Here is a 56,458-nt window from a genome sequence, read left to right on the forward strand (position 1 = left end):
GCCAGTGCCCCATTTCTCTGAAGCTTGAATGTTTCTCGGTTGGTTAGGTGGCGCTCATGGTTGAAGTGGTTATGGACTGATGCGTGGATTGAGACAAATTTCTGCAGACTTCGCATGCGCCTGAATTTCAGCATCGCCTGTTCTCGTCAGCGGAACGGGAGATAGGAGTTTTCACAACGATTGTTCAACCAGCGTCCGACATCTTGTACTGTTTCATTACCAATGATTTTCATGGCAGCACAGTAAGACCGCAATCTGTCCGTAGCTATTTCCTATGAATTTCCGTACCGTTTCATAAGCTTCTTAAGAAACACCAGGGCTGCCTTGCGGTCGCGGCGCCGAGAAACATAGGCTTCCAGTACTTCACCCTCATGATCGACGGCTCGCCACCGGTAATGTGTCTTGTCATTGGTCTTCACAAATACTTCGTCCAGGTGCCATCGCCAGTTGGAGTGATTCCGGGAAGAAGGATGAAGTCGTTTCTTTCGGATCTCGCGCGCAAACAGGGGGCCAAATCTATTCCACCAATAGCGGACTGTTTCATGGCAAATATCGATGCCTCGTTCATGAAGAAGGTCTTCGACATTTCGCAGAGAAAGCGGAAATCTGACGTACATCATCACAGCCAGGCGGATGATCTCAGGTGACGTTTTGAAATAGCGGAAGGGGTTCTTTTTTGTCATGCGCGGAAATTAGTCGACGTGCAAATAGCCATCAAGTAATTTTCTTCTGACAGTGCCTGACCAAGTCATAGCATGCACCAAAAAATCACGCGCCAGAACAAAAAAAGAATGGGGGGGAAAGAACTCAAATCGTAAAGAATGAATTAGAAAACTTTAGGTATTATATCGCAGTTTTTTTTGGGGGGCTGATTGGGGGACTGATGACCACTAAATCAACCTAAATTATTGTTTTTACTGTATATTTTACAAATAAATGGCGGAGGGAGGGGGATTCGAACCCCCGATACGGTTCCCCGTATACACACTTTCCAGGCGTGCGCCTTCAGCCACTCGGCCACCCCTCCGCAGGATGCGCCCCCTGTACAACCGAAGACGCGCGGCGAATATACTTGAGAGGCGAGAGAATGCAAGGGGGCAAACTGTATCAAACCGAATTAAATTACGCCGCGATGACATTCCGGTGAAGAGCTGAGAGAAGCTTTGAACTCCCCACAATTTATCCGTAACATACCCCCGTCAAACATGGAGTGGACGATAAAGTGATCATTGGACGTATTTTCGGCTGGATCCTGACCGGCAGCGCCTTTCTGGTGCTGGGTCATGATCTTCTGCAATATCTGGATAGCGAAACCTGGCATTCCATCCTGCTCGGGGAACTCTGGTTCATGATCAACCCCGAAGGGCTGAACCTGACTCAGGCCATTATCCAGCGTTATATATCCCCGACGCTGTGGGATCCGGTGATCCTGAACTTTCTTTTGTGGCCCGCCTGGCTGGTCTTTCTGGTGTCCGGTCTGTTACTGCTTGTGCTTTTCCGCAAAAGACGGAAGGCGGAAGGACGCTTTCTGCCTTCCTAGTCGTCACCCATTTTAAGCGCGGCCAGAAAAGCTTCCTGCGGAATATCGACATTGCCGACGGAGCGCATCCGCTTCTTGCCCTTCTTCTGCTTTTCCAGAAGCTTTTTCTTGCGGGTGATATCGCCACCGTAGCATTTCGCCGTCACATCTTTGCGGAGCGCAGAGATCGTCTCGCGCGCCACCACCTTGCCGCCAATGGCTGCCTGCAGTGCGATCTTGAAGAGTTGGCGCGGGATAAGGTCCTTCAACCGCTCACAGAGCTGCCGGCCGCGCGCCTCCGCCTGATCGCGATGCACAATCATCGCAAGCGCATCAACCGGCTCTGAGTTCACAAGAATGGAGAGCTTCACAAGATCACTCTCGATATAGCTGTCCATTTCATAGTCAAAGCTGGCATACCCGCGCGTTACCGATTTAAGCCGGTCATAGAAATCGAACACAACCTCGTTGAGGGGTAGCTTATAGACCACCATTGCCCGACTGCCCGCGTAGGTGAGATCGGCCTGCGCACCGCGCTTGTCCTCACAAAGCTTCAGGACCTGCCCGAGATATTCATCGGGCACCATGATCGTCGCCTTGATCCAGGGTTCCTCAATCCGGTCAATCTGCATCACGTCCGGCATATCTGCCGGGTTATGCATTTCAACCAGCGTACCGTTGCGCATATAGAGATGGTAGACAACGGACGGAGCGGTGGTAATCAGATCAAGATCAAACTCCCGCTCCAACCGCTCCTGAATGATTTCAAGATGCAGGAGACCAAGGAAGCCACAACGAAAACCAAACCCCAAGGCGGCGGAGGTTTCCGCTTCGAATGAAAAGCTGGCGTCATTCAGGCGCAGCCGACCAAGGCTTGACTTGAGCTCCGTAAAGTCTGCGGCATCAATCGGGAAAAGGCCGCAGAAAACGACCGGCTGGTTCGGCTTGAACCCGGGCAGCGGCTCTGTCGCGGGTTTCCGTTCATCCGTGATGGTGTCCCCGACCTTCGTATCTGCGACTTCCTTGATCGCCGCCGTCATGAAGCCGATTTCACCGGGGCCGAGTTCATCCACCACCAGGCCCTTCGGCGTGAAAACGCCGACACGGTCGACAAGATAGCTCGCGCCTGTCTCCATCATGCGGATTTTCTGACCCTTCTTGATGACGCCTTCGCGCACCCGGAACAGGACCACAACACCAAGATAGGCATCATACCAACTATCAATCAGCAGGGCCCGCAGCGGCGCGTTGCGATCACCTATAGGCGGCGGAATATGGGCAACCACCGCCTCCAGTACTTCATCTACGCCTTTGCCGGTTTTCGCGGAAATCGGAATTGCGCCGCTGGCGTCAATGCCAATGACTTCCTCGATCTGCTCAACCACGCGGTCAACATCAGCGGCGGGCAAATCAACCTTGTTCAGAACCGGGATAATCTCGTGATTGACTTCAATCGCCTGATACACATTTGCCAGTGTTTGTGCCTCAACCCCTTGGCTGGCATCGACGACAAGGACCGACCCTTCGCAGGCGGATAGCGACCGGTTCACCTCATAGGCGAAGTCCACATGGCCCGGCGTATCGATCAGGTTGAGGGTATAGGTCTCACCATCCTTGGCATTGTAGAGAAGGCGCACTGTCTGCGCCTTGATGGTGATGCCCCGTTCGCGCTCGATATCCATGCTATCCAGCACCTGCTGATGCATCTCGCGATCATCAAGCCCGCCGCACATCTGGATCAAGCGATCCGCGAGAGTCGACTTCCCATGGTCGATATGGGCGATGATCGAGAAATTACGAATTTTATCGAGGTCGGTCATAGATGCACTTTTAATTCTGGAGTTCTGATCTTCCAACTAGCAGGTTTGCGGGTAAATACAATTGCTAACTTTCCTGAGGCAGGAAGACATCGGAATAACTCCCCTTATCCGATGGGATTTTCATAATCCCGGAGCCACTGAAAGCGTTCTTGCCGTCTGCGGTCAGGATGCAGGTAGCGAACATCAAATTGCGGGTTTGCTTGATAAGCTCGGTGCGCCCTTCAAGCCAGGCACCTTCTGACACCGGAGACACAAAATCGCAGGACATCTGGATCGTCGGGATAAATTTGCGCACATCCGATGCCGCCTGCGCCCCGACGCCAAGCTGCATATCGGCGAAATACATCAATAGGCCGCCGTGACAAATGCCGCCGATGTTACAATGTTTCTCCTCAACCCGGAGGCCGAGATAGGCCGCGTCTTCTGTCCTTTTAATCCACAACGGTCCGGTTAGCTCGACAAAGCCGACATGCCCCTCGAATTTCTTAAACCCTTCCGGTATCTTTAGTGTCATTCCTTCTTCTCCAGAAACAGAACAAGGGGAGCAAATGATGCTCCCCTTTATATCCGAGCTTAGTTCGAGCTATTGCCGTAAGCTGCCACCCGTTGCTTTCTCAATACTACCGATAACCTTCGCTGCCACGGCATCGATTTCCTCTTCCGTCAGCGTTTTGTCTGTTGGCTGAAGGCGAACGGAAAGGGCGACGGATTTCCGGCCCGCTGTAATCCGATCCCCTTGATAGACATCGAAAATTGACACTTCTGTGATCAGCTTCTTGTCACTGCCGCGTGCTGCGCGGATAATCGCATCCGCAGACACATCCGCGTCCACTTCGAAGGCAAAATCACGCTCGACAAACTGGTAATCAGAAACGACCAACGGTGGCCTTGCCGTTTCTATCGACTTCGGAAGCGGTATATTGTCGAGATAAATCTCAAAGCCCACGATGGGGCCCTTCACCTTCATGGCCTCCAGAACGCGGGGATGAATTTCCCCAAAAGAAGCAAGCCGGTTCTTCGGACCAAGTTGCATCACGCCGGACCGTCCGGGATGATACCATTCCGGCGCACCCGTCACGACCTGAACGGAGCCCGCCGGTCCGCCCACAGCCTCCAGCAGGGCAAGAGCATCCGCCTTCGCATCATACGCATCAAACTTGCGCCCACTGCCAGCCCAGTGGCGCGATGATGTTTGCCCACCGCGAATACCGCCGGCAACCATTATCTGCCCGTCCGGCTGATCGGAATGATACTCCGATCCCACCTCGAAAAGGGAAATATCCGCGAAACCGCGCGCATGGTTACGTCCCGCTGCCGCAATCAGATTTGGCAGCAGGGATGGTCGCATGGCATCCAGGTCGGCACTGATCGGGTTGACGAGAACAATCTCATCCGGAACGCCACCGAACAGGTCCGCATGGACCCGTGGCAGGAACGACCAGGTCACCGCCTCCATCATACCGCGATCCGCCAGCGCGCGCTTCGCGATCCGGACCCGACGCTGTTGTGCATTCACCGCCGGTTTTGCAACCGCATTCTCCGTCGGCAGGGCGACTGGCTCGATATTGTCATAGCCATGCATCCGGAGGACTTCCTCCACCAGATCAGCCTCACCATCCACATCCATGCGCCAGGACGGCACTGTCGTCTTGATCACCTCACCGGATTCTTCAGGCGCAAACCCCAGCTTATCCAGGATCATCACCATCTCCTCGACAGGGATTTCAATTCCGCCAAGTTCCTTGACGCGGGCTTTACGAAGCTCAACTGACTTCTGCCAATCCGGGCCGTTACCCGCGATTACAACTTCGCTGGGTTCCCCGCCGCACAATTCCATAACGAGGCGCGTCGCAATTTCCATTGCCGGTTCGACAAAGGCCGGGTCGACACCGCGTTCGAAGCGATAGCGCGCATCGGATTCAATGCCAAGCTTGCGCCCGGTCGTCGCGATACTGATTGGATCAAACAGCGCCGCCTCTATAAAGACATTTGTTGTCTCTTCAGAGCAGCCGCTCAACTCCCCGCCCATAATACCGCCGATGCCTAACGCGTTTGCATCATCAGCAATGACACAGGCATCTCCGTCCAGCTTGTATTCCTCGCCGTCGAGCGCGAGCACGGTTTCGCCAGCGGTCGCGAGGCGCGCCTGAATATCACCCTTCACCTTGTCCGCATCGAACACATGAAGCGGACGGCCCAGATCGAAGGTGACAAGGTTCGTGATATCGACCAGCGCCGAAATAGGCCGCAGTCCAATTGCTCGCAATTTATCCTGTAGCCATTTCGGGCTCGGGCCATTCTTGACGCTGCGCACATACCGCCCCGCAAATTTGGAGCAAGGTAGCGGATCAGCATTCTGAAAATTGAGGTTAACCCCAATCGGGCTTTTAAATTTTCCGTCAATTGAACTGGTATCCAGTGATTTGAGCGTACCGAAACCACTCGCGGCGAGATCGCGTGCGATACCATAGACACCAAGTGCATCCTGATGATTGGGCGTAATGGCGATTTCCACAACCGGATCATCCAGACCGGCAAGCGCCGCGAAAGACGCTCCAACCTTCGTATCCTCTGGCATTTCAATAATGCCGTCATGCTCATCGGAGAGGCCCATTTCCCGTTCGGAAACCAGCATGCCATTGCTTTCGACGCCGCGAATTTTTGTCGGCTTCAGCCAGAGATCCGTACCCGGCACATAGGACCCGGAAGGGGCAAACACACCCTTCATCCCGGTACGCGCATTCGGCGCGCCGCAGACAACCTGGACCACTTCTTCGCCCGTATCGACCTTGCAGACACGCAGGCGGTCCGCATCGGGATGCTGAACAGCCTCAATCACATGGGCAACCCGGAAAACGGCCAGCTCTTTTGCGCGATCGGTGATTTCCTCAACTTCAAGGCCGATTGCCGTCAAACGGTCGGACAACTCCTCCAACGAGGCGTCATATTCAAGATGTTCTTTCAGCCAGGATACCGTGAATTTCATCGTGACAACCCTCCCCCCAGCGTCGGGACATCCAGCGGGACAAATCCATAATGTTTAAGCCAGCGCAAATCTGAATCAAAGAAAGCCCGCAAATCCGGGATGCCGTATTTCAGCATGGCAATCCGGTCAATGCCCATGCCCCAGGCAAACCCCTGATACTCCGCCGGATCAAGGCCACAATGCGCCAGCACCCGCGGGTTGACCATGCCGCAACCGAGAATTTCCAGCCAGTCGTCGCCCTCCCCGACCTTCACATGGTCGCCGGCGAATGTGCAGCGGATATCCATCTCCGCCGATGGCTCGGTGAAGGGGAAATAGGACGGGCGGAACCGCATAGTGACTTCATCCAGCTCGAAAAACGACTTGCAGAATTCCGCCAACACGCCCTTCAGATGTCCCATATGGCTCGTCTTGTCGATGACCAGTCCTTCGATCTGGTGGAACATGGGGGTATGGGTCTGATCGGAATCGCTGCGGAAGGTCCTGCCCGGCACGACGATGCGATGCGGTGGTTTCTTCGACATCATGGTGCGAATTTGCACTGTGGAGGTATGGGTCCTGAGGAGCTGTCGCGAGCCATCCTCTTTCTCCGGCAGATAGAAGGTATCATGCATTTGCCGGGCCGGATGCTCCGGCGGGATATTCAGCGCCGTAAAGTTATTGAAATCATTTTCAATATCCGGGCCTTCTGCAACATCGAAACCCATACCGGCGAAAATCTCGGTAATCTCGTCCATCACCTGGCTAATCGGGTGAATCCGGCCTGTCGTTTCCGGTCGCACAGGCAAGGTGATATCGATCCGTTCCTCCGCCAGCTTTGCATCCAGCGCCGCTGCATGAAGCGCCGCCTTGGCGTTTTCAATCGCCTCACCGACCGTATTCTTCAACTTGTTGAGCTTCGGTGCAACCGTCTGTCGCTCCGCCGGGTCCATCTGCCCAAGGCCGCGCATCATCAGGCTGACGCTGCCCTTCTTGCCAAGCGCGGAAATCCGTAATGATTCCAACGCGTCCAGATCGCTCATTTCATCGATCTGCGTCAGCAATTCCTGTTCAAGCTTTTCAATATCCTGCATCACAACTCGCAATAAAAAAGGGGCCACAAACTGGGCCCCCTTTTAATAAAGTGGTCTACGAAAATGTCTAGGTTTTCGAGGGCCCGGATTATCAGGCTTTGGCGGCAGCCTGCTGTGCTGCATCAACCAATGCCTTGAAGGCCTCAGGCTCGCGTACGGCAATATCAGCAAGAACCTTGCGGTCCACTTCAATGCCAGCCAGCTTGAGGCCGTGCATAAAGTTTCCGTAAGTCATGCCCTGCTCGCGCGAGGCTGCGTTGATACGCTGGATCCACAGGCTGCGGAAATTCCGTTTCTTGGTCCGGCGATCCCGGTAAGCGTACTGACCAGCTTTTTCAACAGCCTGTACCGCCGCGCGGAAGGTATTTTTACGGCGGCCATAGTAACCTTTGGCTGCCTTGATAACTTTTCTGTGGCGTGCGTGCGTCGTGACGCCGCGTTTGACACGTGCCATGGATCTCTCTCCTTAGCCGTAAGGCATAAATTTTTTGACGATGCGGGCATCCTGATCAGCAAGAATGGTCGTGCCACGCTGATTACGGATCTGTTTGTTGGTTCGCTTGATCATACCATGCTGTTTGCCAGCCTGGTTGGCGCGAACCTTCCCGGACGCGGTGAGAGAGAAACGTTTTTTCACGCTACTCTTGGTTTTTAACTTGGGCATTTCTGGCTTCCTCTAAATTACCGTTGAAGCGATTGAGCAAACTCGGCAGCCCCAATTGGCCGGAATGCTCAGCGAAGCGAGGGTTATACCTTTGCTTTGTGCCAAATTCAAGCCCTTTGAACGGCTTTATTTCCGCGAGTGTCACAAATGAGTTTCCCCATCGTCTCCCTTGCGTTCAGGCGGTCTTTCAAGGCCACAGAATTAACAGCAACGCGAGGTGAAAATGAGGACTATTATTGCGAAATTCAGCTTCCATGCGACTATTGTCGGGCTAGCCTTCCTTATGCTGGTCGGCGCAACCAGCAACAAGGCGGTCGCTCAATCGGCGGAGGCATTCTCGTTCCTCGCCATTTCCGACATGCCCTATACGGCGCAGGAGGATTACACCCTGCGTCAGCGTACGCGCCCCGCGATTGAGGCCAGCAACCTTCCCTTTGTTGTCTTCATGGGGGATTTCAAGAACGCCAAGCTTCCCTGCTCTGCCGCGCTTCTGACCCGGCGGCGCGATCAAATTCTGGGGCTGCATCCGGGGCGCGTCTTCTACACACCGGGGGACAATGACTGGACGGACTGCGATCGTCGGCAAATCCGCCAGCGATTTTCTGAGTTGGACCGCCTCGACCTGCTGCGCCGCCTTTTCTACAGCAAGCCAATGGAACTGCCGCCGCAATGGCTTTTTGCACGACAATCGCTCTTCCCCGAGAATATGCGCTGGATATACAACAATGTGCTGTTTGCGACAGTGCATCTGGTTTCCACCAACAACGGACGTGATGAAATCCTGCTTGATGATGCTCATCTCGCCTTGACACTCACCGACGCACGGGACAGAGCGAACCTGATCTGGCTGGACAGCGCTTTCGCGGAGGCAGCAAGAATCGGGGCCGCCGCCATTGTCATCGCAACCCAGGCCGATGTAACTCGTCATAAATATCAAGCGCCCTGCACAACGCAAGTCCGTCAGAAATGCAACGCCTTCGCTGCAATCAGCCTACGCCTGAGGTATTTGTCGGCGAAATTCGCAAAGCCCGTTCTTCTGATGCATGGGGATACCAACCCCTATTGTCTGGATAAGGGGTTTGGTGGGTCCGCGGCCCCCAAGCTTTGGCGCTTTAACTCGACGGGAGACTACTCATTCGTGGATGCAGCGAAAATCACGGTCGATCCCGTACATGCAAAAACGCCCTTTTCCTTCACATCCCTCACGCAGAATATTGCTCCGAAATCCGGCTGCTAGATTCTCACCAAAATAAAAGCCTGCAACGTCCTCTGACGAATTGCAGGCTTTTGAACATAATTCCAGAGGCGATTTGCCAGTGTTATTTCGTCGGCGCGATAACCATCGTCATCTGACGACCTTCCATTTTCGGATGCTGTTCGACTTTCGCCAACTCCTCCGTCTCATCACGAACTTTATGCAGCAGTTTCATGCCGAGCTCCTGATGGGCCATTTCCCGGCCACGGAAGCGCATCGTGACCTTTACCTTATCGCCAGTTTCCAAAAACTTGTTCACCGCCCGCATCTTGACGTCATAGTCATGCTGGTCGATGTTCGGTCGCATCTTGATTTCCTTGATTTCGAAGGTTTTCTGCTTTTTGCGGGCCTTCGCGGCTTTTTTCTGTGCCTCAAACCGGGCGCGTCCGAAATCCATAAGCTTGCAAACGGGCGTTTCTCCCGGGGAAACCTCCACCAGATCCAATCCTGCCTCGTCGGCCAAACCCATCGCAGCCTGAATGGAAACCAAACCGATATTATCACCTTCGTCGTTGATCAAACGTACATTGGAGACATTGATATCTTCGTTGGTGCGCGGACCTTCCTTTGTCGGAACCGTATTTCTTTGTGGGCGAGCTATTTACTTTCTCCTTGAATAGTTGATCCAATTCCCTTCCTCCTAGAAGGGTTTAGACATGATATTTTATATTTTTTAATGCTTTATTGCCACAGCTAGTTTTAGTGTCCGATGCAAATCATTGTCCGGGTACCTTTGCTTCCTCGACAAGCGCAGCAATCGCCTCTTCAAGCAGCAGCACTTTTTGGTGCTTTTCTCCCAACCGACGGACCGAGATTGTTTTCTCCTCTGCCTCGCGTTTTCCGGCAACCAGCAGGGCTGGCACCTTCGCAAGGCTGTGCTCACGGACTTTGTAATTGATTTTCTCGTTCCGAAGATCAAGGCTCGCGCGAATCCCATTCGCTTTAAGGGCCGCCAAAACCTCGCGTGCGTAGTCATCCGCATCGTCAGTAATAGTGGCAACCACGACCTGCTCCGGCGCGAGCCAAAGCGGGAAGCGTCCCGCATACTCCTCGATCAGAATACCGATAAACCGCTCCATCGAGCCAAAAATAGCCCGGTGCAACATAACCGGGCGATGCTTCGCGCCGTCCTCGCCAATATAGTTGGCGTTCAACCGCTCAGGCAGCACGAAATCGACCTGCAAAGTACCACACTGCCAGTCCCGACCAATGGCGTCGGTCAGCACAAATTCCAGCTTCGGGCCATAGAAAGCACCTTCTCCGGGGTTCATACTGTAAGCGATATTGGTCGCCTCGATCGCCTCACGAAGGGCGCCCTCCGCTTTATCCCAGATAGCGTCCTCTCCGGCGCGGACTTCCGGGCGATCAGAAAATTTGACCTTCACCTCGGTGAAGCCGAAGTCCTTGTATATCTCCAGAAGCAGTTCACAGAAAATCTCGGTTTCCGACATGATCTGATCTTCGGTGCAGAAGATGTGCGCATCATCCTGCGTAAAGCCACGAACGCGCATAATGCCATGCAGCGCTCCGGACGGCTCATATCGGTGGCAGGAACCAAACTCCGCCATCCGGAGCGGCAGATCCCGATAGCTGGTGATCCCCTGATTGAAAATCTGGACATGGCAGGGGCAGTTCATCGGTTTAAGAGCAAAAGTCCGCTCTTCCGATTCGGTGGTATACATATGCTCCCCGAATTTTTCCCAATGCCCCGAGGCTTCCCATAGCTTACGATCGACAAGCTGCGGCGTCTTCACTTCCTTGTAGTCGGCAATCTCCAACTTATGGCGAATATAGTTTTCCAGCGTGCGGTAGAGGGTCCAGCCCTTTTCATGCCAGAATACCATACCAACGGCCTCTTCCTGCAAATGAAAGAGATCCATTTCACGGCCAAGCTTGCGGTGATCACGTCGCTCAGCCTCTTCCAGCCGATGGAGGTAAGCCTTGAGTTCCTTCTCGTTCCGCCAGGCGGTGCCATAAATCCGCTGCAGCATCTCATTTCGGGAATCGCCGCGCCAGTAGGCGCCCGCCAGCTTCATCAGCTTGAAGGCATGGCCAAGCTTCTTCGTCGATGGCAGATGCGGCCCTCGGCATAAATCCTGAAAATCACCCTGGCGATAAATGCCGATTGGCTGGTCTTCGGGAATCGCGTGGATGATGTCCGCCTTGTAATGCTCACCAGCATTCTTGAAGAAATCGACGGCCTCGCTGCGGGACCATTCCTCCCGGGTAATTTCCTCATCCCGGTCGACGATCTCATGCATCCGCTTTTCGATCTTTTCAAGATCGTCCGGCGTAAACGGCTCCTTGCGGGCAAAATCATAGTAAAATCCGTCCTCAATCGACGGGCCGATCGTAACCTGGGTTTCCGGATAAAGCTCCTTCACGGCCTCAGCCATCACATGTGCGGCGTCATGACGCAAAAGTTCCAACACTTCCTTGTCTTCATCGCGCGAGGTGACAATCTCAACGGCTGTATCCTGATCAAGAATCATTTTCAGGTCCTTCATCTCGCCGTTAATTCTTAGGGCGAGAGCCGCCTTTGCGAGACCCGGTCCGATATCCTGCGCCAACTCTGCGCCTGAAACCGGATTGTCGAAAGCCCGTTTGCTCCCATCGGGGAGCGTAATTTCTACTTGTCCGTTACCCATTAAATACCATCCATTCCATGACCGGCCCCGAGCAACACCCTGCCCTGGGTCCGTGATCATGCCGGGAATGTAGAAAACTGGCGGGTCATGTCAAGCGATAGACGCTCTCAGCGGTGAATTAGCGTGGCATGCGTTGTATTTAGAAGCTATCTGATGCCAAGAATATCTTCATATAGCGCTATCGTGGCACCACACATATGCTCAATGGCGAAATGAGCCATGACATGCTCCCGCGCCTTGATCGCGACCGCCTCTCTATCTTCCGAGGACAGATCTATCGCCTCTGCCAGCGCCGCCGCCATTTCATCAATATCGCCGACCGGCACCAGCCAGCCCGTTTCTCTATCGATAATCGTCTCCATAGAGCCGCCATGCGCCGTCGCGATGACCGGCCGGCCCATGGCCTGCGCCTCCACGGCGATACGGCCGAACCCTTCGGGTACTGTCGTCGCGGACACCACCACATCGGACAGCATCAACGCCACCGCCATATCATCGCAATGGCCCTTGATCTGGACCCTGCCTTCAAGGCCGTGGGATCTCACGAGGGTATTCAGCTCAGCGCAATAGGCCTCCCGCCCGTCCGTGCTGCCCACAAGAAGCGCCAGAAATTCGCGGTCCTTGATCCGTGCCAGGGCGTCGATAAAGGTTCTATGCCCCTTCAACCGCGTCAGGCGCCCCGGCAACATGACGACAGGCACCCCATCCGGCAGGCCCCAGCTTCTTGCCATATCGATGATGCGCTCCGCATGGATGGCAGCAGGATTGAATTTACGACAGTCCACCCCGCGCGGGATGATCACGACCTTCTCAGGCGCAATATCATAGTTTTTAAGGATATGATCTGCGATAAAATCCGATATCGCGATTACTTTCTCCCCCTTCGTCATGATCGCATTATAGGCATTCTTCAGGAAGCCCCCGCGATTATAGGCCGCATGAAATGTCGTAACAAAATGAGCGCCTGTCTTTTTTGCCGCGAAATAAGCGCTCCACGCCGGGGCCCGGCTGCGCGCGTGGATGATATCAACGTCAAACTCCCGGACAATTGCCGCAAGCCGCGAAATATTTCGCTGCATTACAAAGGGGTTCTTGGAGGCCGCAGGAAGGGTAATATGGCGTACGCCGATCCGCTTGAGTTCATGAGTCATAATACCGCCAGAGGAGGCAACAATCGGCGTCCAGCCTTTCTCCTTCAACGCCGAGGCCATCTCAATCGTGCCGCGCTCCACACCGCCGCCGTTTAAACTTGGCAGGATTTGTAAAACTGTCGGATGACGGCTTTCGTTCATCGATGAAGGAGTGCTATGCTCAGGGTCCATATTGCTCATCAACGGTTATTGTTACTCTCAAATGACGACGACAGACACACCTAGTATGCTGGCCCGACCCGACGGTCAATCCCTTGCGTATCATCACACGGCAGGCTTCTCACCCGGTGTGATATTTTGTTCGGGATTTATGTCCGATATGGAGGGGACCAAGGCAACCGCACTCGAGAAAGCAATGACCTCCCTCCACCGTAGCTATACACGATTTGATTATCTTGGGCACGGGCAATCAACCGGCAACTTCACCGAAGGCACAATCAGCCGCTGGACCGATGATGCGCTGGCGATACTGGATGATTGCACGGCGGGGCCGCAGATCATTGTCGGGTCGTCCATGGGGGGATGGATCGGCTTGCGCATGGCGCTGCTGCGCCCGGAACGCATTGCCGGCTTCGTCGGTATCGCCGCGGCACCGGATTTCACAGCCCGCATGTGGGACGACATGCCGCAGGAGGGGAAGGACGCGATCAGCGCGAACGGGTTCTGGGAACAGCCGTCCGAATATTCCGACGAGCCCTATGTCATCACCAAGAAGCTGCTGGATGACGGCCCGCGCAATTTTCTTCTGGAGGGCCCGATAGATGTGAGCTGTCCTGTCCATCTGCTACAGGGAATGAAGGATGACAGCGTGCCCTGGGAAACCGCCCTCAAAATCCAGGAGGCGCTTGTCAGTGAAGATGTCACCGTGTCGTTAATTAAAAACGGCGATCATCGCCTCTCCGAGCCGGACGATATTACCCGTCTGGTCCTTGCAACCGAGCGAATAGGCAATATGTTGTAATTTATCGGAAAATTACCGCAAACTGCCGTAAAACGGTCATATTTTTCAGCTATTAGGTAACCATCGTTCATGTCATCAATCGATGGCTAACTTACTGTATTGTAATGATATTTTTAGTTACTGACGATTCGGCCCGAACGGCAAGAGTCGAGCATGAAAAAAGAGTGATATTCATCACTGGAAATTAATAAAAAAAGCACCAAATAGGGTGTATAGCTTAGTACAGACGCTATCAAAACTTTTGCTGATCCTTGGGAAAGTCCCCCTCTCCCATTGAAAGGCAATGTAAAGCCGGATCGATCCCCCCTCTCGATCCGGCTTTTTTTATGCCTACTCTTCCGGATCCACTGGTGTCTGCATCCATCTGATAATTTTCGCGGCGGGAAAAATCCAGATGACGCCTGCAATCGGATAGAAGATCAACTCCACCAGCTTGTTTTCCGGCAGAAATCGAGTGGCAATAAAAACGCAGATCACGCAGTAAATTCCTAAAAGGAATAGCAATCCGGCCAGACCTATTATTTTTCGAGAAGACGTCATAATTCCACAAATTTACGGTTTTCATTTCGCCGGATATGTTAAAGTCAATGGCATCCAGCATAAGCCAAGAACAGATGGGTATTGCCATACTTTTGACAAAATACCAACGCATGCCGGACATTATTCTATGGCCAACTCCGGCATATTACGACGTTAGTACTATTGGGGAAAAATATGTTTCAAAAGAAACCGAAATTAACCGATACACCTGAAACCGATAAGGATACTTCTACTCCTTCTGAACAGAAACTTGAAAGCAGAGTAAAACCGATGACGACAACTGGTGGAACAAGAAGCTTTGGCATTGATAACAGCGCCCGCACGAAACCTGCCCCCTATGGCGCGGCAGCGGAGACAAAGAAAGAGGGCAGCAAGCTTCATGTCGGCGCAGATATTCACTTAAAGGGTGAGATTACCGCCTGTGACCGCCTGATTGTTGAAGGAAAAGTCGAAGCATCGATGACCAGTAAGGAAATCGAAATCAGCGAAAGCGGAATGTTCAACGGCACCGTTGATATCGATACAGCCGACATTTCCGGCAAGTTCGATGGCACAATGAAGGCCCGTAAACGTCTGGTCATCCGCAAAACCGGCTGTGTGACCGGCACAATCAGCTACGGCGAGATTGAGATTGAGCCAGGCGGAGAGATCGGCGGCAGCATGCAGAAGATTGCTGGCGAGCAGCCGAATCTGCTGACCGCAATGGAAAAAGACAAAGGCAAAACAGAAGAGAGCGAAACCAAAGCCGAGAAAGAATCGGTCTAGCCGCCAACCTGTTTTTCGACACTTAATCGTTCGTGTAATTTCTTGCGACGGATTTAGTCCCGCCCTCCGTTTAACATATAGTTGTGGCGGGCGGCGGACTGCCGTTCCTGAGGAACCGTCAGGTGATAATGCATAAATCGAGCGAGATTGAAAAAGACGCAAAGCTTATGCAGGAAGTCGCTGGCGGGAATGCTTCTGCAAGCCGAATGGTTGCCGATCTTTATCTGGATCGGTCATATCGTCTGGCGTTGCGCATCCTGGGGGACAAAAGCCTTGCCGAAGATATGGCCCAGGAAGCCTTCATCAAGCTTTGGAAGCAAGCGCCGAAGTGGCAAGCCAAAGCACAGATCAAAACCTGGCTACATCGCGTCACACATAATTTATGTGTCGATTATTTACGCGCGCAAAAGCGGTATAGTGATGAAGAAGTCCCGGATATGGAAGATCCAAAGCCAGATGTTTTGCAAATGAAGGCTCAGCAGCAACTTGGCGACAAAGTCAATGAAGCGCTGCAAAAGCTCCCGGTCCGGCAACGGATTGCAATTTCGCTGGTACATTATGAGGAATGTGGAAATATAGAGGCGGCGGCCACTATGAAAATTTCCGTCGATGCGCTTGAATCACTGCTCGCACGGGGACGTCGCAAATTGAAAGAATTACTGGTACCCGCCCGGCGGTTGATGGAAGGAGAGGAGAAATGAGTAAAGACCTGTCGGCAGAACTTGAGCGGTTCAAAGCAGTGGTGGAAACCTATGGCGCCCGCGAAACCGCCTGGCCGGTGGAAGACCTTCCCATGATGGAAAGATTGCTTTCTTCTTCGGACGTGGCCCGCAGTCTGCTGCGCCAGGAGCAGAAATTCGATCAGCTCCTCCAGGATCTTTCACAACCTGTGAATCATTCATCCGATTTGCTGGGCCGTGTCTTGGTAAATGCCGAGGAAGTTAATCCCGGCCCATTCCTCAAGAGCCTTTGGCCCTTCGGATCGATCTGGCAACCGGCCGCCGGAATGGCGGTTGCGGCCTGCCTTGGCATTCTGATCGGATTCGCGAGCCCTAACATCCTCTCCAACGGCGATGATTATGCGCTCAATGATACTTTTTTCAGCGGCGGCACCATGAGTGATTTGGAAATTGATTATGAAAACCTCTAGGCAGAAACTCCTTTCCGCAGCGCTTATCCTGTCGGTGGCAATCAATATCATCATCGGCGGCTTTGTCATCACACAGTGGATCGACCACGGGCCGGGAAAGCGGCATGGCGACAGATTCCATTTTGACCGCCGTGCGGCGGTTACCGTCCTTGATGAACGCCAGCAAGAAGAACTTGAGGATTTATGGAAGGAACGCCGGAAGAATATCCGCCCTTACTTCAAGGAATTTCGCGACTATCGCGAAAAGCTGGCGGAGCTGTATAGCGCCGAGGAGCTGGATCTCGTTGCCATAAACCAAACCTATGCCGACATGACCGCAAAGCAGCTTCAGATCGAGAGCTATATGCAGGCCTCCATGCTGGAGCTTGCCAAATCACTTCCTGATGACAAACGCGCCGCATTTTTCAAAGAAGGTTTTCAATCGCAAAAGAAAAGATTCAAATCTGAAAAAGAAGATCAAAAATGACAGATCGGCGGCAATTCTCACCCGCAACGGAGCGAAACCGGGAACCAATTCTGAAGACGCTGAAAGGCTGGTTACCGGCAAGCGGGACGGTTCTGGAAGTCGCGAGCGGGAGCGGCGAACATGCCGTCTTTTTCGCGCCCAAAGTCAAACCACTTATCTGGCAAACCAGCAATTATGACGCCGAACAGATCGACAGCGCCATGGACTGGCTTGCCCATAGTCCGTCGAACAACTTGGTGCCGCCAGTCAAGCTTGATGTGACGGAGACCAAATGGCCAGTTGAAGCGGCCAACTATCAAAGCGCACCTGTCACCGCCATTTTCAATGCCAACATGATCCATATTTCCCCCTGGCAAACCTGCGAAGGGTTGATGGCGGGCGCAGGCCGGATACTGCCTGCAAGCGGACGCCTTTTTCTCTATGGTCCTTTTAAATTCAAGGGGCAACATACGGCCATCAGCAACGAAAGGTTTGACGAGTGGCTTAAATCTCTCGATCCCGAATATGGCGTAAGAGACATGGAGGCTGTGCTGGATGAAGCTTCAAAGAATGGCCTTCGGCATATCATCGCAAGGCCCATGCCCTCGAATAACTTTTTTCACCTGTTTGAGAAGATCTGAATCCTAAGACTACGGTCGATCCTTGTTGAAATCACCTGGCCACAAAAAAGGGCTGCCCCGAAAGGCAGCCCAATTTTTTGGTCGTATGAGAAGGGCCGGACTTAGAAGCCCATACCACCCATACCGCCCATGCCACCCATATCAGGCATAGCAGGTGCGCCACCGGAGTCTTTTGCCGGCAGATCAGCAATCATCGCTTCCGTCGTGATCAGCAAGCTGGCGATCGACGCAGCATCTTCCAATGCAGCGCGGACAACCTTGGCCGGATCGATAACACCGTCTTTAGGCAAATCAGTGTATTTGCCTGTCTGGGCATTAAATCCGAAGGTTGCACTTTTCTGTTCCAGCAGTTTGCCAACAACAACGGCCCCATCGGAACCCGCGTTCTCAGCGATCTGACGGCAAGGAGCCTGAAGAGCACGACGAACGATCTTGATACCAACATTCTGCTCTTCATTGTCACCCGTAAGGCCTTCCAGAGCGCGCGATGCGTAAAGCAGCGCAACACCACCACCGGCAACGATGCCTTCTTCAACAGCCGCGCGGGTTGCGTGAAGCGCGTCATCAACGCGGTCTTTACGTTCCTTCACTTCTGTTTCCGTTGCACCGCCAACCTTGATCACGGCAACACCACCGGCCAGCTTGGCAAGACGTTCCTGAAGTTTTTCGCGGTCATAGTCAGATGATGTTTCTTCGACCTGAGCGCGAATCTGGTTGCAACGGCCTTCGATATCGGCCTTTTCGCCAGCGCCATCAATGATGGTGGTTTCTTCCTTGGAGATGGAAACGGATTTAGCCGTACCCAGCATATCAAGACCAACATTCTCCAGCTTGATGCCCAGATCATCAGAGATCACCTGGCCACCGGTCAGGATTGCAATGTCTTCAAGCATTGCCTTGCGGCGATCGCCAAAGCCCGGAGCCTTAACAGCTGCGATTTTCAGGCCGCCACGAAGCTTGTTGACAACGAGAGTTGCAAGAGCCTCGCCTTCGATGTCTTCTGCAATGATGAGAAGCGGCTTACCAGCCTGAACAACAGCTTCGAGAAGCGGCAGCATTGGCTGCAGGTTGGTCAGTTTCTTTTCGTGAAGCAGAATGTAAGGGTTGTCCATATCGGCAACCATTTTTTCCGCGTTGGTCACGAAGTAAGGAGAGAGGTAACCACGGTCGAACTGCATACCTTCAACAACGTCAAGCTCGGTTGCGAGGCCTTTGGCTTCTTCAACAGTGATGACACCTTCATTGCCGACGCGCTGCATGGCTTCGGAAATGATGCTACCGATTTCTGCTTCGCCGTTTGCGGAAATCGTGCCGACCTGAGCAATTTCTTCCTGACCAGAAACCGGCTTTGACATTTCTTTGATAGATTCAACAGCCTTCGCGACAGCAAGATCGATACCGCGTTTCAGGTCCATTGGGTTCATCGCGGCGGCAACAGCCTTCAGGCCTTCCTGAATGATGGACTGAGCCAGAACGGTTGCGGTTGTCGTACCATCACCGGCGATGTCGTTGGTCTTGGAAGCAACTTCCTTGACCATCTGTGCGCCCATATTTTCAAACTTGTCTTCAAGTTCGATTTCCTTGGCAACAGTTACACCATCCTTGGTAATACGCGGAGAACCAAAAGATTTGTCGATAACGACATTACGGCCTTTGGGGCCGAGTGTTACTTTCACTGCATCTGCCAGGATGTTGACACCCTTGAGCATACGCCGACGGGCGTCTGTATTAAATTTGACTTCTTTTGCCATGTCTTTATTCCTCAATCACAAATGTGTTGATTAGGCCAAAATGCCCATGATGTCTGATTCTTTCATGATCAAGACGTCTTCACCGTCAACCTTGATCTCGGTTCCGGACCATTTACCGAAAACAACCTTGTCGCCGACTTTTACGTCGAGCGGACGGACAGTGCCGTCTTCTGCGATGGCACCATTGCCAACGGCCAGAACGTCACCTTCGGAAGGTTTTTCCTGTGCGCTGTCTACAAGAATAATGCCGCCAGCTGATTTTTCTTCAGCTTCGATGCGCTTGACCAATACGCGATCATGCAATGGACGAAATTTCATTAAAGTCTCCCTCATCTTTGGATAAGTAACGTTTTAATCATTGTTAGCACTCTGTCCTAACGAGTGCTAACAAATTCGTTTTGGATGTAATGAAATACCCGCCAATTGTCAAGGGAGGGGAGAAAATTCCTTATGAAATTCAGGTGCAAAACGGATATTTCGACCGTTCAACGGCTCTTACTCCCCAAATTCCTTGGCCCCGTCCTGATTTTCCATTAGATAGAGCGTCATTGCTTGCCCCGCAGATAAGAAAGCGGCGACGTATATACAAGTGAAGATTCAAAATAGGGCCAGGAAATTTCTGTGACAACATCACTTCTCAATCAACTAAGTCAAATCGTCGGGCAGGCCTTTTCAAACATTGGCATAGAGAGTTCTTTTGGCAAGGCGTCCCCATCGCAGCGCCGGGAACTTGGGCAGTTTCAGTGCAATGGTGCCCTTGCCGCCGCAAAGCAGGTCGGCCGCAATCCTCGGGAAATAGCGCAGGAAGTCGTTGCCGAGCTAGAGAAAACCGGGCTTTTTATTGAGCTGACCCTTGCCGGACCTGGCTTTATTAATATGCGTCTGAACGATGACTTCCTTCTTGGACATATCAGCGACCTGGCCGAGGATACGCATTTCGGCTGCCGCAGCGAACATGACTCACAGAAGGTGATTCTTGATTACGGGGGGCCGAATGTCGCCAAGGCAATGCATGTCGGCCATTTGCGCGCCACCATCATTGGCGAGAGCCTCCGGCGCCTACGCGAATTTCTGGGCGACGATGTGATTAGCGATGTACATTTTGGCGATTGGGGCCTCCCCATGGGACTGCTCATCAAGGAGATTGAGTTAGAGCAACCGGGCCTCCCCTATTTCGACGCCAGCTTCACTGGCCCCTATCCGGACACCTCTCCCGTCACGGTCGAACAATTACAGGAACTCTATCCCGCTGCGTCCGCCCGATCGAAGGAAGACCCTGCCTTTCTTGAAAGCGCCCGTATTGCCACCTTCGATCTACAGAAGGGCCGCGTCGGCTATCATGCGCTCTGGCAGCATATGCGCGATATCTCAATCACAGAAACCCGCACCGACTTCGATCTTTTGGGCGCCCAGTTCACGGAATGGAACGGCGAAGCGGATACCAATGATCATATCCCGGAAATGATGGTCCGACTGAAGCAAGAAGGGTACGCACAAATTTCCGAGGGAGCTGTTGTTGTCGATGTGGCGGAAGCGGACGACAAGAAAACGATGCCACCGCTTATTCTTGAAAAATCGGATGGCGCCGTGATGTATGGCACGACAGATCTCGCCACCATCGAGATACGGCGGGAGCAGCATGACCCCGATGCCATTCTTTATGTGGTGGATGCCCGGCAAAGTCTCCATTTCGAACAGGTCTTCCGCGCCGCTCGCAAGTGCCACAGCATAAAACCTGAGTGTCATCTGGAGCATATTGGCTTCGGCACGGTCAACGGCAAGGATGGCAAACCGCTCAAAACCCGGGACGGCGGGGTGGTACGCCTGCGCAGCCTGATCGAGGATGCGATAGAGGAAGCCCGAAAAACCGTGACAGAATCGGGCATGTCGGAAAGGTTCGACGTCACGGAGCTCGACGATATCGCCACGAAGGTCGGGATTGCCGCCATCAAATATGCGGATCTGTCCAATCAGCGCATGTCGAACTATGTTTTCGACTTGGAAAGGTTCACTAAGTTTGAAGGGCGCACCGGCCCCTATCAGATGTATGCCGCCGTGCGTATTAAATCCATGCTCCGCAAGGCCAAGGAACAGGGCATGAGCGAAGGCCGCCTGATTGCCACGCATGATGCGGAGCGGAATTTGATGCTGGCACTCGCGGCGCTACCGGAAGCCGTGAAAGGAGCCGCGGAAAAGAATGCACCGAATATTCTCTGCGACCATGTCTATAGCCTGAGCCAGGAATTCAACGCCTTCTATCATGAATGCCAAGTGTTGGGCGAGCCGGACGCTGCAATCCGCGCGTCCCGTCTCCAGATTTGCACCATAACCCTTCGACAGATGGAGCAGGTGCTTTATATTCTGGGTATTGACGTGCCGGAGCGGATGTAAAGAATTTTAAATATTTGTCTCCTATCTTTTCGCGCAGGACACGAAAATAGCCACTTAAGAGGAATTAGACCGTGCAAGAGGAAATCAAGAAGCTGAAACCGGGTGTCGTTACGGGTAGTGACTATCTGGCCCTTGTTAAAAACTGCAAATCGCAAGGATTTGCCCTTCCCGCAATTAATGTCACCAGCACCAATACACTCAATGCGGCGCTGGAAGGCGCGATGCTGAGCAAATCCGACATTATCATTCAACTCTCCAATGGCGGCGCGCAGTTCTTTGCCGGTAAGGGCATCAAGGATGTGGACGAAGCACGGGTTATCGGCGCCGTCTCTGCTGCCCGCCACGCACACACGATTGCCAAAGCCTATGGAATTTGCGTCGTTCTACATACCGACCATGCGAATAAGGGGCTTATCCCCTGGGTGGAAAGCATGATCGACGCCAGCGAAGACGAGTTTAACGCAACCGGCAAGCCACTTTTCAGCTCTCACATGCTTGATCTTTCCGAAGAGCCTATTGAGGAAAATCTTGCGGAATGCGAACGTATTCTAAATCGCCTTGCAAAAATCGACATGAGCCTTGAAATTGAGCTTGGCGTCACCGGCGGCGAGGAAGACGGCGTCGGCAGCGATGTGGATGTTATGGATAACAGCAAACTCTACACCCAACCCGAAGAAGTGCTACAAGCTTATGAGCGCCTCTCTCCAATCGGGCATTTTTCCGTGGCGGCCGCCTTCGGCAATGTTCATGGCGTTTATAAACCGGGGAACGTCCAGCTTCGCCCGGAGATCCTTCAGGCGTCGCAAAAGCATGTGCAGGGCATCTACGACACGAAAGACAAGCCGCTTGATTTTGTCTTCCATGGCGGATCGGGTTCCAGCCCAGATGAAATCGCCGAGGCCGTCAGCTATGGCGTGTTCAAGATGAATGTCGACACCGACACCCAGTTCACTTTCTCCAAGCCGATCGGCGCCTATGTCGAGGCGAACCCCAAGGCATTCAAGTACCAGATCGACCCGGAAGACGGCACGCCCTTCAAGAAGCAATATGATCCACGCGCATGGCTGCGCGAATGCGAGAAATCAATGGCGGAACGTGTGCAGAAAGCCTGCAATGAACTTGGCGCCACAGGTAATTCCATCGCCGTGCCTTAACCTCTTCTGACAAAAAGGCCGCATTAGTTATGTTGAGCAAAACGGATAACACGCTTGGCACACTGGTTCACGAAGTGGCGCATCTGCTCAGGGTCCATATTGACCGGCGGGTCGAACCCTATAGCCTAACACGGGCAAAATGGCTCGTGCTGGGTGTGCTTGATCGCCGTGAAGGAATTACACAAACGGAGCTTGCAGATTATCTCGAACTCGACAAATCGAGCATCGGCCGCCTTCTTGACCGGCTCGAGGAGCGAGGGTTTATCCGCCGTGAAAAAGATCCCAATGACAGGCGGGTTTTTCGGATATTCATTGCCGAAACTGCTTATCCGATACTATCCGAGCTTGAGCAGGTCGCGGACGATGTCCGTGCGCAGGCCCTTTCAGGTATCTCGAAAGAAGACACGGAAAAGCTGCTGACGTTACTGGGCCAGGTCAAGAAGAACCTGATTTCCGCCCGGGATGAATCGTAAAGCATCCAGAGTATAATCATATCCTGCTGAGCAGTGCTTGCGAATCCTTAAATGGCGATCTTAGTAAGCGATCGCGCAACCGTCTTTCCGGGATTCAGATCCGCCGGAGAGAACACCGGTTTCCGGATCGATTGCAATAAACTGTGCGCCCCCAAGCGGCATTGTGGTGTCTGCAAGCTGGTAACCCATCGCGGTTAGCTCTGCGCGAACGTTTGCAGGTATGCCCTCTTCCACCTCAAGGATGCCAGCGTTATAAAATGCGCGCGGGCTATCAATGGCCTCCTGCACGTCCATACCGTAATCCCAGATATTGGTGAGGACATGGGCATGGCCGACCGGTTGATACCCACCGCCCATCACGCCATAGCTGATTGCCGCTTTTCCATTTTTCGTGACCATGCCCGGAATGATCGTATGCATGGGCCGCTTGCCCGGCGCAACGCAGTTCGGATGATCCGGATCGACGACAAAGCCGTATCCTCTGTTCTGGAAAATGACGCCGGTCTGCGGACAGGCAATGCCCGATCCGAAATCCTGGAATAGGGAATTAATAAAGGAGACCGCGTTCCGGTCTTTGTCAACAACACTCAGATAGACCGTATCGCGGTGCCGCTCTAGCGCGTCAGCACCCGTCGGGTCACCCGCTTTACCAACCTCGATATAGCCACAAAGATGCTCCGCGAATTCCTCTGACAGCAACATTTCGGTCGGAACATCAGCTTTTGTTGGGTCCGCAATATATTTGTTGCGGGCGAGATAGGCGAGCCGAGCTGCTTCCGCCTCCAGATGTAGCCGTTTTGCGCCATTTGGATCGAGCCCATCAAGATCGAACCGCTTCAGGATATTGAGCATGATAAGTGCCGTGATGCCTTGTCCACTCGGCGGAATCTGATGTATGCGATGCCCCTGATACTCGGAATGGATAGGCGTTACAAAGTCAGCACCGGTCGCGGCGAAATCATCCGCCTCATGCAGGCCCCCTGCCGCTTTCAAACTATCCGCCATCTGCTCCGCAAGATCACCCTCATAAAAGGCCGCCCGGCCCTGTTTCGCGATCGCCTTCAAGGTAGCAGCCAATTTCGGCAGGCGCCAGACAGTGCCCGCGGCCGGCGGTTTGCCATTGTTCAGGTAAATATCAGTTGCCGCCTTGTTTTTCAGAAGTTTCCCAACCGCGCCTTCCCAATCAACAGACGTGCGTTGCGTGACCACAAAACCATTTTCCGCATAGTCGATGGCCGGTTGCAAAATATCGGCAAAATCCATGGTGCCGTATTTTTCATGCAATCTGGTCCAGGCATCAATCGCTCCCGGGATTGTGACCGAATGGATATTTGTCGGATCCATTTTATCCATGCCATTGGACAGAAGGTAATCAGCCGTCAAAGCCATCGGCGCCTTACCGGAGCCGTTTAGCCCCTCGATCTCACTGCCGCCGCCCATGGCGACAAGGGCGAAACAGTCCCCGCCAATACCGGTCTGCATTGGATCGACGACGCATTGAATAGCACAGGCCGCAATTGCAGCATCCATCGCGTTCCCGCCCGACTTCAGAATGCTCAGCGCCGCCTGAGAGGCTTGCGTATTGGACGTCGCGACTGCGCCTGTCAAACCATAGGTTACGGAGCGGCCAGCTTTATAGAAATTACGCACGGGAAACCCTCTTTTTAATTCGTGATTGGGAAAAAGCAATAGTACGCGATGTCGAGCCGATGTGTAAAATCACAACGGTTCACAACGGACTTTTTTCCGCCACGTGGAAAGAGGAGAGTTTTCTACCAGAGACGGACAATCACATATTTCGTGAAAGCGTCATCGACCTTCATCTGGCTGGCGGCCCGCCAAGCGGCGAGCGCGTCATCATAACTGTCGAAAAACCCGCGTACATCCATGTCGCCTGGATCAGCGAAGTCCTTGCCCCTGGTATCTGTTACCTTGCCACCGAAGACAACAAATAAGCCCTTCGCTACCTTTGAATTCGCCTCTGACATAACATTCCTTTACCAAAATGCTGGCTGCGTTTCATGAATGCGAGCCGGTTATAGAGAGATTGCCAAAAGAAGCAATATACTGCGGAAAATATTAAGAAAATAATTATTCCCAATTATCACGCGACGCCGACAACCCAAAGGAAACCACCGCGAGAGAAACCAGTACGTGATAAATATTCAGCGGATCCATGCCGGTATTGAGCGCCAGCCATTTTACCGCAACATCCGACAGGACGAGACAAATCACACCCAAGATCAGATACATGGCCAGCATTCCGGAAGAAAGGAGCCGAACCAATCCGATCAGGAAGATGATACCAACGAGCCCCATCTGAACATTTGTCGAAAACCGCCATTGTCCCAGCAGCAACGCACCGCACAGAACAACAAGGAGCATTAGCAATATCCACCAATAAAAACGGATGAAAAAATCAGCAAAGAGCCCGGCCAATGCCCCAAGCGCAAAAGCCGCCATGCCGATTGATCCAGCGAAATATTTCGCCGTCGTATGATATGGCTCCACCGCGCTAAACCCGGCGAATTTAAACCCGCCAAGCGCCGCCGTCACGCCAATGCAGACCGCACCAAAAGCCCAGAAAAGATTTGCGGGAAAAAAGGCCTGTCGCGCCAGATTTAATGAAATCAGGCAACATACAACCAGAATTGCTTCAAACGCGACAACCAGATTCATATGAGGAGTATACCCTCTTGCACGACTTTGTCTACAAACCCATATAGCGTTAGTCTTTGATCATTTTCCCGCTTCATGCTATCGGAAACAGCCGCAAAATCAGGAGAGACCCGATTACCAACCCGCCGAGAAAATCAAATAAATCCCTGCCAATTGCCACCGTTTTGGCGTTTAGTTTCGGCACACTGGTCGTCATTACCGTTGTCATCGTTCTCGGTATCAGTCTGAGATCAGGCCTTACGAATACCAGAGACCTACTAGTAGACAAAGCCAACGCCGCCATGGCTGCGACACAAAATGATTTTATTGAGCTTCTCAATCCTGTTGCGTATGAAGCTGTATATATTGCGGAATTGATCAATGCAGACCGGATCGATGTTCATAATCGCGAACAGCTTGCTGATTTTCTCCTGGGCGCCATCGCCGGCACGCCGCAGATCAACACCCTCACCTTCGTGACGCCGGACTTGCAGGTAACGTCCTCTCACCGGCAGAGCAAGGAGATCCTGAGGTTCGATGAAAGCAAAGATCCTGTCGCAAAACAAAGCATTGCCGATCTCGCAACCCGCAGGAAAGGCAGTTGGGGACCCCTTGTTTATGTACCGACGCTGCGGCAGACAGTTCTGAATTTCAGGGAGCCCGTATTCCAGAATGGGAAGTTTGTTGGCGCACTGATCGCAACTATTACCGTATCGACGGTGAATACCCGAATGAACGCCGCGCCCTCGCTGGCAAAGAGCAAGCGGTTTATTCTGTATGGCAATGACCGTGTGATAACGGAGCAAGAGGGTAGTCACTCCTCAACGGGCCTGGATATAACGGACGCGGTTCCCAAACTGGATGAAATAGAGGATCCGGTGTTGCGTGCAATCTGGTCAGACGAGGCAGAGCCATTGAAGCTGATAAACGGGGAAGCCGCCTTCAACAGCCATTATCTGGAAGTGAACGGAGAGGGATATATCTATTTTTACAAAGAGCTTACCGGATACGCCGACAAACCTTTCACCATCGGATACTGGATTCTGAATGACGTGGGTTCCGTTGAACTACGCCGACTACTAATAGCAGGGCTGGCCGGACTTGGAGTCATGTTCTTAAGCATCGTCGTTTCCATTATAATCGGGCGAAAAATATCACGGCCCGTTCTTGCCCTATCAAAGGCATCACGGCAAATATCCAAGCTTGATTTCAATGCTGTCAAAGCACTCCCTCCAAGTCGCTTCACCGAGGTGAACGAAGCCAATAACGCGTATAACAGCATGCTCCGCGGTCTATCCTGGTTTGAGACCTATGTCCCTAAATCACTGGTTCGCAAGCTCATGGAAAGTGGGGAAGCGAAATCAGAAGAGCGGGTCGTGACCGTTATGTTTACGGATATTGTGGGCTTCACTCCGCAGGCCGAAGGCATGAAGACCGAGGAGGTTGCGAACTTTCTCAATCGTCATTTTGAGCTTGTCACCGCCTGCATCGAGGCGGAGGGCGGCACTGTCGATAAATTTATCGGCGATGCAGTGATGGCCTTCTGGGGGGCCCCCGAACGACAGGAGGATCATGCCGATCGCGCCTGCCGGGCAGCAAGTGCAATCAGGATGGCCATAACCGCAGATAATGAAAAACGGCGTAATACTGGCCTCAGCGAGGTTCATATGCGCATTGGCATTCATACCGGGCCGCTAATTGTCGGGAATATCGGCTCCACCGGGCGGCTCAACTATACGGTTGTTGGTGATACCGTTAATATCGCCCAGCGAATGGAACAACACGGCAAGACAGTGTCTCCCGATCAAACAGATGAAGTATTTATCCTGATGACAGGCGCCACGTTTGACGCCAGCCCAAATGTCCTTGCTGAGAAAATTGGCGACACTCAGTTAAAAGGCCGCCATGATCCGGTCACGATCTACCGGATGAACGAATAATTACCGTCACGAGGGCTGATAATAGGGGTTGGTTCCGTCTGCATGATCGGTCACATCCAGCACTTCAGTGATGGATGGCACCAGATTCTGAATTTCCACGGCAACGCCCTGCTTCAATGTCACATCCGCCATGCCGCAACCCTGACAGCCGCCATCAAGACGGACATAGGCACGGTCTTTTTGCAAATCGACAAGAGTAATTCGTCCACCATGGGCCGCGATAGAGGGATTGACCTTCTCTTCCAGCAGATTTTGGATAGCAAGACCTTCCGCCGTTTTCAGCCCCGGCTTCGGCAATGATTCGCGATAATCCAGAACGGCCGTAATCTCCGGAATATAATGACGGAGCATATTCTGAATACCGGTCAGCATTGAGAAGGCAGGCCCCTGAAACTTCAGATAAAGCTTGCCGCTCTTATAGCTGTGAAAAGAGACATCGCCGCCCGATTGCGTTACCGCCGGCACAATCCGCGTTGAGAGCAGATCCTTGATCTGTTCAACAATTTCCGCATCGAATTCACCGGGTGCGTCTTCGTCAGCAGTCGTCGTGACAGACGGATCGCCGCTTTGAAAATGCGCTACAATCGCGCCAAATATTTCCGTCCGGAGCGATGACCAGTCACTCGCGTCCGCCTTCGCGACAACGATGCTTTCTTCCTTCAGGGTAATGGCTGTGACGCCGTCAATGGCATAAAGGCGAGCTGCTAGGGGCGATTTTTCCGCGGCCTCCTCGCGCGTAACGGCAAGCGGGCCGTTTTCCAGGACCTGTTCCGCAGGGAAAAATTCAAGTTCGGTTGCCGTATCGCCTGGCTTCGTCTGGATAAACATCTTTTCGTCTCTATTGTCACTTATGTGAAGACTGAACATTGTGAAAATGCCATAAAGGCCGCATTCACAGTCTTAAACTAATAAAAAAAACGGAGAAAACAATGGCGAAGTTTGTCAGGACCGATCTGGAGGACACTCCCGATGGTAAGATCGCGCGTGTAACCATCGATAATCAGCGAAAACTCAATACGCTGAATTCCGTCGTGATCGGAGAGTTGAACGAAACACTCACTCACCTCGACAAAGACACGGATATCGCCATTCTCATCCTGACCGGCGCCGGAAACAAGAGTTTTATCGGCGGAGCGGATATTTCCGAAATGGCGAGACTGAACCCCGATACTGCGCGGACTTTCATCACCAACATGCATCATGCCTGCCACAAGGTGCGGTACTTCCATGCCCCGGTTGTCGCCCGCGTGAACGGCTTTTCGCTTGGTGCCGGGATGGAACTGGCGGCCGCCTGCGATATGATCGTCGCGTGCGAGAGCGCGCAGTTTGCAATGCCGGAAGTGCGGGTTGGCATCCCATCGGTCATTGACGCCGCGCTTTTGCCGCAGATACTGGGCTTCAACCTTGCCCGCGATCTTGTGCTGACGGGCAGGAGCCTGAGTGCAACGGAAGCGCGCGACGCAGGCCTTGTCCAGCGCCTAGTCGAGGATGATGCGCTTGATGCGGAAGTTGATAAGGTGATTGCAGAGATTCTTGATGGCGGCCGCAACGCAATGGCCATTCAAAAGCAGCTCTGCAACGATTGGGAAAATAATACGCTGCGTGATGGCATTCAGCTGGGGATCGAGGCCTTCTCACATTCCTATGAAAGCGACGAGCCCCACAAGATGATGGAAAAATTCCTGAACCGACCACGCTAGCATTTGGGTCCTGCCAGCCGACGCCACGCAAATTCATTACCTTTAACGGCAAATTTTTGTTATGAAGGGGCCATGATTTTTGCCGCGTCGGGGGTGGGCAGCCAGTGTTGGTTTACTTATACAATGTGTTTTCGGGGGGTAGCCGCCAGTCGCTGTCGGTTGAGGCGGTAGACCGCCTTTTTTCCAATGACAGCCATTCCCCCCTCCTAAAACGCCGCCGGGCCCGCGTTATCCTGTCGCGGGTCCGCTTTTTAAGCCTCCTCTGCGTAGTAGCCTTTCCCATCGGTTTCTTGCTGGATTTTGCAACATTCGATGTTGAAAGCTATGTCACCCTCGGGATTACGCGGGCCCTGATGGCCATCCTGTTTCTGTCGCTTTTCTTTGGAATAAGCAGCGGGGAAACCCTGCGGGATGCATATCGGGCTCTCGGCATCTTTTTCGCGATCCTGCTGACCTTTCAGACGATGTATCAGCCTTTGCTCGATATCACGGACATTTTCGCAATCACCAGCCTTGCCGCCGCCGGGTATCTGTTATTTCCCTTCCTGATCGTTGGATGTATCGCCATCTTTCCGTTTACGGTTAAAGAAGCAGTTCTCACGTTGATCCTCTTCTTTGTCGTGCAGATGTTTATCCTTATCCTCATGCCGGAACATGCGGATCCGCATCAGCGTCTCGGCATTCTGCTGACCCTTATGGTGACGGGTTTACTCTGTGTATTCGCCGCCATCAGCCAGCTTCTGTACATATCTCTGCTGATCGACCAGGCGTCCATCGACTCGCTAACTCAATGCTATAGCCGTAACAGCGGGGAGGAAATTATCGATGTGCAGTTCAAGATAGCCAAACGCCAGAACATGCCTTTTTCTCTCGTGTTTGTCGATCTGGACAATTTCAAGGCCATAAATGATCGCTACGGCCATGAGGCCGGTGACCGGGTTCTTGCCAACGCCGCCGCGAGCATCCGCCGCAACGCACGCGGATCGGATGTTATTGTCCGTTGGGGAGGCGAGGAATTTGTAATTCTTTTGCCCAATACCGATGCGGAAGGAGCGCTCAAATCCATACGCAGGCTTCGCAATATTGGCCTTGGCGCGCGTCCGGACGGCAAGATGATGACCGCCAGCTTCGGTATCGTCGATCGACAAAATGCCAATGTCGGCGACTGGTCCTCGCTTGTCGATATTGCGGATAACCAGATGTATGACGTCAAGTCGCGGGGCGGGAATGACATAGCCGTATATGATCCGGCGGTTGATGCTGAGGCAGAAGCCGAAACCGATGATCTGGCAGCGGCCGAATGATCCTCAAGATTCTCTCGGTTGTCTTTGTCGTTCTGTTTGTTGCGCGTATTCTGTTCGCCCGAAAGCTAAAGGAAATGGGCAAGGCTGCCGACCGCACCCTTAATCTTTTTCTGATCGCCATCGCGATTTATCTCTGCCTACAGGCGCTCATTGTATATGCGATGGCGTGATACCAGATAGTGAGACAGGCTGCTGCTTCATAGGAGATCGTTTATGTCCGCCACACGAATTGAAACGGATACGATGGGAGAAATCTCTGTCCCCGCAGATCGCTACTGGGGCGCGCAGACCGAACGATCACTTGAGAATTTCAAAATCGGCACGGAGCGCCTGCCCGCTCCCCTCGTTCGTGCTCTTGGTCTGCAAAAAAAGGCGGCGGCACTCAGTAACCAGATGCTGGGACACCTCGAAATCCAACTCGCCGATGCCATCATCATGGCGGCGGATGAGGTTATTACGGATAAACTTCTTGATCATTTTCCGCTGGTTATCTGGCAGACAGGGTCCGGCACCCAAAGTAACATGAACGCCAATGAGGTGATTGCGAACCGTGCCAATGAAATTCTAGGTGCCCCGCTCGGGCAAAAAAGCCCGGTCCATCCCAATGATCATGTCAATTTGGGGCAAAGCTCCAACGACAGCTTTCCAACCGCCATGTCCATCGCCGCAACGGAGCAGGTCACGCATCACTTGCTCCCCGCTCTTGCGCATTTTCATCAGGCCCTGCAGCAAAAAAGCAAAACCTTTGCCGATATCATCAAAATCGGCCGCACGCATACGCAGGATGCGGTGCCCATCACCCTCGGTCAGGAGTTTTCGGCCTATGCCCGGCAGATGGAACTCGGCATGGCACGCCTGAAGGATGCCCTCCCCCGGGTGATGGAACTCGCACAGGGCGGCACCGCCGTCGGCACGGGGCTGAATGCCGCACCGGGTTTTGCGGAAATGTTCGTCTCAAACCTTTCCGATTTGACCGGCCTTCCCTTTACCAGCGCGGAGAATAAGTTCGAGGCAATTGCCGCCCATGATGCACTGGTCGAGCTTTCCGGCGTTCTGAATGTGATCGCGACGAGTGCCATGAAAATTGCCAATGATATCCGCTTTCTCGCGAGCGGCCCGAGAAGCGGTCTCGGTGAGTTGATCCTCCCGGCGAACGAACCCGGCTCCTCGATCATGCCGGGGAAAATCAACCCGACACAATGCGAGGCGGTAACGCAGGTCTCGGCGCAAATCATGGGCAATCATGTGACGGTCACCGTCGCCGGCTCCAATGGGCATTTCGAGCTGAATGCATTTAAGCCGGTGATCATCTATAACGTCCTGCAATCGATCCGGCTCCTCGGCGATGCCCTTCGGAGCTTTACGGATAATTGTGTCACCGGGATCGAGGCGAACAAAGGCCGGATTGACGAGTTGATGGCGCAATCACTGATGCTGGTGACCGCGCTCAACCCGCATATCGGCTATGATAACGCCGCCAAAATTGCCAAGAAAGCCTATGCGGATAACAGCAGCCTGAAAGAAGCCGCGCTCGCGCTGAACCTTCTCACCGAGGAACAGTTCAACGACTGGGTCCGCCCCGAAGATATGGTGGGGAAGTAAAAGAAAAACAGAGAAATGGAGCGGGCGAAGGGGATCGAACCCTCGTCGTAAGCTTGGGAAGCTTCTGCTCTGCCATTGAGCTACGCCCGCAATTTCCCTTGTAAGTACAGAAAGACGCTTTTTTCTGCAATAGAAATTCTTGACAGCCCATAACCATAGCGATAATTATTTCGATGTGGTGATTTGTGCCGACCGGCTTGCGGCCACATAAAAGAAACGCTAAAAGGTCGGGGCTCGTAGGAACCCTGATCGATGGTCGGGGTTTTTTTATGCCTCGAGGATAATATGACAAACGAAAAAGAGACGGCGCAAGCCCGCGCCAAAAGCTACCGAACCGCCACAAAACTTGTACGCGGCGGGACAAAACGCTCCCAGTTTAACGAAACAAGCGAAGCCATTTTTATCAATTCCGGCTTCGTTTATGACAGCGCCGAGCAGGCGGCGGGGCGTTTCAAGGGCGAGAATGAGGGATTTATCTACTCCCGCTACGCCAACCCGACCCTTTCCATGTTCGAAGAGCGGATGATCCTTCTCGAAGACGGCGCAGAAGCAGCCCGCGCAACCGCGAGCGGCATGGCCGCCGTGAATGGTGCGCTGATGTCTTTGCTGAAAGCCGGGGATCATGTAGTTGCCCCAAAGGCGCTCTTTGGCTCCTGCCTTTATATTATCGAGACGATCCTGCCGAGGTTCGGTGTTAATGTCACCTTGATTGACGGGACCGACATCGATCAATGGAAAGACGCCCTCAATGAGAAGACGGCCTGTGTATTTTTTGAAACGCCGTCCAACCCGGCGCTTGAGATCATGGATATTGCCGCTATTTCCGACCTTGCCCACAAGGCCGGCGCGAAGGTCATAGTCGATAACGTCTTTGCAACGCCGGTTTTGCAGCATCCCCTCACCCTGGGCGCAGATATCGTTGTTTACTCCGCAACCAAGCATATCGATGGGCAGGGGCGTTGCCTTGGCGGGGTCGTTCTGGGGTCGGAGGAATTTGTCGAGGACACCCTCGCCCCCTATCTCAAGCATACCGGTCCCGCACTCAGCCCATTTAACGCCTGGAACATGCTGAAAGGCCTTGAAACACTGGAGCTGCGCGTCGAAAAGCAATGCGACAATGCGGAGAAGGTTGCCGCCTTCCTGGAAGATCATCCGGCGGTCAGCCGCGTTATTTTCCCGGGTAGCGAAACGCATCCACAGCATGCCCTTGCCAAGCAACAGATGGCGCGCGGCGGCACGCTTGTCACCTTTGAAGTCGCGGGCGGTCAGGAAGCGGCCTTCGCAGCCCTTAACCGGCTGTCTCTGATCGATATCAGTAATAATCTCGGCGATGCAAAATCGCTGATTACCCATCCGACAACGACGACCCATTCCAGCGTCGATGACGCCATTAAGCAAGAACTTGGCATTACGGAAAGCATGGTGCGCCTATCCGTCGGGCTGGAAGATGTGGATGATCTTATTGAGGATCTGGGCTACGCCTTGAGCCGCCAAAAAGATTGAGATATGGGGCGGCGGGCTTCACATTTCCGCCGCTCCGCCCTGCTCTTTTACCGATTTACTGGACAAAGCGCCCCTATGGCGCAATATTCAGGGGAATTAAGCCAATCAGGTAATTGAAGCAGACGGTGCAGGATATGACGGAGACGGCCGCCTATAGCAAGATCACGGAAAATATTCAGGTCTCGGTGACACCCGTCTTTCTGCAAGACCGCTCGCGCCCCGAAGATGGCTTCTATGTCTGGGCCTATCAGGTCAGGATAGAGAATCAGGGAACGCACACAATAACCCTCAAAAACCGTCATTGGCGCATCACCAATGCCGAGGGACATACAGAAACGGTAGATGGCGAAGGCGTCGTCGGGGAGCAACCCGTTCTTGCGCCGGGTGATATTTATGAATATACCAGCGGAACGCCGCTTTCGACGCCATCGGGCATCATGGTCGGCTCCTATGATATGGAATCGGAAGAAGGAAATATGTTCGCAGTCGATATTCCGGCGTTCTCACTGGATAGCCCGGACGCCATGTCGTCCCTTCACTAAAAGGCGGCGCAGCCCATCCCAGGAAATAATTCAGATATGAACAAACATTGCCATCCAAAAAAGCCAACGAAAGATCAGGCCGAAGAGGCCGTACGGACCCTGATCCGCTGGGCAGGGGATGACCCGGAACGCGAGGGACTGGTCGGAACGCCGGACCGGGTAGCGCGATCATATCTGGAATTTTTTGCGGGTTATAACGAGGACCCTGACGCCTATCTGTCCCGCACCTTCGAGGAAGTCAACGGTTATGACGAGATGGTGGTCCTGAAGGACATCCGGGTTGAAAGCTATTGCGAGCATCATATGGTGCCGATTATCGGTGTCGCCCATGTCGCCTATATGCCCAGCAATCGGGTCGTCGGCATATCAAAACTCGCGCGGGTTGTCGATGCCTACGCCAAGCGACTGCAAATACAGGAAAAGCTGACCCGGCAGATAGCGGAAACGATCGAGAGGACGCTGCAACCGAAAGGGGTCGCCGTCATTATCGAAAGCGCGCATCAATGCATGACAACCCGCGGAGTTCATAAAGACGGCGTCACCATGGTGACGAGTACGATGCTCGGCATCTTCCGCCGGTCCGACATCACGCGGCGCGAGTTGCTCTCATTCATCAATAAAGGCTGAGTGCGGCGGGGCCGTGAATAACTTTCGCCTGATTTTCGCAATCAATGGAATTCTCCTAGTCTTTATCGGACTTGCCATGCTTGTGCCCGCCGCTGTTGACCTTGCGGTTGGCAACAGGGACTGGCAGGTGTTCTTAGTTTCAGCGGCGGTGTCGATTTTCGTTGGCGGTGGATTGTTTCTGTCAAATCGCGGGAGCGGCCTGGAACTTGGACGGCGTCAGGCGTTTCTGCTGACAACAGCTGTCTGGATCATCCTGCCGGCAACTGCGGCGCTGCCCTTCGCTTTCAGCGAGATGAACATCCCCTATACGGACGCCTTCTTCGAGGCGATGAGCGGCCTGACAACCACTGGCTCAACGGTTTTGACTGGTCTTGATACAGCGCCGCCGGGCATCCTGATGTGGCGCGCATTGCTGCAATGGACCGGCGGCATCGGGATTATTGTGACCGCCATTGCCATCATGCCCCTGCTCAGGATTGGTGGCATGCAGCTTTTCCGTATGGAAGCCTCTGAGGCGACATCAGAAAAGGCATTGCCGCGCGTTGCGGATATCGTCAAGGCAATCTGCTATATCTACCTTGTCCTGAGCCTGATTTGCACGCTTGCCCTCTGGATGACGGGGATGAGCCTGTTCGATGCGATTACCCATGCAATGACGACGATCTCAACGGGCGGGTTTTCAACATCCGATAAATCCGCCGGTGATTTCGAAAGTCCCCTTGTCGAGAGCATCATGGTCGTTTTCATGATCATGGGGGCGCTTCCCTTTCTAATGTATCTGCATATTGTTAAGGGAAAGCCGGGCAGCTTTCTGACGGACAGCCAGGTCAGATGGTTTCTCTCGATCGTCCTGATCGGGATTTTGGCGATTACCATCTGGCAAATACGGCATGAGGGTATCTCTTTCTGGGTTGCCTTGAGGCATGCCACCTTCAATGTGACCTCCATTATTACCGGCACAGGCTACGCCACCGCCGATTACAGCCGCTGGGGCGGATTTGGTACGGCCGCGTTCTTCTTTTTTATGTTTGTCGGCGGCTGCGCGGGCTCGGCCTCCTGCAGCATCAAGATCTTTCGCATACAAATTCTTGTTGAAACCGCGCGCTGTCAATTGATGCAGATGATCCGGCCAAGCGCAATCTATAAGCCCCGCTACAATGGCCAGCCGCTTGCCGAAGAAACCATCGGATCGGTCACCAGCTTTGTCTTTCTCTTTCTTGTTATCTTCGCCCTGCTCACAATCGCGCTTGGCCTTACCGGTCTGGATTTCCTGACCGCTATTTCAAGTGCGGCAACATCCATTACCAATGTCGGACCGGGCCTCGGGGATACCGTCGGCCCCTCCGGAACCTTTAAATCGCTCTCTGATCCCGCGAAATGGCTGATGTCCCTTGGCATGCTGCTGGGTCGCCTTGAGCTTTTTACCGTTCTGGTGCTTTTCTCCCGCCGCTTCTGGCAGCGCTAATCGTTCGTTAGCCCTGTGCTTTCGGGAAATAGAGCGCCTTTATCCAGCCCGTCATACGACCAAAATCCTCCTGAATGACCAACAATGCCGGCACCAGGAAAAGAACCAGGAATGTCGCCGCCATCAATCCGAACACCAATGTAATGGCCATGGGGATCAGGAACTGTGCCTGGAGGCTGGTTTCAAAAAGCAACGGGGTCAGGCCGCCTATTGTTGTGAGGGACGTGAGCAGGACCGCCCGCAAACGATCACAGGTGCCGCCGACTACCGCCTCCAAATAGGCTTGCCCCTTGGTCAGCCGCTCATCAATCACGCTGACCAGAATAATGGAGTTATTGACCAATATCCCCGACAGCCCCAACAGTGCAATCATCGAGAGGATCGTAAGATCAAATCCTAGCAGATAGTGACCAAAGATTGCCCCGACCAAACCAAACGGGATAATCGACATCACCACGACAGGCCGCCAATAGGATGAAAACACCCAGGCCAGAATAAGATAAATCGCGGAAAGCCCGATTGTGGCGCCAAACTGCATATCCGCAATCGTTTCCGCCTGTTCCTCCGATTTACCGGCAAAGCGGTATTTCAGATCATATGTCGCGGCGATCGCGTCAAGTCCGCCGCCAGGCAGGGCCGCCAGCACCTGGTCCGATGACGTCAAATTTTCATCTATTTCCGCCGCAATGGCGACTTCACGCACGCCGTCCTCGCGCTTGATCCGGGCGTAGCCGACCTGATTGCGCTCGGTAACAACCGCCGATAGCGGCACTTCAATCCCGGATGAGCTTTTCAGGTAAAAGTCCCGCAGGGCTTCCATGGCAATCTGGTCACGCGGCAACTGCACCCGCACCGTCACCTCCTCATCTCCTCGAGCAAATTTTCGCGCGATCACGCCTTCAAACCCGGCCCGCACTTGAGAGGCGATATCCTCGGTCGTGAAGCCGAGCGCCCGGCCACGCGGAGTGAGCTCAAGGATTATTTCCTGTTTGCCATGCGGCAGATCATCCTCGATATCCGAGACACCTCGGAATTTTTTAAGGAGATCCTTCACCTCCTCCGCTGCCTCTTTCAGCGTATTTACATCATCGCCCTTCAGCCGAATGTCCAGTTCCCGGCCTGGCGGGCCGCCAATCCTCTCAGTCAATGCAATCCGTTGAAGGCCCGGCATTTCCGTAATCTCCTCTCGCCAGGCCTTGACGAAATCCGCCGTTCGAACATCCCGAAGATCGGCAGAAATAAGCTCCACCATCATGCCGCCGCGATTATCTCCGGAAACAGAGCTGAACTGATCGCCGGTACTGATGCCAATCTTTCCCAGCGCCATAATAATCAGGCCGCCGTCTCCATTCGTGAGGTCGTTCTCGGCCTTGTAGAGTGCACGCTCCAGCTCCTTGACCATGGTTTCCGTCTCGCTGCGAGCACTACCGGGCGCAAAAACAACATTGGCATTAATCACATTGGCCTCAGGGGAGGGGAAAAAGTTAAATCCGATCCGACCGCCCATGAAGAAGCCGAAAGAAATGATCAGCATGGCAACAGCGGTCGCAAGCGTCGCATACCGCCAGCTCACCGCAAGCTCCACCAGCCGCTTGAACAGATGGGTCTGGAAATAGTGAAATTTTTCATCGAAGCTCTGGCGCAGCCGACTCGCTCCGTTTCCCTGAAAGCGAAGCGCATGACGCATATGGCCCGGCAATATCAGGAAGCACTCGATCAAGCTGGCGACCAATACCGCAACGACGACTGACGGGATGGCACGAATAATTTGTCCAATGATATCCCCGATCAGGAAAATCGGAAGAAAGGCGGCAATGGTTGTCAGACTGGACGCAAACACCGGCGCCAGCATCCGAAGGGCGCCCCTCTCCGCCGCCTCGGCCGCGGACAATCCAGTTGAGCGCAGATATGACGCATGTTCTCCGACGACAATCGCATCATCGACAATAATACCAAGGGACATGATAATCGCGAACAGGCTGATCATATTGATCGACTGTCCGGTCAGGAGCATGACCCCGGCCGTCGCAAAAATCGCCACCGGTATGCCCGCCGCCACCCAAAAGGCGACACGGACATTGAGAAAGATAAACAGGATAATCAGAACTAACACCAGGCCGCTCACGCCATTATTCAGCAGCAGGCGGATACGGTCCTCTATGAGGCTCGCCTGTACGTCATATTGCCTGATTTCAAGCTCGGCTGGCCAACGGCTCTTTTCCCGCTCGAAATAACCGGAAACTATCTTTGCCGCTTTCAGGGCATCCGTTGACTGGGCCCGCTGAATACTAATCTCGACCGCCGCGCGACCATGATGCAATCCTGTCGATCCCTTTTCGACAAACTGGTCGCGGACGTTGGCTATGTCGCGCAGATATATTTTCTGTCCGTCGTCAAATGACTTGATCTCCAGCTCCCCAAGAGACTTCGCATTGGTCTTTTGTTCAAGCGATCGCAGCTGGCGCTCAAAACTGCCGGAGACAGTCCCGAGCGGCACGTCCTGGGAATTATTGCGAATGATCGTGGCAATATCGGTAAGACTGAGATTTAGCCGTCGCAAGTCCCGCTTGTCGACATCCACCCAGATTTCCTCATCCCGCGCACCAAAGAGGGTAATCTTGTCGATCCCGAGATTCAGCAGATCGTCACGCATTGTTTTGGCAATCTGCTTGAGAGCTTCCTCCGAATAAGGACCCGAAACCGAAAGGCGGGCAATGGGATCATAGATCACGACCCGCTTTATGATGGGAGTCTCGATGGTATCGGGGAAGGTCGTAATTTGCGAGACCCCCTGCTCGACATCCGAAAGCGCGGCCTGCATGTCGGTTCCGGGCTCAAACTCCACAACAATCGCGCTGCTGCCCTCCACCGAATAGGAGGTGACGCGCTTGACTCCATTGAGGAATCGCACCTCCGGCAGGATCGCCGTCGTGATGTTGCTATCGACATCCTCTGCGCTTGCGCCCGGCCAGATGATGCTGGTGGTTATCACCTCAGTTCCAAAGTCCGGAAAGAACTGAGTATTGAGCCGATAGATCGACGCGACCCCGATGACAATCATCATGATCATCAGGAGATTGGCCGCGTTTTTGTGCCGGACAAATATCTTAACGAGGCGGCTGATATCCATCAGCGTATGTCTACCTTCAGGTTAGGGCCGATCTCGGGAAGCCGGCTCGTTACAACCAGCTCACCTTCCTTGATATTCCCGCGGACGAATATCTCTCCGCCGTTTCGCGCTGCGATCTCGACCATGCGGGGCTCTAATCGTCCTTCCGTCACAACATAAACTTTTGAGTTCTCATAAATGCTGCTATCCGGAAGCTTGGCCACATCGGAATATCGATTGCCCGAAAGAATGACCTCTACGAAGGCGCCCGGCCGCAAAAGCGGGATATATTCGCTTGCGTCCAGAACGGCAAAAACCTCGACACCGCCGGTCTCGGAGCTGATTTCCGGGCTCAGGCGGGCCACACGGCCGTTGAAGACAAGCTCAGTATCGCCGGATTGCCAGCTAACAATAACCGGGCGCCCAACAATGCCCACACTACTGCCGAGCAAGAGGCCGTACTGACTGTCAGAGAGGAGAAATCGCGCTTCCATCTGCGTGGCGTCAATCAGCCGGGCAACCTTGTCGCTCGCGCCAATATTCTTGCCAAACTCCGCGCTAACTTCCGTCACATAGCCCCTGAACGGTGCCTGAAGGCTGGTGTTTTCCAGATCGCGCTCCGCCCGGCTGACCCCCACTTCAAGCCGGTCAATGACGGCCCGCTGCTGGCCAATGCGGGTTTTCAGAATATCAAGCTGCGCTTCCCGCAGCTCAACTGTCTGCCGCTGTCGGCTGAGAGCCGATCTGGCATCATCGAGGGATTTAACCGAGATATTGCCCCGTGTGGCGAGACTTTCAGATCTTTCGACGTTGCTGATTTCCCGCTCCTGCACCTCGCGTTCACGCTCCAGTGCCACCCCTTCTGATTTTTGCGTCGCCACCAGTTCATTCAGTCGCGCACGCGCTTCGAGCAAGGACGCCTTGTCCTCATTGAGTTGGGCCTCGAATTCAAAAGGATCAACGCGGACCAGCAAATCACCCTCGTCCAAAAGTCCGCCTTCACGAAAATTATCGCCAACCTCAATCACCTCGCCACCGACGAGTGATCTTAACTCGACATCTCGCACGGCCTTCAAGGAGCCAAAAAGGTTTAGATCAACGGATTGATCCTTAAACTCAATCGGAACCGCCGCAACGGTCCAGACTCGTTCCTCCACGACCTCCGGCTCGATTACCGGCTTTGTCGTTACCATGTAGGCCGCCAACGCAACTCCCGCCCCCAGAATAACAAGAGGTAGCAGTATCTTGAGTACGAGCTTCACGCCTATTATCCTTCTTTTGTCCGGCCACAGTATTCCCCAAGATTAACGGATCGCAGTATCATTTCCGTCGTTATGATTTTAATTTTTTCTATTTCTGACGGGCCAATGGAGTCCCAGCCCATACGGGCCTTCACCAGCTCTTCGTTCAGCGCATATCGCAAGCACAGAGACAGAATTGCATTGGCTTCAAGCTTGATTTTTTCACTTGTGGGCGAGTCCCCGGAAATCTTGGCGATCAGAATCCCCAGCAGGTCGTGGATAATATCGACATGTCCTTCCATAAGCATGGGGAAGCACTCCGTCGGCATTTCCGTCTCCCGCTTAAGCAATCGCATTTTCCATCTTGTGGACGAGGAAAACGCACTGTCGACAACGCGGGAAACAAAAATAGCTATAAAGTCGGCATAGGCCTTTCGATCATCACGGGCCGCTGTCAGTTGGTTCTCCAGCAGGACGGCCAGCCCAACCCGGGAAGGCTTCAAGTCCTGGATAATTTTTTTGAAGATTGCGCGATAAAGCCCTTCCTTATTCTGGAAATGATAGGAAATTGCGGATAAATTAACCCCCGCCGCAGACGCAATTTCCCGCGTCGAAACCGCATCGAACGGCCGTTCCGCAAAGAGCCGGCCCGCGGCTTCTATCATCCGGTCGGAAGCTTTTTGTTTTGTTTCAGGCATAGGTTTAGGTCAATCGTTTGAACTGTTCGCAAAGCTAAGACAAATTAAGCGAAAGCGCAAGGGCGTCCGACGGTGATACTTAAATTCAACGGAGCGTCAAAGGCAGAAGAATAAGCGTCTTAGCGCAAATACTCCCCCATGAAGGTTCGAATATTCTTTTCCATTTCCTTATCGAACGCCTGCATCAGGGCCTCGACCTGTGTGAAATAGGTTTTTTCCCGCTGATTGAGCGTAATCCCTTCCGGCACCGATTTCGACCGCGTTGCCTCCGCTGTCACGAAGGCAGATGAGCCAGAAATTTCGGTGATTTTAAGCTCCACCAGAACATGAAAGACATAAAGCTCAGATTGATCCTTTGTGATCATACCTTTCAGGCCGGTTTCCTTTTCCAGGCCCTTTTCAACCGCGCTGGCGTCCTTGATGGTAACCGTGGCAACCGCGCCGCTGTTGCCCGTTGTCCGCAACCTGTCCCGTACCCAGTTGCGCACCGATTGATTGATGGAGACAGGCAGTTCATGCTCCACATGCGGATGTTTCAGCGGCGGCGTAAACTCGTCGACAATCTTGATCTCACCGACATTCAGGTAAAGCGGATTCAAATGCTGAAAGGTGATTTCCGGATATACCGGATTGGGCGGCGCCTCCACGCAACCCAGAAGAGCGGTTGTCATGAGAAGAGATAGGGTAGTCAAAAAACGACGAAGGCCTGCCATGTTACTCTCACCTTTGCGAAGGATTGAACCGGCCCCACTCTATTACGGTCCATGGACGAAATTCAACCCTCTGTTTTGCGCAGCCCGCGTCTGCGGCCGTTAGCTGATATCCTCAATACGGATTTCATATTTGCTGGAGCAGAACTGGCAATCCGCGGTGATGACACCATCATCCGCCATATCCTCAAGGTCTGCCCCGGCGAAGGTTTTAAGAGTATTCATCACCCGCTCCGCGCTGCAACTGCACTGATCGGCAAGCTCCTGCGGATCATAGAGCCATACCCCGTCTTCATGAAACAGCTTATACAGCAATTCCGCCGATTTAAGGCGTGAGCTTGTCAGCTCTTCAGGCGTGATCGTGCCTGCAAGGGCCTGGGCATTTCGCCAATTTTCTTCTTCCTGATCCTGATTGAATTCCGTTGCGTTTTCGTCCGGCAAACGCTGGATCATCAGGCCGCCAGCCCGCCATTTCCCATTAACCTTATCGACCGCAACGCGCAAGAGCGTGTCAATCTGTTCCGACTTGTCGAAATAGTTTTCCATGCAGTCAGCAAGGCTCTCCCCCTCCAGATCGACAATGCCCTGATATCTTCTATGCTCCTCGCCTGCGTCGATGGTAAAGGCGGCATAGCCCTTCCCCAGATAATTTTCGACATTCATCGTCACGTTTGAAGAGGCGACAAGATCGAGCTTCTCCTGATCGAAGGACGCATAGCCGCGCATATTTCCCGGCGTCGTCATATCCGACGCAATCATGGAAATAGCGCCATCCCCCTTGGTCTGAACCGTGAATATGCCGTCAAACTTGAGCGCGCCACCGAGCATTGCGGCAAGCACAATGCCCTCTCCCAAAAACTGCGCCACCGCATCCGGGTAACCATGCCGGTTCAGGATTGTGTCGACGACACTTCCCATCCGAACGATCCGTCCGCGCACGCCGGCCTTCGCCATCTGGAAAGGCTGAATAAGATCGTCGATGATTATTTTTTGACCGTCTTGGGCCATGTGTCTTCTCTCACAAATTCACAAGAGTTCAGGCGCCGAGGCACCAGCGAAGGACAGCTTTTTGGGCATGCAATCGGTTTTCCGCCTCATCGAAAATCACCGACTGAGGGCCATCCATTACCTCCGCCGTTGCCTCCTCCCCGCGATGAGCGGGCAGGCAATGCATAAAGACGGCATCGGGCGCGGCACGCGCCATTAACCTTTCATCCACCTGATAAGGCATCAACAAGTTATGGCGATTGGCAACATCATCCCCCATGGACACCCAGGTGTCCGCGACAACGCAGTGGGCGCCCGCCGCAGCCTCTGCTGCATCCCGGGTGACATGAACCTTTGCGCCAACGTCCTTTGCCCAGGCAAGCGCCTTTGGATCGGGCGATAGTTCTTCCGGACAGGCAATGCGAAACTCAAAATCAAACAGGCCGGAGGCATGAATCCAGGAGGTCACCATATTATTGCCGTCGCCACACCATGTTACGATCTTGTCCTTGATCGGCCCGCGCGTTTCTTCAAACGTCATGACATCCGCCATCAGTTGGCAGGGATGACTATCATTGGTGAGGCCGTTGATCACCGGCACGGTCGCATTTTCCGCCAACTCCAGCAATTTGGCATGGTCATCCGTGCGGATCATGATGGCATCAACATAGCGCGACAGCACACGAGCCGTGTCGGCGATCGTCTCCCCGCGCCCGAGCTGCATATCATTGCCATTGAGAACGATCGTATGGCCGCCGAGTTGGCGCATTGCCATATCGAACGATACGCGCGTCCGGGTGGAGGGAAACTCAAAAATCGCTGCGAGCGCCAATCCGGCGAGCGGCGTATCTTTATCTTCTGTTCCCTTCGGCAGGCCCTTACGTGCTTTTTTAAGCGCAATGCCATCGTCGATAATGCGCCGAAGCTCCGACTTCGACAGGTCATTCACATCAAGGAAATGAAGCGGCTTAGACATTTTCAAGCTCCGTGCAGGCCTCATCCAGAAGATTAATAAATTCAGATATCTGTGTATCCTCAACAATGAGCGGTGGCAGCAGGCGAACCACATTATCGCCGCCCTTCGCCGTCAGGACGCCAAGCTCCAGCAACTTATTAATAACCTGTGTATTCTCCACCTTGCATTTCAGCCCGATATGCAGACCGACACCGCGGATCTCTTCCAGAATTTCAGGGTGACGGTCAACAACCCCGGCAAGCCCCTGCTTGAGATGATTTCCCATTTGGGTCACATGATCAAGGAAGCCATCTTCCGTTATCACATCAACGACAGCACCCGCCACGGCCATGGCAAGCGGATTGCCGCCATAGGTGGAGCCATGACTGCCGGCGGTCATGGTTTTCGCGACCTTTTCGACCGCGAGGCAAGCCCCAACAGGAAACCCGCCCCCCAGCGCCTTGGCGGATGTCAGGATATCCGGTGTAATTCCCGCATGTTCATAGGCGAACAACTTGCCTGTCCGCCCCATGCCGGTCTGGATTTCATCCAGCATCAACAGCAGGCCACGCTCGTCACAGAGCTCACGAAGGGCGCGCATGAACTCGACTTCCACAACCTGAATACCCCCCTCACCGAGGACCGGTTCAATCAGGATGGCGGCGGTTTCATCGGTGATCGCCGCCTTAACCTTCTCGATATCGCCAACAGGGACGTGATCGAAACCTTCGACAGTCGGACCAAATCCTTCCAGCAGTTTTTGCTGGCCAGCCGCAGCAATAGTTGCAAGCGTCCGTCCGTGAAAGGAGTTTTCAAAAGCGATGACCCGGTATTTTTCCGGATGCCCATTCGCGGAGAAATACTTCCGCACCATCTTGAGACCGCACTCATTCGCTTCCGCCCCTGAGTTGCAGAAATAAGCGGCATCCGCAAAGGTGGCGTCAACCAGCTTCTGCGCCAGTTCTTCCTGTCCCGGGATACGGAAAATATTAGAGACATGCCAGACCTTCTGGGCCTGCTCCGTCAGCGCGCCAATCATCTTCGGATGCGCATGTCCAAGCGCGCTTACCGCGATACCGGCCATAAAATCCAGGTATCGTCGTCCGTCATTCCCATAGAGATACATGCCTTCCCCTTTTTCAAAGGAAAGATCAGCAGGAGCATAATTAGATAACAACGCAGGAATCATATGCTTTCTCCACGAAATAACAGGACATACGGCCAATTTCCGCTGCCAGAAAGCGCGGAAGTATTGACAGGAGACCGGTTCCTGTCAATCAAACTCTTGTGCTTAGGACAAAATTTTCAGGCTTTCAGGCGATATCCGCTTTTTATCAAGGCCCAGACGGTCACATAAAGAAGAATATCAAGCACCGCGATCGATACGGCACCGACCCAAATACTGCTGTCGGAGGTTCCAATAAAGCCATATCGGAAACCATCGATCATGTAAAAGAATGGGTTGAGGTGGCTGATCTGATACCAGACACCGGTCAGCCGGTCGATGGAGTAGAAAGTGCCTGAAAGAAACGATAGCGGCATAATGATAAAGTTTGTCATTGCCGCCATGTGATCGAATTTCTCCGACAGGATGCCGGCGATCATTCCGAGCAGGGAGAGCATCAGGCCCGCCCCGATCACATAATAAATAACAGCTATCCAGGAATAGATCGAAATATCGATAACGAACCACATCACAAGGCCAACCGCCAGCGCCACTGTTAATCCCCGCGCGAGACCTGAGAGAACAAAGGCCAATGTCAGTTCCGAGGCGGAGAGCGGCGGCATCAGGATATCGACAATATTTCCCTGAATCTTTGAAATCAGGATGGAGGAAGATGTATTGGCGAATGAATTCTGTATCACAGCCATCATGATCAAGCCGGGTGCCAGAAAGCTTGCATAGGATACTTCGCCCACATAACGCTCACTCCCTCCGAAAGCGAGGGTGAATATCGCCAGAAACAGGATTGTCGTCATCATCGGCGCCAGCACGGTCTGCAACGGCACCTTCAGAAAGCGTCGCACTTCTTTCGAGAGCAAGGTGAAAAGCCCCTGCCAGTTTACAAATCCAATTCTGGAGCCGACGCGTGATGAAACGCGCGGTTTCTGCATATTGCTGCGGGCTGTCGTTTGAAATGTCATGGGGCTTAAATATGCAATTGCCCGCCAGCAGGCAAGCTTTCAATTGTGAATCCGCCGTCATACAATCAACCGCTAGCCTCCCGGCCGTCGCTGCGCTACATATATCAGTAAGTATAAGACCCTAATGAATTCCGGAGAATATTAAAATGTCGGTCGAGATTTTCCATAACCCACGCTGTAGCAAGTCCAGACAAACCCTGGCGCTTCTGCAGGAAAACGGCGTTGAGCCTATCATCGTCGAATATCTTTCGTCACCCCCGACGAAAGAACGCCTTGTCGATGTGCTGAAGCTGCTGGATATGAAACCCCGCGATCTTATGCGAAAAGGAGAGGCAGAATATAAAGACAACAACCTCAGCGATCCGTCCCTCAGCGATGACGCCCTTATTGAGGCGATGATCAATCATCCGAAACTGATTGAGCGCCCCATCGTCTTCGCCAATGGCAAGGCGTGCATTGGCAGACCGCCAGAATCGGTTCTTGAAATCCTTTAAGTCGAGATATGCCCTGATAGTTTGATCGAAATGTTGCCATCGTCACGATCCTGTGCAGATTCAGCCTTTCCATCAGGAAACTCTATATATAGAATTGGCGGCAATTCCCGTCTCAGTCTGATACGCCGGGGCGCATAAAAAATAACAGTGAGGAGAAATCTTATGGCAGACGCCGTTATCGTATCCACCGCCCGAACCCCCATTGGCAAGGCCTATCGCGGTGCTTTCAATAATACCCATGGTGCTGATCTGGGAGGTCATGTTATCAAGCACGCGGTTGAACGCGCCGGAGTGGATCCGGCAGAGGTTGAAGATGTGATCTTTGGCGTCGCAAACCCGGAAGGGGCAACCGGCGGCAATATTGCCCGCCAAGCATTGCTCCGGGCTGGCCTGCCCATCACTTCATCGGGCACAACGGTCAACCGCTTTTGCTCTTCTGGTCTACAGACTATTTCCATGGCGGCGCAACGGGTTATCGTTGATAAAGTCCCCGTCATGGCCGCCGGCGGAATGGACAGCATTAGTCTTGTCCAGAACGAACATATGAACCGTTACCGCGCGCAGAACGAATGGCTTATGGAAAACAAGCCTGCCATTTATGATCCCATGCTGAAAACTGCGGAAACCGTGGCAACGCGCTACGGCATCACGCGCGAAGCGATGGACGAATACAGCTTCCAGAGCCAGATGCGGACCGCCGCAGGTCAGGAAGCAGGCCGGTTCGATAAGGAAATTGTTCCCATGACCACCATCAAGGTGATGGAAAACAAAGAAACCGGCGAAATCCTGCATGAAGAAGTTACGCTCATGCAGGATGAAGGCAATCGTCCCAGCACAACATTGGAAGGGCTTTCCAGCCTGAAACCGGTATTGGGTGAAGATTGCTTCATCACAGCAGGGAACGCAAGCCAGCTCTCAGACGGGGCATCGGCCTGTGTTGTCATGGACAGCAAACTCGCCGAGCAGCGTAATATCGAGCCGCTTGGTATCTATCGCGGCCTTGTAGTCGCCGGTTGCGAGCCTGATGAAATGGGTATCGGCCCGGTATATGCCATACCGAAATTGCTGGAGCGTAATGGCCTCAAAATGGATGATATCGGTCTTTGGGAACTCAATGAAGCCTTCGCTGTGCAGGTACTGTACTGCCGCGACAAGCTGGGTATCCCGAACGACTTGCTCAATGTGGATGGTGGCGCCATTTCCATCGGCCATCCTTACGGCATGTCCGGTGCCCGTCTGACCGGCCATGCGCTGATCGAAGGCAAGCGTCGCGGTGCAAAATATGTTGTCGTCACCATGTGCATCGGTGGCGGCATGGGTGCAGCGGGACTTTTCGAAGTCAACTAAGCCCAGCCCCGTAATTAAGAAAACCCCGGAAGTCTCAGCAGATTTCCGGGGTTTTTATTTGATATGCGGCATTTAATCTAGCGCGTGGGGATAGGCTCATCCCCTGTGTAATCATAAAAGCCACGGCCGGACTTCCGCCCGAGCCAACCCGCCTCGACATATTTAACCAGAAGCGGACAGGGGCGGTACTTGGTATCCGCGAGACCCTCATACAGCACCTGCATGATCGCCAGGCAGACATCCAGTCCAATAAAGTCCGCGAGCTGAAGCGGCCCCATTGGATGGTTGGCACCAAGACGCATGGCCGTATCAATCGCCCGTACTGATCCGACGCCTTCATACAGCGTATATACCGCCTCATTAATCATGGGCAGGAGTATCCGATTGACGATAAAGGCCGGGAAATCTTCCGCTGGAGTTGGCGTCTTATCCAACCGGACGGTCAATTCCTTGATCGTCTCGAACGTTTCCTCATTCGTCGCAATCCCGCGGATCAACTCGACAAGCTGCATCACGGGCACCGGATTCATGAAATGCATACCAATGAATTTTTCCGGCCGATCCGTAATTGCTGCAAGACGGGTTACGGAAATGGAGGAGGTATTGGTAGCGATGATCGCTTCAGGTTTGAGCTGCGGACAGAGAGCGGAGAGAATCTTCTTCTTGATTTCCTCATTCTCGGTCGCAGCCTCGATCACCAGATCCACTTCAGACAAATGATCGTCATCGGTCACCGTCTGAATATGGGCCAGGGCTTTTGTGATATCGCCCTCGGAAAGAGCGCCCCTGCCGACTTGGCGCCTCAGGTTGCGTTCAATCGTCTTCAGGGCCTTATCAAGTTGTTCCTTGGAAATATCCTTAAGGAACACATCGACACCTGCAACCGCCAGAACATGGGCAATACCATTGCCCATCTGGCCGGCACCAATCACACTTACTTTATTTATCATTGCCTAATTCCAAGCATATGGGTGAGCGCGATCATTACGCCGAAAACCTGACCCTTTCGCAGCACTACAGAGCTTCATCGAGCTCTGGTAAGGCCTTGAACAGATCCGCGACAAGTCCGTAGTCGGCAACCTGAAAGATCGGTGCCTCCTCATCCTTGTTAATCGCCACGATCACCTTGCTGTCTTTCATCCCGGCAAGATGCTGAATGGCACCGGAAATACCGACAGCAATATAGAGCTGCGGCGCAACGACCTTACCGGTCTGTCCCACCTGATAATCATTGGGAACAAAGCCCGCATCAACGGCGGCACGACTTGCACCAACAGCGGCGCCGAGCTTGTCAGCCACTTTTTCCAGAAGATGGAAGTTATCACCGGACTGCATACCGCGACCACCGGAGATGACAATCTTCGCCGATGTCAGTTCGGGACGTTCCGATTCAGAAAGTTCATCTCCAACAAAGGTCGACAGTCCGCTGTCTGCTGCGGCACTAACCGCCTCAACGGTGGCTGAGCCGCCCGAGGCTTCGGCTGCGGGGAAGTTTGTGGAGCGAACGGTAATCACCTTCTTGGCATCGCCGGACTGCACCGTCGCCATGGCGTTACCGGCATAAATCGGGCGAACGAATGTATCGGGGGAGACAACCTCGACAATTTCGGAAATCTGCGCCACATCAAGAAGCGCGGCCACGCGAGGCAGGATATTTTTACCCGACGTCGTCGCCGCGCCGAGAATGCCATCATATCCATCCGCGAGCGAAACGATCAGTGCCGACATATTCTCGGCAAGGGCATTTGCATAAAGCGCGTCTTCAGCCAGCAGGACCTTGGCAACACCAGCGACTTTCGCCGCCTCGTCCGCAACAGCCGCACAGCCATTTCCGGCGACCAGAACATGGACGTCGCCGCCCAGCTTGGTTGCGGCGGTAACCGCGTTTAAGGTTGCGGCGCCCAACGCTTCATTGTCATGATCGGCAAGAACAAGAACAGTCATCAGATAACCCCCGCTTCATTTTTCAACTTGTCGACCAGTTCCGCGACAGTTTCTACCATTACGCCGGCTTCACGTTTTGCCGGTTCTTCCACTTTCAACGTCGTCAGACGTGGCGCGATATCAACGCCAAGATCTTCCGGTGTTTTTTCATCAATCGGCTTTTTCTTCGCTTTCATGATGTTCGGCAGGGACGCATAGCGGGGCTCGTTCAGGCGAAGGTCCGTTGTGACCACAACCGGCATTTTCAAGTCAATCGTCTGCAAGCCACCGTCAACTTCGCGGGTTACTTTCGCGGTGCCGTCCTCTAGGCTGACCTTGGAGGCAAACGTACCCTGCGACCAACCCAGAAGCGCAGCCAGCATCTGGCCCGTCTGGTTGGAGTCATCATCAATGGCCTGTTTACCGACGATGATAAGATCGGGCTTTTCTTCTTCAGCCACGGCCTTCATCAGCTTCGCAACGCCAAGCGGTTCAACCGTTTCATCTGTTTTGACAAGGATGCCCCGATCCGCCCCCATCGCGAGCGCGGTCCGCAAGGTTTCCTGCGCGGCTTGCGGGCCGACGGAAAAGGCGACAACTTCCGTTGCTACACCGGCCTCGCGCAAGCGAAGCCCTTCCTCGACGGCGATTTCATCAAAGGGGTTCATGGACATCTTAACATTTGCGAGGTCTACACCAGTCTTGTCCGCTTTAACACGGATCTTAACGTTGTAGTCCACGACACGTTTAACAGCGACGAGAACTTTCATGGATCGGTCTACTCCTGGGGTTATAATTCTTCCACATCCGCCAAAAACCCGTTTTCCGACGGCGTGAATTTCAGCTTATAAATCACTTGAATTCGGCAGTGCACAATAAATAGCTAATGACTATCTGTCAATTCGCCCAAGCAGGACATTTTACCGCAGTTCCAAGACGTTGATTTTCGGCCAAAACTGGCCCGATTTGGTTATCTGTTGGCTCCCGGCACCCACAGAATGTCCTCCTCTCCCTTGTTATTGAGATAGCGGCCCAAAACAAACAGAAAATCCGAGAGCCGATTGATATAAGCAATGGCAACGGGGTTAATGTTTTCCGAATCACCAAGGGCAATCATCCTTCGCTCCGCGCGCCGGCAAACGGTTCGCGCAAGATGCAGATAAGCGGACGCATCAGAACCGCCCGGCAGGATAAACGAATTGAGCGGCGACAGTTCCGCATTGAGGCGGTCAATCTCATTCTCCAGGCGTTCAACCTGTTCTCCTGCAATCCGAAGTGGAGGGTATTTCGGATTTTCCTGTTCCGGCGTACAAAGATCAGCGCCAAGGTCGAACAGGTCGTTCTGGATGCGCGCCAGCATCTCGTCCGCTTGCCCCGTTACATGAAGCCGGACAAGGCCAATCACTGCGTTGGCTTCATCCACATCGCCATAAGCCTCAACCCGCGCATCCGTCTTGCTCACCCGGGCGCCATCACCTAGAGAAGTTTTTCCCTTATCTCCACCGCGTGTATAGATTTTGGTCAATTTTACCATGTGCCGCCTTCACCCTTACGTCTAACTACTGGAACTCGCGATCCAAAACCCGATCAGCATGAGGACAACGGCAACCGCCTGCATCAGGATGCGTAAACGCATCAGTTTGTTTCCATATCGGCGGTTGAAGTCGCCGCCCCGGGCGAAAGTCAGCACGCCGAATAACAGTACCAAGGCTGTTGCGACGACGGCGGCGATAATGAAATAATTGATCATGAACGGTCCGATCTGTCATATAGGAATGCAGCATTCAAAACTACATCGTTACATCTTATATGGACAGGAATTTTCATGGAAGCAACCCGGGATGTTGTGATTGTCGGCGGCGGTGTCATTGGTTCCGCCATCGCCTACTTCCTGAAGGCCGCACCCGCTTTCTCCGGGACTGTCACCGTAATTGAGAAAGACCCAAGTTATGAGTTTGGCTCCACGGCCCGCTCCTGGGGCGGTGTCCGGCAACAGTTTTCAACGCCGGAAAATATCCAGATGTCTCAATACACTCAGGAATTTCTGGGGCAGATATCAAGATTACTTGGGATAGATGATACGCCGGTTGACGTCAGCTATCATGAACAGGGCTATCTTTTTCTGGCGGAAGATCGCCACATCCCACGCCTCTACAGCAATAACGCCATTCAAAAGGGCCTTGGCGTCAATGTCGGCCTGCTGGATGCGGATGATCTTGCCCGGGGATTTCCCTGGATGAACGTCTCCGATCTTGCCGGAGGATCACTGGGTCTCTCCGGGGAGGGGTGGCTCGATGCCTATAGCCTCAATCAGGCGTTCCGGAAAAAAGCGATATCCCTTGGTGTCACCTATATTGCGCAAGAGGCGGTGAGCCTTGATGTGGACGCGAACAGGATTTCCGCCGTCCGGCTTGCAGATGGCACACGCCTTCCTGGCGGACATATCGTCAATGCAGCCGGTCCTGCCGCCGCGACAATCGCGAAATGGGCAGGGGTTGATCTGCCAGTCCGATCACGAAAACGATTTGCCTATTCTTTCAGCTGCCGCACGGAGATCACGGGCTGTCCCCTCCTTATCGATCCGAGTGGCGTTCATATGCGCCCTGAAGGGAAACAGTTTCTGGCGGGCTGTTCCCCTCCGCCAGAGAATGATCCAGATTGCACGGATTTCGACGTTGATTACGGATGGTTCGAGGAACATATCTGGCCAATCCTAGCACATCGCGTTCCCGCCTTCGAGGCCATTAAACTCGAAAGCGCATGGGCCGGTCACTATGCCTATAACACCATAGATCAGAACGCCATTCTGGGGTCGCACCCGGAAGTCACCAACTTCTATTTTGCCAATGGTTTCTCCGGCCATGGGCTGCAGCAGTCCCCGGCCGTCGGGCGCGCCATCGCTGAGTTGATCACATTCGGCGAATACCGCAGCCTTGATCTAAACCGCTTCTCTTTCGAACGGTTGATGACAGGGGAGGCCATATCGGAGCATAATATCGTTTAACCAACTTAAAAGGACAGGCAATGCCGATAATAAGAGTAGAAATGTTCGAAGGACGGGACCGGGAAACCAAGCAGGAGTTGGTCAAATCACTGACCACGGAAATGGCGCGCATCACTGGTTGCAGCGAGGGAAGCGTCCATGTGGTCATCAGTGATATCTCCAAGGAGGATTGGGGAGTTGGCGGTGAGCTTGCGGTCACAAAGTTTCCAGGTTAGAACGTCCGACTGAGGAGGCGAGTTGCAAAATTTATTCATTGTCGCTCTTCTGGGCCGCATCTGGCGGCATTTCAAGGAGCAGCATTGCCTGCGTATGGCGACCGCGCTCAGCTATCAAACCCTGCTGGCGATTGTCCCGCTGGCAGCGGTGGTGTTTGCCCTCTTTACCGCCATTCCAGCATTCACCCATTTGAAACAAAAGCTCACCACGCTTTTATTCGACAATCTACTTCCGTCCAAAATATCAACTGTTGATGCTGCCCTGAATGACTTTGCCGTCAATGCGAGTCAGCTAACCTATTTCGGTCTTGCGGGTATCGCAATTACCGCGCTTATGTTGATGTCCAGCATCGAAGAGATTTTCAGCCAGATCTGGCAGGTCGCGGCGACACGCAATCCGTTTAAGCGGCTGATCACCTATATCATGATAACACTGATCGGGCCGATTGCCGTCGGCACCAGCCTGACCTTGGTAAACTGGGTGATAGATATCAGCGAGGAAGCGACGGGATTTGAGGTGAAAGGAGCCTATTCCCTGCTCAGCGCGGTAATGCCCATGCTGCTGCCCTTTGTCATACTTTTTGTCCTGTTTCGCATCGTCCCGGCCTGTGATGTGAAGTGGCGCCATGCCGCCATCGGCGCGGGCATTGCGACGGCCCTTTTCCTGTTTGGAAAATTTATGTTCAAGCTTTATCTGGAATTCTTCCCGTCCTATGAGGTCGTCTATGGCGCCATGGCGGCCATCCCACTCTTTCTGATCTGGCTTTACGTCAGTTGGGGGATCGTCCTGTTCGGCGCAACCATCGCCGCCGTGCTCGGCTTTGAATTCACTGCTGATATGGAAAAACGCTAGGCAGGATTAAAAATGATCAGTCGGGGAGCTTAACGGCACCCGACTCATCTATTTCAAATCCCGGGTTCCAAGCCACTTCCCAAAGATGACCGTCAAGGTCACGGAAATAACCCGAATAACCGCCCCAAAAGACTTCTTCTGCCGGTTTAACAATTTTTGCCCCAAGGGATTGGATCTTCTTCAGGACCTGATCGACCTCGTCTTTGCTCCGGGTGTTATAAGCAATGGAAAATCCCTCGAACCCGGAACCGTCATCAGGGACGCCCGCATCTTTTGCAAGCTCGTTGCGAGGGAAAAGGCCAAAGGCCATGGAACCGCATTGAAAGAAGGAAACGCCGGGAGCGTTCTTTACAGAACGCTTCCAGCCGAGGGCCTCAAAGAAAGCGGTGCTCCGTGGGAGATCTTTAACGCCCAGCGTGACAAGCGAAATCCGCTGTTCCACCTTCTAGCCTCTTGTTAATTTGCCCCTTCAAGCAACCGACGGGCAATGACCTGCGCCTGAATTTCACCTGCACCCTCGAATATATTAAGAATACGCGCATCGCACAGCACCCGGCTGATCGGGTATTCAAGGGCGAAACCATTGCCGCCATGGATTTGAAGGGCGTTGTCCGCCGTGCTCCAGGCAACGCGGGCACCGAGAAGCTTGGCCATGCCTGCCTCCAGGTCACAGCGGCGACCTTCGTCCTTCGCGCGGGCGGACGCATAGGTGAGCTGACGCGCCATCATGATTTCCACAGCCATCCAGGCAAGCTTGCCAGCAACACGCGGAAACTTGATGATCGGGCGGGCAAACTGAACACGATCCAGCGCATAGCGCAGGCCGAGTTCCATGGCATTCTGCGCCACACCGAGCGCGCGGGCCGCCGTCTGGATGCGGGCGCTTTCGAACGTCTGCATCAACTGCTTGAAGCCGTTGCCTTCTTCTTCACCAAGAAGATTTTCCGCCTTGATTTCGAAGTTATCAAAGCCAAGCTCATATTCCTTCATCCCGCGATAACCGAGAACCTCGATCTCGCCGCCGGTCATACCTTCCGCCGGGAAATCCTCCTCTTCGGTCATATGCGGCTTTTCCGCGAGGAACATGGAAAGGCCTTTATAGCCCGGCTCCTCCGGATTGGTACGCACCAGCATCGTCATGACATCGGCGCGCGCCGCATGGGTAATCCATGTCTTGTTGCCCGTCACCTTATAAACATCACCGTCCTTCACCGCGCGGGTTTTAAGTGATGCAAGGTCGGAACCGGTGTTGGGTTCCGTGAAAACCGCCGTCGGCAGTATCTCACCCGTCGCAATCGACGACAGCCATTTATCCTTCTGCGCCTCCGTGCCGCCGGTCAGGATCAACTCCGCCGCAATTTCGGAACGCGTGCCGAGCGAGCCCACCCCGATATACCCACGGGAGAGTTCCTCTGATACGACACACATGGACATCTTGCCGAGGCCGAGACCGTCATATTTCTCCGGCACCGTCAGGCCGAAAACACCGAGTTCCGACATTTTGTTCACAACCGGCATTGGGATCAATTCATCCTTCAGATGCCACTCGTGAGCGTAGGGCATGACCTCTTCGTTTGCGAAGCGGCGAAACTGGTCACGAATCATCGAGAAGGTTTCATCCAGTCCCGAATCACCGAAATGGCCGGTGTCCATTCCCTCGGCAACCAGTTCAGCAATTCTTTCTTTAACCGCCGCGCTATAGCCCGACTCAATCAGGGTCACGACATCTGGCGTCTTGAATTTCGCGATCGCAGCATCATCCAGCCCGAGGTCCTGCGGGCGAATAATCTCTCCGAGGGACATGGGAATACCGCCGGTGATCTGGCTCAGATACTCGCCGAAGCCCGCCTGCAGGGTGAGTTGTTCCAACTCACCATATTTACCTTCGGCGGTGAGATGACGTGACCAGTTCAGGGTTTCGCGCAGAGCCTCCACATAGGTCGCAAGCCAGGCAAGGCCATGAGTCGCATACTGGTTAGCCTCAACCAGCTCCGCGCTGATCCGGCCATTGCTGCCCCGGGTCATATCCGCGACAGCCATGATCGCCTG

General features: G+C 53.5%; 56 protein-coding genes, 2 tRNA genes, 1 pseudogene and 1 riboswitch (1 of these 60 cut by a window edge). Of the genes and pseudogenes, 25 read left to right on the forward strand and 34 right to left on the reverse strand.

What is annotated here, in order from left to right; translation table 11 throughout:
- Positions 1 to 683, reverse strand: a pseudogene (locus tag P1U71_RS03160) (IS6 family transposase); the annotation flags it as partial.
- 254 nt (positions 684 to 937) lie between these two features.
- Positions 938 to 1,027 (reverse strand) — tRNA-Ser (locus tag P1U71_RS03165).
- A gap of 195 nt (positions 1,028 to 1,222) precedes the next feature.
- On the opposite strand from P1U71_RS03165, the gene P1U71_RS03170 reads away from it, so the two are divergent.
- A complete protein-coding gene (locus P1U71_RS03170) occupies positions 1,223 to 1,540 on the forward strand; it encodes a hypothetical protein (protein WP_301104099.1) in 318 nt (105 codons plus the stop codon).
- Here P1U71_RS03170 and lepA read toward each other — a convergent pair.
- The 6 genes from lepA to rpmI all read right to left on the reverse strand — a co-directional run bounded on the left by lepA (position 1,537) and on the right by rpmI (position 8,062).
- On the reverse strand, positions 1,537 to 3,339 hold the full coding sequence (gene lepA / locus P1U71_RS03175) for a translation elongation factor 4 (protein ID WP_301104100.1): 1,803 nt from the start codon (positions 3,337 to 3,339) through the stop codon (positions 1,537 to 1,539). The two genes, P1U71_RS03170 and lepA, sit on opposite strands and share 4 nt — an antisense overlap.
- A 64-nt stretch (positions 3,340 to 3,403) precedes the next feature.
- Positions 3,404 to 3,853 carry a PaaI family thioesterase gene (locus P1U71_RS03180; protein ID WP_301104101.1) on the reverse strand — a complete coding sequence of 150 codons (450 nt, stop codon included), beginning with the start codon at positions 3,851 to 3,853 and terminating at the stop codon, positions 3,404 to 3,406.
- Positions 3,854 to 3,922: 69 nt separating this feature from the next.
- Positions 3,923 to 6,325, reverse strand: coding sequence for a phenylalanine--tRNA ligase subunit beta (gene pheT, locus P1U71_RS03185; protein ID WP_301104102.1), 2,403 nt, complete (start codon positions 6,323 to 6,325; stop codon positions 3,923 to 3,925).
- On the reverse strand, positions 6,322 to 7,398 hold the full coding sequence (pheS, locus tag P1U71_RS03190) for a phenylalanine--tRNA ligase subunit alpha (RefSeq protein WP_301104103.1): 1,077 nt from the start codon (positions 7,396 to 7,398) through the stop codon (positions 6,322 to 6,324). The genes pheT and pheS overlap by 4 nt, the downstream gene beginning before the upstream one ends.
- A gap of 91 nt (positions 7,399 to 7,489) precedes the next feature.
- Positions 7,490 to 7,852, reverse strand: coding sequence for a 50S ribosomal protein L20 (gene rplT / locus P1U71_RS03195; RefSeq protein WP_301104104.1), 363 nt, complete (start codon positions 7,850 to 7,852; stop codon positions 7,490 to 7,492).
- A 12-nt stretch (positions 7,853 to 7,864) separates the two neighbouring features.
- The gene (gene rpmI / locus P1U71_RS03200; RefSeq protein ID WP_293949632.1) at positions 7,865 to 8,062 is read right to left on the reverse strand and encodes a 50S ribosomal protein L35; all 198 of its coding nucleotides are present in this window, start codon (positions 8,060 to 8,062) and stop codon (positions 7,865 to 7,867) included.
- 223 nt (positions 8,063 to 8,285) lie between these two features.
- On the opposite strand from rpmI, the gene P1U71_RS03205 reads away from it, so the two are divergent.
- A complete protein-coding gene (locus P1U71_RS03205) occupies positions 8,286 to 9,299 on the forward strand; it encodes a hypothetical protein (RefSeq protein WP_301104105.1) in 1,014 nt (337 codons plus the stop codon).
- A gap of 82 nt (positions 9,300 to 9,381) precedes the next feature.
- Here P1U71_RS03205 and infC read toward each other — a convergent pair whose 3' ends face one another.
- From infC to P1U71_RS03220, 3 genes are all read right to left on the reverse strand, one after another.
- A complete protein-coding gene (gene infC, locus P1U71_RS03210) occupies positions 9,382 to 9,918 on the reverse strand; it encodes a translation initiation factor IF-3 (protein ID WP_301104191.1) in 537 nt (178 codons plus the stop codon).
- A gap of 115 nt (positions 9,919 to 10,033) precedes the next feature.
- Positions 10,034 to 11,965: a threonine--tRNA ligase gene (gene thrS / locus P1U71_RS03215; RefSeq protein ID WP_301104106.1), complete on the reverse strand. Its 1,932-nt coding sequence runs from the start codon at positions 11,963 to 11,965 to the stop codon at positions 10,034 to 10,036.
- A 146-nt stretch (positions 11,966 to 12,111) separates the two neighbouring features.
- Complete coding sequence (locus P1U71_RS03220) at positions 12,112 to 13,287, reverse strand: glycosyltransferase family 4 protein (protein ID WP_301104107.1); 1,176 nt, start codon at positions 13,285 to 13,287, stop codon at positions 12,112 to 12,114.
- A 31-nt stretch (positions 13,288 to 13,318) separates the two neighbouring features.
- Between P1U71_RS03220 and P1U71_RS03225 the strand changes: the two genes are divergently transcribed.
- A complete protein-coding gene (locus P1U71_RS03225) occupies positions 13,319 to 14,077 on the forward strand; it encodes an alpha/beta hydrolase (protein WP_301104108.1) in 759 nt (252 codons plus the stop codon).
- Positions 14,078 to 14,407: 330 nt separating this feature from the next.
- Here P1U71_RS03225 and P1U71_RS17965 read toward each other — a convergent pair whose 3' ends face one another.
- A complete protein-coding gene (locus P1U71_RS17965) occupies positions 14,408 to 14,617 on the reverse strand; it encodes a DUF2842 domain-containing protein (RefSeq protein WP_367281107.1) in 210 nt (69 codons plus the stop codon).
- Between the two features lie 270 nt (positions 14,618 to 14,887).
- Here P1U71_RS17965 and P1U71_RS03235 point away from each other — a divergent pair, with 270 nt between their 5' ends.
- The 5 genes from P1U71_RS03235 (at position 14,888) to P1U71_RS03255 (ending at position 17,618) form a co-directional block, all read left to right on the forward strand.
- Positions 14,888 to 15,382 (forward strand): polymer-forming cytoskeletal protein, encoded by a 495-nt coding sequence (locus P1U71_RS03235; protein WP_301104110.1) that lies wholly within the window; start codon positions 14,888 to 14,890, stop codon positions 15,380 to 15,382.
- 167 nt (positions 15,383 to 15,549) lie between these two features.
- Positions 15,550 to 16,083, forward strand: a complete 534-nt coding sequence (locus P1U71_RS03240; protein WP_301104192.1) for a sigma-70 family RNA polymerase sigma factor — start codon at positions 15,550 to 15,552, stop codon at positions 16,081 to 16,083.
- Entirely contained in the window at positions 16,080 to 16,532 is a 453-nt protein-coding gene (locus tag P1U71_RS03245) for a hypothetical protein (protein ID WP_301104111.1), read from the forward strand. Before P1U71_RS03240 ends, P1U71_RS03245 begins: the two co-directional genes overlap by 4 nt.
- The gene (locus P1U71_RS03250) at positions 16,519 to 16,998 is read left to right on the forward strand and encodes a periplasmic heavy metal sensor (RefSeq protein WP_301104112.1); all 480 of its coding nucleotides are present in this window, start codon (positions 16,519 to 16,521) and stop codon (positions 16,996 to 16,998) included. Before P1U71_RS03245 ends, P1U71_RS03250 begins: the two co-directional genes overlap by 14 nt.
- Positions 16,995 to 17,618, forward strand: a complete 624-nt coding sequence (locus tag P1U71_RS03255) for a DUF938 domain-containing protein (RefSeq protein WP_301104113.1) — start codon at positions 16,995 to 16,997, stop codon at positions 17,616 to 17,618. The genes P1U71_RS03250 and P1U71_RS03255 overlap by 4 nt, the downstream gene beginning before the upstream one ends.
- A gap of 101 nt (positions 17,619 to 17,719) precedes the next feature.
- Here P1U71_RS03255 and groL read toward each other — a convergent pair whose 3' ends face one another.
- Together groL and P1U71_RS03265 are read right to left on the reverse strand one after the other, a co-directional pair.
- Positions 17,720 to 19,369, reverse strand: coding sequence for a chaperonin GroEL (gene groL, locus P1U71_RS03260; RefSeq protein ID WP_301104114.1), 1,650 nt, complete (start codon positions 19,367 to 19,369; stop codon positions 17,720 to 17,722).
- Between the two features lie 30 nt (positions 19,370 to 19,399).
- Entirely contained in the window at positions 19,400 to 19,687 is a 288-nt protein-coding gene (locus P1U71_RS03265) for a co-chaperone GroES (RefSeq protein WP_301104115.1), read from the reverse strand.
- A 303-nt stretch (positions 19,688 to 19,990) separates the two neighbouring features.
- Here P1U71_RS03265 and argS point away from each other — a divergent pair, with 303 nt between their 5' ends.
- The 3 genes from argS (at position 19,991) to P1U71_RS03280 (ending at position 23,387) form a co-directional block, all read left to right on the forward strand.
- Positions 19,991 to 21,760: an arginine--tRNA ligase gene (argS, locus tag P1U71_RS03270; protein ID WP_301104116.1), complete on the forward strand. Its 1,770-nt coding sequence runs from the start codon at positions 19,991 to 19,993 to the stop codon at positions 21,758 to 21,760.
- 83 nt (positions 21,761 to 21,843) lie between these two features.
- On the forward strand, positions 21,844 to 22,914 hold the full coding sequence (gene fbaA / locus P1U71_RS03275) for a class II fructose-bisphosphate aldolase (RefSeq protein WP_367281110.1): 1,071 nt from the start codon (positions 21,844 to 21,846) through the stop codon (positions 22,912 to 22,914).
- Positions 22,915 to 22,943: 29 nt separating this feature from the next.
- Complete coding sequence (locus P1U71_RS03280; RefSeq protein WP_301104118.1) at positions 22,944 to 23,387, forward strand: MarR family winged helix-turn-helix transcriptional regulator; 444 nt, start codon at positions 22,944 to 22,946, stop codon at positions 23,385 to 23,387.
- 60 nt (positions 23,388 to 23,447) lie between these two features.
- Here the strand turns inward: P1U71_RS03280 and ggt are convergent, their stop codons facing one another.
- The 3 genes from ggt to P1U71_RS03295 form a co-directional block, all read right to left on the reverse strand.
- Positions 23,448 to 25,037, reverse strand: coding sequence for a gamma-glutamyltransferase (gene ggt, locus P1U71_RS03285; protein ID WP_301104119.1), 1,590 nt, complete (start codon positions 25,035 to 25,037; stop codon positions 23,448 to 23,450).
- Between the two features lie 122 nt (positions 25,038 to 25,159).
- Positions 25,160 to 25,375: a DUF4170 domain-containing protein gene (locus tag P1U71_RS03290; protein WP_301104120.1), complete on the reverse strand. Its 216-nt coding sequence runs from the start codon at positions 25,373 to 25,375 to the stop codon at positions 25,160 to 25,162.
- 103 nt (positions 25,376 to 25,478) lie between these two features.
- A complete protein-coding gene (locus P1U71_RS03295; protein WP_301104121.1) occupies positions 25,479 to 26,066 on the reverse strand; it encodes a hypothetical protein in 588 nt (195 codons plus the stop codon).
- 281 nt (positions 26,067 to 26,347) lie between these two features.
- Between P1U71_RS03295 and P1U71_RS03300 the strand changes: the two genes are divergently transcribed.
- Positions 26,348 to 27,985 (forward strand): adenylate/guanylate cyclase domain-containing protein, encoded by a 1,638-nt coding sequence (locus P1U71_RS03300; protein WP_301104122.1) that lies wholly within the window; start codon positions 26,348 to 26,350, stop codon positions 27,983 to 27,985.
- Between the two features lie 6 nt (positions 27,986 to 27,991).
- Here P1U71_RS03300 and P1U71_RS03305 read toward each other — a convergent pair whose 3' ends face one another.
- Positions 27,992 to 28,813: a NifU family protein gene (locus P1U71_RS03305; protein WP_301104123.1), complete on the reverse strand. Its 822-nt coding sequence runs from the start codon at positions 28,811 to 28,813 to the stop codon at positions 27,992 to 27,994.
- Positions 28,814 to 28,914: 101 nt separating this feature from the next.
- Here P1U71_RS03305 and P1U71_RS03310 point away from each other — a divergent pair, with 101 nt between their 5' ends.
- The 4 genes from P1U71_RS03310 to fumC all read left to right on the forward strand — a co-directional run bounded on the left by P1U71_RS03310 (position 28,915) and on the right by fumC (position 32,591).
- Positions 28,915 to 29,685: an enoyl-CoA hydratase gene (locus P1U71_RS03310; RefSeq protein WP_301104124.1), complete on the forward strand. Its 771-nt coding sequence runs from the start codon at positions 28,915 to 28,917 to the stop codon at positions 29,683 to 29,685.
- A gap of 104 nt (positions 29,686 to 29,789) precedes the next feature.
- Positions 29,790 to 30,989 (forward strand): GGDEF domain-containing protein, encoded by a 1,200-nt coding sequence (locus P1U71_RS03315; RefSeq protein WP_301104125.1) that lies wholly within the window; start codon positions 29,790 to 29,792, stop codon positions 30,987 to 30,989.
- Positions 30,986 to 31,159, forward strand: coding sequence for a hypothetical protein (locus P1U71_RS03320; protein ID WP_301104126.1), 174 nt, complete (start codon positions 30,986 to 30,988; stop codon positions 31,157 to 31,159). Before P1U71_RS03315 ends, P1U71_RS03320 begins: the two co-directional genes overlap by 4 nt.
- Positions 31,160 to 31,202: 43 nt before the next feature.
- Positions 31,203 to 32,591 carry a class II fumarate hydratase gene (gene fumC / locus P1U71_RS03325; RefSeq protein ID WP_301104127.1) on the forward strand — a complete coding sequence of 463 codons (1,389 nt, stop codon included), beginning with the start codon at positions 31,203 to 31,205 and terminating at the stop codon, positions 32,589 to 32,591.
- A gap of 16 nt (positions 32,592 to 32,607) precedes the next feature.
- On the opposite strand, the gene P1U71_RS03330 is transcribed toward fumC, so the two are convergent.
- Positions 32,608 to 32,681, reverse strand: a tRNA-Gly gene (locus P1U71_RS03330).
- A 75-nt stretch (positions 32,682 to 32,756) separates the two neighbouring features.
- A riboswitch (SAM riboswitch) is annotated at positions 32,757 to 32,834 on the forward strand.
- A 42-nt stretch (positions 32,835 to 32,876) separates the two neighbouring features.
- Here P1U71_RS03330 and metZ point away from each other — a divergent pair.
- The 4 genes from metZ (at position 32,877) to P1U71_RS03350 (ending at position 36,728) form a co-directional block, all read left to right on the forward strand.
- Entirely contained in the window at positions 32,877 to 34,094 is a 1,218-nt protein-coding gene (gene metZ / locus P1U71_RS03335) for an O-succinylhomoserine sulfhydrylase (protein WP_301104128.1), read from the forward strand.
- Between the two features lie 134 nt (positions 34,095 to 34,228).
- Positions 34,229 to 34,636 carry a Co2+/Mg2+ efflux protein ApaG gene (apaG, locus tag P1U71_RS03340; RefSeq protein WP_301104129.1) on the forward strand — a complete coding sequence of 136 codons (408 nt, stop codon included), beginning with the start codon at positions 34,229 to 34,231 and terminating at the stop codon, positions 34,634 to 34,636.
- Positions 34,637 to 34,672: 36 nt separating this feature from the next.
- A complete protein-coding gene (gene folE / locus P1U71_RS03345) occupies positions 34,673 to 35,263 on the forward strand; it encodes a GTP cyclohydrolase I FolE (protein WP_301104130.1) in 591 nt (196 codons plus the stop codon).
- Between the two features lie 13 nt (positions 35,264 to 35,276).
- Positions 35,277 to 36,728 carry a TrkH family potassium uptake protein gene (locus P1U71_RS03350; RefSeq protein WP_301104131.1) on the forward strand — a complete coding sequence of 484 codons (1,452 nt, stop codon included), beginning with the start codon at positions 35,277 to 35,279 and terminating at the stop codon, positions 36,726 to 36,728.
- A gap of 7 nt (positions 36,729 to 36,735) precedes the next feature.
- On the opposite strand, the gene P1U71_RS03355 is transcribed toward P1U71_RS03350, so the two are convergent.
- The 8 genes from P1U71_RS03355 to P1U71_RS03390 all read right to left on the reverse strand — a co-directional run bounded on the left by P1U71_RS03355 (position 36,736) and on the right by P1U71_RS03390 (position 46,573).
- Positions 36,736 to 39,858: an efflux RND transporter permease subunit gene (locus P1U71_RS03355; protein WP_301104132.1), complete on the reverse strand. Its 3,123-nt coding sequence runs from the start codon at positions 39,856 to 39,858 to the stop codon at positions 36,736 to 36,738.
- Positions 39,858 to 41,099 carry an efflux RND transporter periplasmic adaptor subunit gene (locus P1U71_RS03360; protein WP_301104133.1) on the reverse strand — a complete coding sequence of 414 codons (1,242 nt, stop codon included), beginning with the start codon at positions 41,097 to 41,099 and terminating at the stop codon, positions 39,858 to 39,860. Before P1U71_RS03360 ends, P1U71_RS03355 begins: the two co-directional genes overlap by 1 nt.
- A 5-nt stretch (positions 41,100 to 41,104) precedes the next feature.
- Positions 41,105 to 41,776: a CerR family C-terminal domain-containing protein gene (locus P1U71_RS03365; RefSeq protein WP_301104134.1), complete on the reverse strand. Its 672-nt coding sequence runs from the start codon at positions 41,774 to 41,776 to the stop codon at positions 41,105 to 41,107.
- Between the two features lie 119 nt (positions 41,777 to 41,895).
- Entirely contained in the window at positions 41,896 to 42,489 is a 594-nt protein-coding gene (locus P1U71_RS03370; protein WP_301104135.1) for a hypothetical protein, read from the reverse strand.
- A 99-nt stretch (positions 42,490 to 42,588) separates the two neighbouring features.
- Positions 42,589 to 43,494 carry an Hsp33 family molecular chaperone HslO gene (locus P1U71_RS03375; RefSeq protein ID WP_301104136.1) on the reverse strand — a complete coding sequence of 302 codons (906 nt, stop codon included), beginning with the start codon at positions 43,492 to 43,494 and terminating at the stop codon, positions 42,589 to 42,591.
- 28 nt (positions 43,495 to 43,522) lie between these two features.
- Positions 43,523 to 44,449, reverse strand: a complete 927-nt coding sequence (gene argF, locus P1U71_RS03380) for an ornithine carbamoyltransferase (protein ID WP_301104137.1) — start codon at positions 44,447 to 44,449, stop codon at positions 43,523 to 43,525.
- On the reverse strand, positions 44,442 to 45,617 hold the full coding sequence (locus P1U71_RS03385) for an aspartate aminotransferase family protein (RefSeq protein WP_301104138.1): 1,176 nt from the start codon (positions 45,615 to 45,617) through the stop codon (positions 44,442 to 44,444). The genes argF and P1U71_RS03385 overlap by 8 nt, the downstream gene beginning before the upstream one ends.
- 116 nt (positions 45,618 to 45,733) lie before the next feature.
- On the reverse strand, positions 45,734 to 46,573 hold the full coding sequence (locus P1U71_RS03390) for an ABC transporter permease (protein ID WP_301104139.1): 840 nt from the start codon (positions 46,571 to 46,573) through the stop codon (positions 45,734 to 45,736).
- A gap of 146 nt (positions 46,574 to 46,719) precedes the next feature.
- Here P1U71_RS03390 and arsC point away from each other — a divergent pair, with 146 nt between their 5' ends.
- Both arsC and P1U71_RS03400 read left to right on the forward strand, forming a co-directional pair.
- Positions 46,720 to 47,067, forward strand: coding sequence for an arsenate reductase (glutaredoxin) (arsC, locus tag P1U71_RS03395; RefSeq protein WP_301104140.1), 348 nt, complete (start codon positions 46,720 to 46,722; stop codon positions 47,065 to 47,067).
- A gap of 162 nt (positions 47,068 to 47,229) precedes the next feature.
- Positions 47,230 to 48,414, forward strand: coding sequence for an acetyl-CoA C-acyltransferase (locus tag P1U71_RS03400; protein WP_301104141.1), 1,185 nt, complete (start codon positions 47,230 to 47,232; stop codon positions 48,412 to 48,414).
- 77 nt (positions 48,415 to 48,491) lie between these two features.
- Here P1U71_RS03400 and P1U71_RS03405 read toward each other — a convergent pair whose 3' ends face one another.
- The 5 genes from P1U71_RS03405 to P1U71_RS03425 all read right to left on the reverse strand — a co-directional run bounded on the left by P1U71_RS03405 (position 48,492) and on the right by P1U71_RS03425 (position 52,087).
- Positions 48,492 to 49,364 (reverse strand): 3-hydroxybutyryl-CoA dehydrogenase, encoded by an 873-nt coding sequence (locus tag P1U71_RS03405; protein WP_301104142.1) that lies wholly within the window; start codon positions 49,362 to 49,364, stop codon positions 48,492 to 48,494.
- A 64-nt stretch (positions 49,365 to 49,428) separates the two neighbouring features.
- Positions 49,429 to 50,358, reverse strand: coding sequence for an FAD-binding protein (locus P1U71_RS03410; protein ID WP_301104143.1), 930 nt, complete (start codon positions 50,356 to 50,358; stop codon positions 49,429 to 49,431).
- Positions 50,358 to 51,107 carry an electron transfer flavoprotein subunit beta/FixA family protein gene (locus P1U71_RS03415; protein ID WP_301104144.1) on the reverse strand — a complete coding sequence of 250 codons (750 nt, stop codon included), beginning with the start codon at positions 51,105 to 51,107 and terminating at the stop codon, positions 50,358 to 50,360. Before P1U71_RS03415 ends, P1U71_RS03410 begins: the two co-directional genes overlap by 1 nt.
- 200 nt (positions 51,108 to 51,307) lie before the next feature.
- A complete protein-coding gene (locus P1U71_RS03420; RefSeq protein ID WP_301104145.1) occupies positions 51,308 to 51,871 on the reverse strand; it encodes a cob(I)yrinic acid a,c-diamide adenosyltransferase in 564 nt (187 codons plus the stop codon).
- Positions 51,872 to 51,892: 21 nt separating this feature from the next.
- A complete protein-coding gene (locus P1U71_RS03425) occupies positions 51,893 to 52,087 on the reverse strand; it encodes a twin transmembrane helix small protein (RefSeq protein ID WP_301104146.1) in 195 nt (64 codons plus the stop codon).
- A 75-nt stretch (positions 52,088 to 52,162) separates the two neighbouring features.
- Between P1U71_RS03425 and P1U71_RS03430 the strand changes: the two genes are divergently transcribed.
- Genes P1U71_RS03430 through P1U71_RS03440 form a run of 3 tightly spaced genes read left to right on the forward strand, consistent with a single transcriptional unit; the run spans position 52,163 to position 54,409 of the window.
- Positions 52,163 to 53,341, forward strand: a complete 1,179-nt coding sequence (locus P1U71_RS03430) for an FAD-binding oxidoreductase (protein ID WP_301104147.1) — start codon at positions 52,163 to 52,165, stop codon at positions 53,339 to 53,341.
- 20 nt (positions 53,342 to 53,361) lie between these two features.
- Positions 53,362 to 53,556 carry a 2-hydroxymuconate tautomerase gene (locus tag P1U71_RS03435; protein ID WP_301104148.1) on the forward strand — a complete coding sequence of 65 codons (195 nt, stop codon included), beginning with the start codon at positions 53,362 to 53,364 and terminating at the stop codon, positions 53,554 to 53,556.
- A gap of 22 nt (positions 53,557 to 53,578) precedes the next feature.
- Positions 53,579 to 54,409: a YihY family inner membrane protein gene (locus P1U71_RS03440; RefSeq protein WP_301104149.1), complete on the forward strand. Its 831-nt coding sequence runs from the start codon at positions 53,579 to 53,581 to the stop codon at positions 54,407 to 54,409.
- Positions 54,410 to 54,425: 16 nt separating this feature from the next.
- Here the strand turns inward: P1U71_RS03440 and P1U71_RS03445 are convergent, their stop codons facing one another.
- Together P1U71_RS03445 and P1U71_RS03450 are read right to left on the reverse strand one after the other, a co-directional pair.
- Positions 54,426 to 54,851, reverse strand: coding sequence for a VOC family protein (locus P1U71_RS03445; RefSeq protein WP_301104150.1), 426 nt, complete (start codon positions 54,849 to 54,851; stop codon positions 54,426 to 54,428).
- 14 nt (positions 54,852 to 54,865) lie between these two features.
- Positions 54,866 to 56,458, reverse strand: partial view of an acyl-CoA dehydrogenase family protein gene (locus tag P1U71_RS03450; RefSeq protein ID WP_367281111.1) — the 3' portion only. Its footprint extends 96 nt past the window's final position; 1,593 of the gene's 1,689 nt are visible here — the last part of the coding sequence; its start codon lies beyond the right edge, outside the window — the gene reads right to left on this strand; its stop codon occupies positions 54,866 to 54,868.

This window comes from Sneathiella sp. (assembly GCF_029233945.1).
In the GTDB taxonomy this organism is placed as follows: domain Bacteria; phylum Pseudomonadota; class Alphaproteobacteria; order Sneathiellales; family Sneathiellaceae; genus Sneathiella.

What these genes read in the sequence shown, in the direction of transcription:
- lepA (WP_301104100.1), bottom strand. Translation starts at nt 3,339, where the DNA reads ATGACCGACCTCGATAAAATTCGTAATTTCTCGATCATCGCCCATATC.
- P1U71_RS03180 (WP_301104101.1), bottom strand. Translation starts at nt 3,853, where the DNA reads ATGACACTAAAGATACCGGAAGGGTTTAAGAAATTCGAGGGGCATGTC.
- pheT (WP_301104102.1), bottom strand. Translation starts at nt 6,325, where the DNA reads ATGAAATTCACGGTATCCTGGCTGAAAGAACATCTTGAATATGACGCC.
- pheS (WP_301104103.1), bottom strand. Translation starts at nt 7,398, where the DNA reads ATGCAGGATATTGAAAAGCTTGAACAGGAATTGCTGACGCAGATCGAT.
- rplT (WP_301104104.1), bottom strand. Translation starts at nt 7,852, where the DNA reads ATGGCACGTGTCAAACGCGGCGTCACGACGCACGCACGCCACAGAAAA.
- rpmI (WP_293949632.1), bottom strand. Translation starts at nt 8,062, where the DNA reads ATGCCCAAGTTAAAAACCAAGAGTAGCGTGAAAAAACGTTTCTCTCTC.
- P1U71_RS03205 (WP_301104105.1), top strand. Translation starts at nt 8,286, where the DNA reads ATGAGGACTATTATTGCGAAATTCAGCTTCCATGCGACTATTGTCGGG.
- thrS (WP_301104106.1), bottom strand. Translation starts at nt 11,965, where the DNA reads ATGGGTAACGGACAAGTAGAAATTACGCTCCCCGATGGGAGCAAACGG.
- P1U71_RS03220 (WP_301104107.1), bottom strand. Translation starts at nt 13,287, where the DNA reads ATGGACCCTGAGCATAGCACTCCTTCATCGATGAACGAAAGCCGTCAT.
- P1U71_RS03225 (WP_301104108.1), top strand. Translation starts at nt 13,319, where the DNA reads ATGACGACGACAGACACACCTAGTATGCTGGCCCGACCCGACGGTCAA.
- P1U71_RS17965 (WP_367281107.1), bottom strand. Translation starts at nt 14,617, where the DNA reads ATGACGTCTTCTCGAAAAATAATAGGTCTGGCCGGATTGCTATTCCTT.
- P1U71_RS03235 (WP_301104110.1), top strand. Translation starts at nt 14,888, where the DNA reads ATGACGACAACTGGTGGAACAAGAAGCTTTGGCATTGATAACAGCGCC.
- P1U71_RS03240 (WP_301104192.1), top strand. Translation starts at nt 15,550, where the DNA reads ATGCAGGAAGTCGCTGGCGGGAATGCTTCTGCAAGCCGAATGGTTGCC.
- P1U71_RS03245 (WP_301104111.1), top strand. Translation starts at nt 16,080, where the DNA reads ATGAGTAAAGACCTGTCGGCAGAACTTGAGCGGTTCAAAGCAGTGGTG.
- P1U71_RS03250 (WP_301104112.1), top strand. Translation starts at nt 16,519, where the DNA reads ATGAAAACCTCTAGGCAGAAACTCCTTTCCGCAGCGCTTATCCTGTCG.
- P1U71_RS03255 (WP_301104113.1), top strand. Translation starts at nt 16,995, where the DNA reads ATGACAGATCGGCGGCAATTCTCACCCGCAACGGAGCGAAACCGGGAA.
- groL (WP_301104114.1), bottom strand. Translation starts at nt 19,369, where the DNA reads ATGGCAAAAGAAGTCAAATTTAATACAGACGCCCGTCGGCGTATGCTC.
- P1U71_RS03265 (WP_301104115.1), bottom strand. Translation starts at nt 19,687, where the DNA reads ATGAAATTTCGTCCATTGCATGATCGCGTATTGGTCAAGCGCATCGAA.
- P1U71_RS03280 (WP_301104118.1), top strand. Translation starts at nt 22,944, where the DNA reads ATGTTGAGCAAAACGGATAACACGCTTGGCACACTGGTTCACGAAGTG.
- P1U71_RS03290 (WP_301104120.1), bottom strand. Translation starts at nt 25,375, where the DNA reads ATGTCAGAGGCGAATTCAAAGGTAGCGAAGGGCTTATTTGTTGTCTTC.
- P1U71_RS03295 (WP_301104121.1), bottom strand. Translation starts at nt 26,066, where the DNA reads ATGAATCTGGTTGTCGCGTTTGAAGCAATTCTGGTTGTATGTTGCCTG.
- P1U71_RS03300 (WP_301104122.1), top strand. Translation starts at nt 26,348, where the DNA reads ATGGCTGCGACACAAAATGATTTTATTGAGCTTCTCAATCCTGTTGCG.
- P1U71_RS03305 (WP_301104123.1), bottom strand. Translation starts at nt 28,813, where the DNA reads ATGTTTATCCAGACGAAGCCAGGCGATACGGCAACCGAACTTGAATTT.
- P1U71_RS03310 (WP_301104124.1), top strand. Translation starts at nt 28,915, where the DNA reads ATGGCGAAGTTTGTCAGGACCGATCTGGAGGACACTCCCGATGGTAAG.
- P1U71_RS03320 (WP_301104126.1), top strand. Translation starts at nt 30,986, where the DNA reads ATGATCCTCAAGATTCTCTCGGTTGTCTTTGTCGTTCTGTTTGTTGCG.
- fumC (WP_301104127.1), top strand. Translation starts at nt 31,203, where the DNA reads ATGTCCGCCACACGAATTGAAACGGATACGATGGGAGAAATCTCTGTC.
- metZ (WP_301104128.1), top strand. Translation starts at nt 32,877, where the DNA reads ATGACAAACGAAAAAGAGACGGCGCAAGCCCGCGCCAAAAGCTACCGA.
- apaG (WP_301104129.1), top strand. Translation starts at nt 34,229, where the DNA reads ATGACGGAGACGGCCGCCTATAGCAAGATCACGGAAAATATTCAGGTC.
- folE (WP_301104130.1), top strand. Translation starts at nt 34,673, where the DNA reads ATGAACAAACATTGCCATCCAAAAAAGCCAACGAAAGATCAGGCCGAA.
- P1U71_RS03355 (WP_301104132.1), bottom strand. Translation starts at nt 39,858, where the DNA reads ATGGATATCAGCCGCCTCGTTAAGATATTTGTCCGGCACAAAAACGCG.
- P1U71_RS03365 (WP_301104134.1), bottom strand. Translation starts at nt 41,776, where the DNA reads ATGCCTGAAACAAAACAAAAAGCTTCCGACCGGATGATAGAAGCCGCG.
- P1U71_RS03370 (WP_301104135.1), bottom strand. Translation starts at nt 42,489, where the DNA reads ATGGCAGGCCTTCGTCGTTTTTTGACTACCCTATCTCTTCTCATGACA.
- P1U71_RS03375 (WP_301104136.1), bottom strand. Translation starts at nt 43,494, where the DNA reads ATGGCCCAAGACGGTCAAAAAATAATCATCGACGATCTTATTCAGCCT.
- argF (WP_301104137.1), bottom strand. Translation starts at nt 44,449, where the DNA reads ATGTCTAAGCCGCTTCATTTCCTTGATGTGAATGACCTGTCGAAGTCG.
- P1U71_RS03385 (WP_301104138.1), bottom strand. Translation starts at nt 45,617, where the DNA reads ATGATTCCTGCGTTGTTATCTAATTATGCTCCTGCTGATCTTTCCTTT.
- P1U71_RS03390 (WP_301104139.1), bottom strand. Translation starts at nt 46,573, where the DNA reads ATGACATTTCAAACGACAGCCCGCAGCAATATGCAGAAACCGCGCGTT.
- arsC (WP_301104140.1), top strand. Translation starts at nt 46,720, where the DNA reads ATGTCGGTCGAGATTTTCCATAACCCACGCTGTAGCAAGTCCAGACAA.
- P1U71_RS03400 (WP_301104141.1), top strand. Translation starts at nt 47,230, where the DNA reads ATGGCAGACGCCGTTATCGTATCCACCGCCCGAACCCCCATTGGCAAG.
- P1U71_RS03405 (WP_301104142.1), bottom strand. Translation starts at nt 49,364, where the DNA reads ATGATAAATAAAGTAAGTGTGATTGGTGCCGGCCAGATGGGCAATGGT.
- P1U71_RS03410 (WP_301104143.1), bottom strand. Translation starts at nt 50,358, where the DNA reads ATGACTGTTCTTGTTCTTGCCGATCATGACAATGAAGCGTTGGGCGCC.
- P1U71_RS03415 (WP_301104144.1), bottom strand. Translation starts at nt 51,107, where the DNA reads ATGAAAGTTCTCGTCGCTGTTAAACGTGTCGTGGACTACAACGTTAAG.
- P1U71_RS03420 (WP_301104145.1), bottom strand. Translation starts at nt 51,871, where the DNA reads ATGGTAAAATTGACCAAAATCTATACACGCGGTGGAGATAAGGGAAAA.
- P1U71_RS03425 (WP_301104146.1), bottom strand. Translation starts at nt 52,087, where the DNA reads ATGATCAATTATTTCATTATCGCCGCCGTCGTCGCAACAGCCTTGGTA.
- P1U71_RS03430 (WP_301104147.1), top strand. Translation starts at nt 52,163, where the DNA reads ATGGAAGCAACCCGGGATGTTGTGATTGTCGGCGGCGGTGTCATTGGT.
- P1U71_RS03435 (WP_301104148.1), top strand. Translation starts at nt 53,362, where the DNA reads ATGCCGATAATAAGAGTAGAAATGTTCGAAGGACGGGACCGGGAAACC.